Origin of the sequence: Actinoplanes sp. NPDC051343 (genome assembly GCF_044455125.1) — a bacterium.
In the GTDB taxonomy this organism is placed as follows: domain Bacteria; phylum Actinomycetota; class Actinomycetes; order Mycobacteriales; family Micromonosporaceae; genus Actinoplanes.
Genome location: NZ_JBITEL010000004.1, coordinates 171378 through 229048, shown reverse-complemented (window position 1 = coordinate 229048; position 57671 = coordinate 171378). Strand labels below are relative to the sequence as shown.

General features: G+C 71.0%; 53 protein-coding genes and 1 pseudogene (2 of these 54 cut by a window edge). 14 read left to right on the top strand and 40 right to left on the bottom strand.

The annotated features are described in order from the left end of the window. The 5 genes from frr to ACIA5C_RS15125 all read right to left on the bottom strand — a co-directional run. On the bottom strand, positions 1–356 hold the 5' portion of the coding sequence (frr, locus tag ACIA5C_RS15145) for a ribosome recycling factor (RefSeq protein ID WP_396054737.1). 202 nt of this gene lie to the left of the window's left edge; 356 of the gene's 558 nt are visible here — the first part of the coding sequence; it begins with the start codon at positions 354–356; its stop codon lies beyond the left edge, outside the window. A 94-nt stretch (positions 357–450) separates the two neighbouring features. Continuing rightward, positions 451–1212 carry a UMP kinase gene (gene pyrH, locus ACIA5C_RS15140; RefSeq protein WP_396054735.1) on the bottom strand — a complete coding sequence of 254 codons (762 nt, stop codon included), beginning with the start codon at positions 1210–1212 and terminating at the stop codon, positions 451–453. Positions 1213–1317: 105 nt separating this feature from the next. Continuing rightward, positions 1318–2148: a translation elongation factor Ts gene (gene tsf, locus ACIA5C_RS15135; protein WP_396054732.1), complete on the bottom strand. Its 831-nt coding sequence runs from the start codon at positions 2146–2148 to the stop codon at positions 1318–1320. 75 nt (positions 2149–2223) lie between these two features. Further along, entirely contained in the window at positions 2224–3201 is a 978-nt protein-coding gene (gene rpsB / locus ACIA5C_RS15130) for a 30S ribosomal protein S2 (protein WP_396054729.1), read from the bottom strand. Positions 3202–3500: 299 nt separating this feature from the next. Beyond that, positions 3501–4190: a hypothetical protein gene (locus ACIA5C_RS15125; protein ID WP_396054727.1), complete on the bottom strand. Its 690-nt coding sequence runs from the start codon at positions 4188–4190 to the stop codon at positions 3501–3503. A gap of 150 nt (positions 4191–4340) precedes the next feature. On the opposite strand from ACIA5C_RS15125, the gene ACIA5C_RS15120 reads away from it, so the two are divergent. The 3 genes from ACIA5C_RS15120 to dprA are packed head-to-tail and all read left to right on the top strand — an operon-like array spanning position 4341 to position 7367. Continuing rightward, the gene (locus tag ACIA5C_RS15120; RefSeq protein WP_396054725.1) at positions 4341–4700 is read left to right on the top strand and encodes a YraN family protein; all 360 of its coding nucleotides are present in this window, start codon (positions 4341–4343) and stop codon (positions 4698–4700) included. Continuing rightward, positions 4700–6220, top strand: coding sequence for a YifB family Mg chelatase-like AAA ATPase (locus ACIA5C_RS15115; protein WP_396054723.1), 1521 nt, complete (start codon positions 4700–4702; stop codon positions 6218–6220). The genes ACIA5C_RS15120 and ACIA5C_RS15115 overlap by 1 nt, the downstream gene beginning before the upstream one ends. Beyond that, positions 6204–7367 carry a DNA-processing protein DprA gene (gene dprA / locus ACIA5C_RS15110; RefSeq protein ID WP_396054721.1) on the top strand — a complete coding sequence of 388 codons (1164 nt, stop codon included), beginning with the start codon at positions 6204–6206 and terminating at the stop codon, positions 7365–7367. The genes ACIA5C_RS15115 and dprA overlap by 17 nt, the downstream gene beginning before the upstream one ends. A gap of 154 nt (positions 7368–7521) precedes the next feature. On the opposite strand, the gene ACIA5C_RS15105 is transcribed toward dprA, so the two are convergent. Next, a complete protein-coding gene (locus ACIA5C_RS15105) occupies positions 7522–7707 on the bottom strand; it encodes a DNA-binding protein (protein ID WP_396055607.1) in 186 nt (61 codons plus the stop codon). 1383 nt (positions 7708–9090) lie between these two features. On the opposite strand from ACIA5C_RS15105, the gene ACIA5C_RS15100 reads away from it, so the two are divergent. Next, positions 9091–9336, top strand: coding sequence for a hypothetical protein (locus ACIA5C_RS15100; RefSeq protein WP_396054719.1), 246 nt, complete (start codon positions 9091–9093; stop codon positions 9334–9336). A 1238-nt stretch (positions 9337–10574) separates the two neighbouring features. Further along, a complete protein-coding gene (locus tag ACIA5C_RS15095; protein WP_396054717.1) occupies positions 10575–10979 on the top strand; it encodes a winged helix-turn-helix domain-containing protein in 405 nt (134 codons plus the stop codon). Between the two features lie 44 nt (positions 10980–11023). Here ACIA5C_RS15095 and ACIA5C_RS15090 read toward each other — a convergent pair whose 3' ends face one another. Further along, complete coding sequence (locus tag ACIA5C_RS15090; protein WP_396054715.1) at positions 11024–11512, bottom strand: DUF6636 domain-containing protein; 489 nt, start codon at positions 11510–11512, stop codon at positions 11024–11026. 93 nt (positions 11513–11605) lie between these two features. On the opposite strand from ACIA5C_RS15090, the gene ACIA5C_RS15085 reads away from it, so the two are divergent. Further along, complete coding sequence (locus ACIA5C_RS15085; protein ID WP_396054713.1) at positions 11606–12541, top strand: tyrosine recombinase XerC; 936 nt, start codon at positions 11606–11608, stop codon at positions 12539–12541. A gap of 17 nt (positions 12542–12558) precedes the next feature. Beyond that, positions 12559–13737 (top strand): aminotransferase class V-fold PLP-dependent enzyme, encoded by a 1179-nt coding sequence (locus ACIA5C_RS15080; protein ID WP_396054711.1) that lies wholly within the window; start codon positions 12559–12561, stop codon positions 13735–13737. A 105-nt stretch (positions 13738–13842) separates the two neighbouring features. Here the strand turns inward: ACIA5C_RS15080 and ACIA5C_RS15075 are convergent. The 17 genes and pseudogenes from ACIA5C_RS15075 to ACIA5C_RS14995 form a co-directional block, all read right to left on the bottom strand. After that, positions 13843–14196 (bottom strand): annotated as a pseudogene (locus tag ACIA5C_RS15075) (murein hydrolase activator EnvC family protein); the annotation flags it as partial. Positions 14197–14265: 69 nt separating this feature from the next. Next, positions 14266–14589, bottom strand: a complete 324-nt coding sequence (locus ACIA5C_RS15070) for a DUF2469 domain-containing protein (RefSeq protein ID WP_020517955.1) — start codon at positions 14587–14589, stop codon at positions 14266–14268. Next, complete coding sequence (locus tag ACIA5C_RS15065) at positions 14586–15425, bottom strand: ribonuclease HII (protein ID WP_396054709.1); 840 nt, start codon at positions 15423–15425, stop codon at positions 14586–14588. Before ACIA5C_RS15065 ends, ACIA5C_RS15070 begins: the two co-directional genes overlap by 4 nt. Further along, a complete protein-coding gene (locus ACIA5C_RS15060; RefSeq protein WP_396054707.1) occupies positions 15425–15877 on the bottom strand; it encodes an NUDIX hydrolase in 453 nt (150 codons plus the stop codon). The genes ACIA5C_RS15065 and ACIA5C_RS15060 overlap by 1 nt, the downstream gene beginning before the upstream one ends. 47 nt (positions 15878–15924) lie before the next feature. Then, positions 15925–16578: a signal peptidase I gene (lepB, locus tag ACIA5C_RS15055; protein ID WP_396054705.1), complete on the bottom strand. Its 654-nt coding sequence runs from the start codon at positions 16576–16578 to the stop codon at positions 15925–15927. Beyond that, positions 16575–17450 (bottom strand): signal peptidase I, encoded by an 876-nt coding sequence (gene lepB, locus ACIA5C_RS15050; RefSeq protein ID WP_396055605.1) that lies wholly within the window; start codon positions 17448–17450, stop codon positions 16575–16577. The genes lepB (ACIA5C_RS15055) and lepB (ACIA5C_RS15050) overlap by 4 nt, the downstream gene beginning before the upstream one ends. 172 nt (positions 17451–17622) lie before the next feature. Next, entirely contained in the window at positions 17623–17979 is a 357-nt protein-coding gene (rplS, locus tag ACIA5C_RS15045; protein ID WP_396054703.1) for a 50S ribosomal protein L19, read from the bottom strand. A gap of 120 nt (positions 17980–18099) precedes the next feature. Beyond that, positions 18100–18858, bottom strand: coding sequence for a tRNA (guanosine(37)-N1)-methyltransferase TrmD (trmD, locus tag ACIA5C_RS15040; protein ID WP_396054701.1), 759 nt, complete (start codon positions 18856–18858; stop codon positions 18100–18102). Positions 18859–18860: 2 nt separating this feature from the next. After that, positions 18861–19430, bottom strand: a complete 570-nt coding sequence (gene rimM / locus ACIA5C_RS15035; RefSeq protein ID WP_396055603.1) for a ribosome maturation factor RimM — start codon at positions 19428–19430, stop codon at positions 18861–18863. A gap of 6 nt (positions 19431–19436) precedes the next feature. Further along, a complete protein-coding gene (locus ACIA5C_RS15030; RefSeq protein WP_014447131.1) occupies positions 19437–19694 on the bottom strand; it encodes an RNA-binding protein in 258 nt (85 codons plus the stop codon). Then, positions 19672–20220, bottom strand: a complete 549-nt coding sequence (gene rpsP, locus ACIA5C_RS15025; RefSeq protein ID WP_396054699.1) for a 30S ribosomal protein S16 — start codon at positions 20218–20220, stop codon at positions 19672–19674. The genes ACIA5C_RS15030 and rpsP overlap by 23 nt, the downstream gene beginning before the upstream one ends. Positions 20221–20419: 199 nt before the next feature. Beyond that, a complete protein-coding gene (locus tag ACIA5C_RS15020; protein ID WP_396054697.1) occupies positions 20420–21076 on the bottom strand; it encodes a DUF402 domain-containing protein in 657 nt (218 codons plus the stop codon). A 2-nt stretch (positions 21077–21078) separates the two neighbouring features. Then, a complete protein-coding gene (proS, locus tag ACIA5C_RS15015; RefSeq protein ID WP_396054695.1) occupies positions 21079–22485 on the bottom strand; it encodes a proline--tRNA ligase in 1407 nt (468 codons plus the stop codon). 79 nt (positions 22486–22564) lie between these two features. After that, positions 22565–23641 (bottom strand): amidohydrolase family protein, encoded by a 1077-nt coding sequence (locus ACIA5C_RS15010; RefSeq protein WP_396054693.1) that lies wholly within the window; start codon positions 23639–23641, stop codon positions 22565–22567. 25 nt (positions 23642–23666) lie between these two features. Next, positions 23667–24269 (bottom strand): Uma2 family endonuclease, encoded by a 603-nt coding sequence (locus ACIA5C_RS15005; protein ID WP_396054691.1) that lies wholly within the window; start codon positions 24267–24269, stop codon positions 23667–23669. Positions 24270–24345: 76 nt separating this feature from the next. Next, positions 24346–25914 (bottom strand): signal recognition particle protein, encoded by a 1569-nt coding sequence (gene ffh, locus ACIA5C_RS15000; protein ID WP_396054689.1) that lies wholly within the window; start codon positions 25912–25914, stop codon positions 24346–24348. Positions 25915–25977: 63 nt separating this feature from the next. Next, positions 25978–26208 carry a hypothetical protein gene (locus ACIA5C_RS14995; RefSeq protein ID WP_396054687.1) on the bottom strand — a complete coding sequence of 77 codons (231 nt, stop codon included), beginning with the start codon at positions 26206–26208 and terminating at the stop codon, positions 25978–25980. Between the two features lie 292 nt (positions 26209–26500). On the opposite strand from ACIA5C_RS14995, the gene ACIA5C_RS14990 reads away from it, so the two are divergent. Beyond that, on the top strand, positions 26501–28333 hold the full coding sequence (locus ACIA5C_RS14990) for a stealth family protein (RefSeq protein WP_396054685.1): 1833 nt from the start codon (positions 26501–26503) through the stop codon (positions 28331–28333). A gap of 43 nt (positions 28334–28376) precedes the next feature. Beyond that, positions 28377–29639 carry a nucleotide sugar dehydrogenase gene (locus ACIA5C_RS14985; RefSeq protein WP_396054683.1) on the top strand — a complete coding sequence of 421 codons (1263 nt, stop codon included), beginning with the start codon at positions 28377–28379 and terminating at the stop codon, positions 29637–29639. Between the two features lie 38 nt (positions 29640–29677). On the opposite strand, the gene ACIA5C_RS14980 is transcribed toward ACIA5C_RS14985, so the two are convergent. Together ACIA5C_RS14980 and ACIA5C_RS14975 are read right to left on the bottom strand one after the other, a co-directional pair. Beyond that, entirely contained in the window at positions 29678–30634 is a 957-nt protein-coding gene (locus ACIA5C_RS14980) for a glycosyltransferase family 2 protein (protein WP_396054681.1), read from the bottom strand. Continuing rightward, complete coding sequence (locus ACIA5C_RS14975; RefSeq protein ID WP_396054679.1) at positions 30631–32205, bottom strand: hypothetical protein; 1575 nt, start codon at positions 32203–32205, stop codon at positions 30631–30633. Before ACIA5C_RS14975 ends, ACIA5C_RS14980 begins: the two co-directional genes overlap by 4 nt. 75 nt (positions 32206–32280) lie before the next feature. On the opposite strand from ACIA5C_RS14975, the gene ACIA5C_RS14970 reads away from it, so the two are divergent. Further along, positions 32281–34443, top strand: a complete 2163-nt coding sequence (locus ACIA5C_RS14970) for an acyltransferase family protein (RefSeq protein WP_396054677.1) — start codon at positions 32281–32283, stop codon at positions 34441–34443. 26 nt (positions 34444–34469) lie between these two features. Here ACIA5C_RS14970 and ACIA5C_RS14965 read toward each other — a convergent pair whose 3' ends face one another. Both ACIA5C_RS14965 and ACIA5C_RS14960 read right to left on the bottom strand, forming a co-directional pair. Next, a complete protein-coding gene (locus ACIA5C_RS14965) occupies positions 34470–35153 on the bottom strand; it encodes a hypothetical protein (RefSeq protein WP_396054675.1) in 684 nt (227 codons plus the stop codon). Further along, complete coding sequence (locus tag ACIA5C_RS14960) at positions 35146–37347, bottom strand: glycosyltransferase (protein WP_396054673.1); 2202 nt, start codon at positions 37345–37347, stop codon at positions 35146–35148. Before ACIA5C_RS14960 ends, ACIA5C_RS14965 begins: the two co-directional genes overlap by 8 nt. A gap of 226 nt (positions 37348–37573) precedes the next feature. On the opposite strand from ACIA5C_RS14960, the gene ACIA5C_RS14955 reads away from it, so the two are divergent. Further along, the gene (locus ACIA5C_RS14955) at positions 37574–38056 is read left to right on the top strand and encodes a CAP domain-containing protein (RefSeq protein ID WP_396054671.1); all 483 of its coding nucleotides are present in this window, start codon (positions 37574–37576) and stop codon (positions 38054–38056) included. Here the strand turns inward: ACIA5C_RS14955 and ACIA5C_RS14950 are convergent. Next, entirely contained in the window at positions 38016–39038 is a 1023-nt protein-coding gene (locus ACIA5C_RS14950) for an O-methyltransferase (protein ID WP_396054669.1), read from the bottom strand. The two genes, ACIA5C_RS14955 and ACIA5C_RS14950, sit on opposite strands and share 41 nt — an antisense overlap. Positions 39039–39125: 87 nt before the next feature. Here ACIA5C_RS14950 and ACIA5C_RS14945 point away from each other — a divergent pair, with 87 nt between their 5' ends. Beyond that, positions 39126–39545, top strand: a complete 420-nt coding sequence (locus ACIA5C_RS14945; RefSeq protein WP_396054667.1) for a helix-turn-helix domain-containing protein — start codon at positions 39126–39128, stop codon at positions 39543–39545. Further along, a complete protein-coding gene (locus ACIA5C_RS14940) occupies positions 39545–39952 on the top strand; it encodes a VOC family protein (protein WP_396054665.1) in 408 nt (135 codons plus the stop codon). Before ACIA5C_RS14945 ends, ACIA5C_RS14940 begins: the two co-directional genes overlap by 1 nt. Here the strand turns inward: ACIA5C_RS14940 and ACIA5C_RS14935 are convergent. Genes ACIA5C_RS14935 through ACIA5C_RS14925 form a run of 3 tightly spaced genes read right to left on the bottom strand, consistent with a single transcriptional unit; the run spans position 39949 to position 44191 of the window. Then, positions 39949–41547, bottom strand: coding sequence for a hypothetical protein (locus ACIA5C_RS14935; protein ID WP_396054663.1), 1599 nt, complete (start codon positions 41545–41547; stop codon positions 39949–39951). The two genes, ACIA5C_RS14940 and ACIA5C_RS14935, sit on opposite strands and share 4 nt — an antisense overlap. A 27-nt stretch (positions 41548–41574) precedes the next feature. Continuing rightward, entirely contained in the window at positions 41575–42186 is a 612-nt protein-coding gene (locus ACIA5C_RS14930) for a hypothetical protein (protein WP_396054661.1), read from the bottom strand. Next, complete coding sequence (locus ACIA5C_RS14925) at positions 42170–44191, bottom strand: glycosyltransferase (protein ID WP_396054659.1); 2022 nt, start codon at positions 44189–44191, stop codon at positions 42170–42172. Before ACIA5C_RS14925 ends, ACIA5C_RS14930 begins: the two co-directional genes overlap by 17 nt. Before the next feature lie 108 nt (positions 44192–44299). Between ACIA5C_RS14925 and ACIA5C_RS14920 the strand changes: the two genes are divergently transcribed. Next, positions 44300–46600 carry a glycosyltransferase family 2 protein gene (locus tag ACIA5C_RS14920; RefSeq protein ID WP_396054657.1) on the top strand — a complete coding sequence of 767 codons (2301 nt, stop codon included), beginning with the start codon at positions 44300–44302 and terminating at the stop codon, positions 46598–46600. 169 nt (positions 46601–46769) lie between these two features. On the opposite strand, the gene ACIA5C_RS14915 is transcribed toward ACIA5C_RS14920, so the two are convergent. The 8 genes from ACIA5C_RS14915 to ftsY form a co-directional block, all read right to left on the bottom strand. After that, positions 46770–47771 carry a class I SAM-dependent methyltransferase gene (locus ACIA5C_RS14915; RefSeq protein ID WP_396054655.1) on the bottom strand — a complete coding sequence of 334 codons (1002 nt, stop codon included), beginning with the start codon at positions 47769–47771 and terminating at the stop codon, positions 46770–46772. A 54-nt stretch (positions 47772–47825) separates the two neighbouring features. Further along, a complete protein-coding gene (locus ACIA5C_RS14910) occupies positions 47826–49961 on the bottom strand; it encodes an acyltransferase family protein (RefSeq protein ID WP_396054653.1) in 2136 nt (711 codons plus the stop codon). Further along, positions 49958–52393, bottom strand: a complete 2436-nt coding sequence (locus ACIA5C_RS14905; RefSeq protein ID WP_396054651.1) for a glycosyltransferase — start codon at positions 52391–52393, stop codon at positions 49958–49960. Before ACIA5C_RS14905 ends, ACIA5C_RS14910 begins: the two co-directional genes overlap by 4 nt. Positions 52394–52549: 156 nt before the next feature. Continuing rightward, positions 52550–54760 (bottom strand): [protein-PII] uridylyltransferase, encoded by a 2211-nt coding sequence (locus tag ACIA5C_RS14900; protein WP_396055601.1) that lies wholly within the window; start codon positions 54758–54760, stop codon positions 52550–52552. Positions 54761–54778: 18 nt separating this feature from the next. After that, positions 54779–55117 carry a P-II family nitrogen regulator gene (locus ACIA5C_RS14895; protein ID WP_364107369.1) on the bottom strand — a complete coding sequence of 113 codons (339 nt, stop codon included), beginning with the start codon at positions 55115–55117 and terminating at the stop codon, positions 54779–54781. Positions 55118–55152: 35 nt separating this feature from the next. Further along, positions 55153–56526, bottom strand: coding sequence for an ammonium transporter (locus tag ACIA5C_RS14890; RefSeq protein ID WP_396054649.1), 1374 nt, complete (start codon positions 56524–56526; stop codon positions 55153–55155). Positions 56527–56709: 183 nt separating this feature from the next. Beyond that, positions 56710–57507: an aminoglycoside phosphotransferase family protein gene (locus ACIA5C_RS14885; protein WP_364107355.1), complete on the bottom strand. Its 798-nt coding sequence runs from the start codon at positions 57505–57507 to the stop codon at positions 56710–56712. Between the two features lie 47 nt (positions 57508–57554). After that, a protein-coding gene (ftsY, locus tag ACIA5C_RS14880) for a signal recognition particle-docking protein FtsY (RefSeq protein ID WP_396054646.1) crosses the window boundary here: on the bottom strand, positions 57555–57671 show its 3' end. Its footprint extends 1062 nt past the window's final position; 117 of the gene's 1179 nt are visible here — the last part of the coding sequence; its start codon lies beyond the right edge, outside the window; its stop codon occupies positions 57555–57557.

Sequence of the window (57671 nt, the reverse complement as noted above, 5' to 3'; positions counted from 1 at the left end):
GTGCGCGCCACCTTGATCATGTCGCGGCGACGCTCCTCGGTCATCTGCGGCAGGTGGATGCGGAGCTGGGTGCCCTCGTTGTTGGGGTTGACCCCGAGGTCCGAGTCGCGGATCGCGCGCTCGATCGGGCCGAGCTGGGAGGCGTCGTAGGGCTTCACGATCACCATGCGCGGCTCGGGGACGCCGACCGAGGCCATCTGCGTCACCGGTGTGGGCGCGCCGTAGTAGTCGACCAGGATCTTGGAGAACATCGCCGGGGTCGCGCGACCGGTGCGGATCGCGGCGAACTCCTCCTTGGCGTGCTCGACCGCGCTCTCCATCTTTTCTTCGGCCTCGAAGAGGGTTTCGTCGATCACCGGCTCTTCTCGCCTCCTTGGCTCTCTATGTACTACGGGGACGGATAAGTCTTCAGTCCGCTCAAGGGCGGCGGGCGGGGCGGTTGGATGGAGCTCAGGCGGTGATCAAGGTACCGATCTTCTCGCCGCTGACCGCGCGGACGATGGTGTCGTCACCCTCGGCACCGAAGACGAGCATCGGAAGATTGTTTTCCTCGCAGAGGCTGAACGCGGCCTGGTCGGCCACCTTCAGGCCCCGCTGCAGCAGCTCCTGGAACGTGGCCCGCTCCAGCTTCTGCGCGTTCGGGTCGACCCGCGGGTCGGCGGTGTAGACGCCGTCGACACCGTTCTTGCTCATCAGCACGATGTCGGCGTGGATCTCCAGCGCGCGCTGGGCGGTCACCGTGTCGGTGGAGAAGTAGGGCATGCCGGCGCCGGCTCCGAAGATCACGGCGCGCCCCTTCTCGAGGTGGCGGATCGCGCGGAGCGGGATGTAGGGCTCGGCTACCTGGGCCATCGTGATCGCGGTCTGCACCCGCGTCTCGATGCCCTCCTTCTCGAGGAAGTCCTGCAGGGCCAGGCAGTTCATCACGGTGCCGAGCATGCCCATGTAGTCGGCGCGGTTGCGGTCCATGCCGCGCTTCTGCAGCTCGGCGCCGCGGAAGAAGTTGCCGCCGCCGACGACGACCGCGACCTGGATGCCACGGCGGATGACGGTGGCGATCTGATGGGCCAGCGACTGCACGACGTCGGGGTCGACACCGACGGCGCCGCCGCCGAACACCTCGCCGGAAAGCTTCAGTACGACTCGGCGCGGCCGCCGCGACGCGGGAGCCGGATCGTCGATCGCCACTGCCTGCTCGGTCACCATCGTCATGCGGGCCGCCTTTCCCTTCGCGCTCTGCAGAGAGACCTTATGTGACGGGGAGGCCGGACGCAGAATCGCGCTCCCGACCTCCCCGTGCCACCAAAGCTGTCGCCTTTACTCCTGGCCGACCTCGAACCGGACGAACCGGGTGATCTCCAGCCCGGCGTCCGCGGCCACCTGCTTGACGGTCTTCTTGTTGTCGATGACCGACGACTGCTCGAGGAGCACGAAGTCCTTGAAGAAGGAGTTCACGCGACCCTCGATGATCTTGGGCAGAGCCTTCTCGGGCTTGCCCTCCTCCTTGGCGGTCTCCTCAGCGATGCGGCGCTCCGACTCGACGACCTCGGACGGAACCTCGTCACGGTTCAGGTACTTCGGGCGCATCGCGGCGACCTGCATGCCGATGCCGCGGGCGTCGTCGTCGGCCGCCTCGTCCGACTTGCCGGAGTACTGCACCAGGACGCCGACCTGCGGCGGCAGGTCCTGCGCCTTGCGGTGCAGATAGACCGCGACGTTGCCGTCGACGATCACGAAGCGGTTGAGAACGATCTTCTCGCCGATCCGGGCGCTGTATTCCTGGATCGTGTCCGCGACCGTCTTGCCGTCGGGCAGGGTCGCGGCCGACAGGGCGGCGGCGTCGGCGAGGTTGTTCTGCGCACCGAACTCGACCAGCCGCTGGCCCAGCGCGACGAAGTCGGGGGTCTTGGCGACGAAGTCGGTCTCGCAGTTGAGCTCGAGCAGCGCGTTGCCGAAGTGGCTCACGATGCCGTTGGCCGCGGTACGGCCGGCCCGCTTGCCGACGTCCTTCGCGCCCTTGATGCGGAGGAACTCGACGGCCTTGTCGAAGTCGCCGTCGGCCTCGTCGAGGGCCTTCTTGCAGTCCATCATGCCGGCACCGGTCAGATCGCGGAGCTTCTTGACGTCCGCGGCGGTGTAGTTAGCCATGACTCTCTCTCGATGTCAGTTCAGGATCCGGCCGCCGCCCGAAGATCGCGCGGCGGCCGGACACACCCAGTGGACTTACTCGGCGGTGACGGCCTCGGCCGGGACAGCCTCAGCCGGGACAGCCTCGACCGGAGCGGCCTCGGCCGGCGCAGCCTCAACCGGAGCAGCCTCAACCGGAGCGGCCTCGGCCGGCGCAGCCTCAACAGCGGCCGGGGCGGTCGCGGCAGCCGCCGGAGCGGCCTCGGTCTCGTCGGCCTTCTTCTCGGCGCCCTCGTAGAGGTCGCGCTCCCACTCGGGCAGCGGCTCGCCGGCGGCGACGGTGCCCGGCTCGGGCTTCGCGTCGACGTCACCGCGGTTGCGGCCGGAACGGGCGATGAGACCGTCGGCGACGGCCGCGGCCACAACCCGGGTCAGCAGCTCGGCCGAGCGGATCGCGTCGTCGTTGCCCGGGATCGGGAAGTCGACCTCGTCCGGGTCGCAGTTGGTGTCGAGCACCGCGATCACCGGGATGCCCAGCTTGCGGGCCTCGTCGACGGCGATGTGCTCCTTCTTGGTGTCGACGACCCAGATCGCCGACGGCACCTTCGTCATGTCCCGCAGACCGCCGAGGGTCTTGGTGAGCTTGATCTTCTCGCGGGAGAGCTGGAGGGTCTCCTTCTTGGTGTACCCGGCGGCGGTGCCGCTCAGGTCGCCCAGAGCCTCGAGCTCCTTCATCCGCTGCAGCCGCTTGTAAACGGTCTGGAAGTTGGTGAGCATGCCACCCAGCCAGCGGTGGTTGACGTACGGCTGACCGACGCGGGTGGCCTGCTCGGCGATCGCTTCCTGCGCCTGCTTCTTGGTGCCGACGAAGAGGATGTGACCACCCTCGGCGACGGTGTCCCGCACGTACGCGTAGGCCTTCTCGATGTACTCGAGGGTCTGGCGCAGGTCGATGATGTAGATGCCGTTACGCTCGGTGAAGATGAAGCGCTTCATCTTCGGGTTCCAGCGCCGGGTCTGGTGCCCGAAGTGGACACCGCTTTCCAGCAGCTGACGCATGGTCACGACGGCCATGGTGATGTGCTCCTATGGATCCCTGGTTGTCACGCCCACCGGCGGTAGGCGTCCTGGTGCCCGGTCGCCGGCCGCAGTCGGACCCGAAATGATCGAGACCAGGGAGGGCCGTCGCTGCCGACCTCATGAAGGGTCTGAACCTCATGAGAGAACCGGCAGAGGGCACGCGAGGTCGGCCGCACGAGGCGGTCGCCGAAAACCAGCATACGCCAGGCCGCGATTCGGCCCGCCGCGCCCTCGACCGCGCGTACGGCGTACGGCGTACGGTTATAAGGGTTTTGTCGGTTTTGAGGCGGAGCCTAAGCGACCGCCAAGCCGGCGGCGACCAGCAGGAGCAGACCGGCCGGCAGATAGGCGACCGGAGGCCGCAACCAGGCCTCGCGGTTGAGCGGGCGATTTCCAGCGACCGCGAACAACCCGATGCCGGTCAGCGCGAAACCCAGCGTGAGCAGCACCGACGGCACGATGTTGCGGGCCGACGGGGTGCCGGTGAAAGTCGCCTGAAGAAGCAGCCGGACGACCGGGATCGTCAGCACGACCATGCCGGCCGCGACGACGAACGACGACGCGGTCCGCCGGGTCTGGTAGACGCTGTCCCCCGGGCGAGGCTGGGCGGTGACCGGCGGGACCAGGCTGGTCGGCTCGGCGACCGGCGTGCGCCGCCGCTCCGTGGCGCCCGTCGGGCGGACGGTCGGGTACTCCGGCCCCCGCACCGGGACGCGACCGCCCGACTCGTAGGCCTCGGACGGCAGCGCGTGACTGCCGGTCGTGCTCAGCGGATCGGTCAAGGGGTAGGACGGACGCTGTTCGGGGAGGCGGAAGGCGCCGCTCGGGCGCTCGTGAACGCCGGAGTCATAGGCGGCGCTCCCACTTCCAGTCGTGCCACCGACGGCATGTGAGCCGGAAACATCGGAGTCGGCCGAACGGGCGTACTGACTACCGGTGTACCAACTCGGCTCGGAGTCGTCGGCGTAACGGTGTCCATCCACGATCTCGCACCGTAGGTGACCGCGGACTCGCTGGCTACCGCTGGGGGCATAACACACCAGAAGGGTTACCAGGCGAGTTTCCACAATTGCGCTCCGTGGATATCCACAGGCTGTCCTATGGATCTCCGGGATCCGGCACGGTTGGGCGCCATGACGACGGAAAGACAGGCGGTCGGGGCGTACGGCGAGCGGGTCGCCGCACGCCACCTGCAAGATCAAGGGCTGGTCGTGCTCGACCGCAACTGGCGATGCCCCGACGGCGAACTCGACCTGGTGCTGCGCGATGGCGACGACGTGGTCTTCTGCGAAGTCAAAACCCGGCGGGGCGACGGCTTCGGGCCGCCGGCGGCGGCGGTCACGGCCAATAAGGTACGCCGTTTGCGCCGGTTGGCCGGTCTCTGGCTGGACCAGACCGGCGTACGCCCGCACGCGATGCGCTTCGACGTGGTCGAGGTGCTGCCGCAGCGCCGGGGCGGTCCGCAGGTGCAGCACATCCGCGGGGCGTTCTGATGAGTTACGCCCGTGTCTTCTGCGTCGGGTTGATCGGGGTCGCCGGTCACGTCGTCGAGGTGGAGGCCGACCTGTCGGCCGGCCTGCCCGCGGTGCTGCTCACCGGGCTGCCCGACACCGCCCTGCACGAGGCCCGCGATCGCGTGCGGGCGGCGGTGGTCAACTCCGGGGAGACCTGGCCCAACCGGCGGATGACGGTCAACCTGCTACCGGCCGCCCTGCCCAAACACGGCAGCTCGTTCGATCTGGCCATCGCCACGGCCATGCTGGCCAGCGCGGGCGAGCTGCCGCTGGCCGCGCTCGACGGGGTGGTCCTGCTCGGCGAGCTGGGGCTGGACGGCACGGTCCGCCCGGTCCGGGGCGTGCTGCCGATGGTCGCCGCAGCCGCTCAGGCCGGACTGACCCGGGTGATTGTCCCCCTCGGCAACGCCGGCGAGGCCACCATCGTCCCCGGACTGACCGTACGAGCCGTCGACTCGCTCCGCGGCCTGATCAACTTCGTGCGCGGCACCGCTCCGCTGCTCGATCCCCCGCCGCTCGGGTCACCACCCGCCGAGACCGGACCCGACCTGGCCGACGTCGCCGGGCAGGAGCTCGGCCGGTACGGGCTCGAGGTCGCGGCGGCCGGCGGCCATCACCTGGCGCTCTTCGGGCCGCCCGGCTCGGGCAAGACAATGCTGGCTGAGCGCCTCCCGTCGATCCTCCCCGAGCTGGACGACGCGGCCGCGCTCGAAGTCACCGCGCTGCACTCGATCGCCGGCGTCCTGCCGTCCTCCGGCCGGCTGATCCGCCGCCCACCCTTCCAGGCACCACACCACACCGCCAGCTCGGCCGCCCTGGTCGGCGGCGGCTCCGGGCTGGCCCAGCCGGGCGCATTGTCGCTGGCCCACCGCGGAGTCCTGTTCCTCGACGAGGCGCCGGAGATCGCCCGGGCCAGCCTGCAGGCTCTGCGGCAGCCCTTGGAGAGCGGCCGGATCGTGCTGGCGCGCGCCCGCGGCACCACCGAGTTCCCGGCCCAGGTGCAACTCGTGATCGCCGCCAATCCGTGCCCGTGCGCGTCCTCGGCCGGCGACCAATACTGCACGTGCGCGCCGACCGCCCGGCGCCGCTACATGTCAAGGCTCTCCGGCCCTCTGCTCGACCGCATCGACATCCGCGTCACGCTGCGGCCCCTCACCGCGGCTCAGCTGATCACCGCGGCGGAGCCGGCCATCCCATCGGCCGAGGTGGCAAAGCGGGTGGCACAAGCCCGGGAGGCCGCGGTCGCGCGCTGGAAACGGGTCAATGCGGCGGTGCCCGGCCCGGACCTCCGGCGCGAGCCGTGGCGCCTGCCCGCCACCGACACTGCGGGGCTGCACGCGTCCGTCGACCGGGGCGTCCTGTCCGCACGAGGTTTTGATCGCGTTCTGCGCCTGGCGTGGACGATCAGCGATCTCGACGGACGCGAACGCCCCGGCCGCGGCGAGGTCGACGAGGCTCTGCAACTGCGGATGGGAGAGTCCCGTGACGCCGGGAGATGATGCCGACCGGGCCGCGCGAGTGGCGCTGACGACGGTGACCGAGCCGGGCAACCGGACGGTGTGGGCGATGGTCCAGGAGGCGGGCGCCCCGGCGACCCTCGAACGACTGCTGCACGGCGGCGCCCCGACGGCAGCGTTACGCACGGCGGTCCAGACCCGGTTCGCCGGTGCCGACCCCCGCACGATGGCCGGAGAAACGCTGCTCCGGGCCGAGCGGCTGGGCGCCCGGATCGTGGTGCCGGCCGACGACGAATGGCCGTCCCGGGTCGACGAACTGTCGGCGCTCGAGCTGGACGCGGCCGGGACGATCAACCAGCACGTGCGGCCGCCGCTCTGCTTCTGGGCCCGCGGCGCCGGCCGCCTCGACGAGTGGCTGGGGCGTTCGGTCGCGATCGTCGGCGCTCGCGCGGCCACCGACTACGGCCGGCATGTGGCGACCGAACTCGCCTACGGCGTGGCCGCCGCCGGGTGGACGGTCGTCTCGGGCGGTGCCTTCGGCATCGACGCCGCCTCTCATCTGGGCGCGCTGGCCGCCGAGGGGCGGACGGTCGCGGTGCTGGCCTGCGGGGTCGATCGCCCCTACCCGGCCGGCAACGCGGCGATGTTCGAGCGGATCGCCGAATCGGGCCTCCTGATCAGCGAGTGGCCGCCCGGCTCCGAGCCACAGAGACATCGCTTTCTCATCCGCAACCGGGTGATCGCGGCGGCCACGGCGGGAACAGTCCTGGTCGAGGCGGCGGCCCGCAGCGGGGCCAGCCAGACGATGAACCGGGTGCTCGCGCTCAACCGGCCGGCCATGGTGGTGCCGGGGCCGGTCACTTCGGCCATGTCGGTCGGATGCCACGAACTGCTGCGCAACCACCCGGACGCGATGCTGGTCACCGAGGCCGCGCACGTGCTTGAAGGGGTCGGGCGGATCGGCGAGTACTGGGCCGAGCCGGTCCGCGGCCCGGCCCAGCGGCGGGACGACCTGGACGAGGAATCGGCGCTGGTGCTTGAGGCGGTGCCGCGCAAGGGGACGATCGCGCCGGAGGAGCTGGCGGTCCGGGCCGGGCTGGCCGTCCGCACGGTGCTGCGACGGTTGTCTCTGCTCGAGCTGGCGGGGTTGGTCGAGCGGCGCGAGGGCGGGGTGGCGCTCGTGAAATAGCTCTGATTCCGGCGGACGCCGTTTAGCGACGCAATTTTAGCTAGCGTTTGGGCACTGGTTCGCGGTTCGGATTCTCACCTACCCGGAAATGACTCAGGCGCGACCGTGGGGGTCGCGCCTGGTCCTCGATGCCTGGTTCCGCGGTGCCGGTCAGTCAGTCCTCGGAGTCGTCCAGGTCGCGACGATGGACTTTCATCCACGCCTCGACATCCTCGGTCGCCCACACCTTGCCCTGCGCCAGGTCGGCGAGCGGCTTCGGGAAGTCGGCACGGCTGGTGATCTGGTATGCCCGCTGACGACTGACCCCGCCCAGGCGGATGCGAATCTCGTGCGCGCCCATGAGCCGGATCGGTTTCACTGCCACATGATCGACCGTAGGCGTGAGACTATTAGTCAATCGCAAAGTTGATAGGAGACATCTAGTCACTAGTCATCTATGCTGTCCCCATGACTAGGCGACGCGTGACAATAGAGCCGGTCCCCATCGTTCCTGCACACCGGCGTGACTGGCGAAAGCTTTGGCGACGATGCAGTTGCGGCCTGCCCGCTCCCTGCGTCGATCGACGGCTCACCGCCATGACGACTCGCCCCCTCCCCACGTCCGACCGTCCACAACGGCCGGGCGACAACGATCACGGCGGCGTGGGTCCGCCGGCCACGCACGGGGTGGCCGGCGGCCGCCCGAGCATGGCCAACCGCCATGTGACCTACCCCCGCTGGTGATCGTCGGCCCGGCCGCCGATCCCCCTCGTTGAGACGGCCGGGCCGATCGCGTGCCGCACGACGCCTAGTCATGCCGAGTGGTCCGGTCGCCCGGAGCAGCCAGTCCTGCTGGGCGGCGCCCTTCGTTCGGGGCGGCCCGGGGTTTGCGAACGGCCCAGTTCTTTCCGACGGTCTGGCCTTTCCTCACGGCTCGCCATTCCTAATGGTCTGGCCTTTTGCGAACGGTCTGGCCTTTGCGAACGGTCTGGCCTTTGCGAACGGTCTGGCCTTTGCGAACGGTCTGGCCTTTGCGAACGGTCTGGCCTTTTGCGAACGGATCGGCATTTGCGAACGCCGGCCTTTTGCGAACGGATCGGCCCCTGTGAACGGATCGGCATTTGCGAACGGATCGGCATTTGCGAACAGATAGGACTTGCAAACAGATCGGCCCTTCCGAACGGCCCCGCCCTTGCGAACGGTTCGGCCCTTTCGGAGCAGCCAGCCCCTGCCGAGCGACACGGCCTTGCCAAGCAGCCGCTCTTGCTCGAGAGCGGGGCCCTTGCGCGACAGCCCGTTCTTGCTCGACAGCCCGTTCTTGCTCGGCGGCCCGTTCTTGCTCGGCGGCCCGCTCTTCCCCGACAGCGGGGTCCTTGCTCGACAGCGCGGCCCTTGCCGGACGGCGCGACCTGCCGGGCAGCGCGGTCTTGTCGGAGGGCGCGGCGCTCGCTGGATGGTCCAGTCGCCCGGAGGGGCCAGGTCCACCCGCGTGGCCGGGGCCGGCCGCTCGGGACATCCCGATGAAGCGTGGCGAAAGGAGCCTATTTGATTCGACTGATGTCTAGGTGAGCTGCGTATCCGGGCTCCGCCGGACGATGTGGTCCGGCGGAGCGGCAGCGCGAGTCCCGATAGGGAGGCAGCGACCGGACTCCTGAGCGGATGGCCCCAGCCGCTGGACGGGTTCGCGTCGCGTACGAGAAAGGGCACCGAATTGGCCCGGGCCGACGGGCTTGTGGGGGACAACTTGACGGCGGTGCAGGACGCGGAACACCTTTACGATCGTCCTTCGTGGGATTGCCGGACGTGCGGCGATTCCTGGCCGTGCGCGAACGCCAAAGCCAGCCTGGCCGCGGAGTTCCAAGGGTTTCCGTCCGTGCTGGCGATCTACCTGACGGCGCAGATGCACGACGCCCTCATCGACCTGACCGTAAACGGCGCTGCAGCGCCATCTGACCTGTACGAGCGGTTCCTCGCCTGGATAAGCCGCTGACGCGAACATCCCCACCAGGCGGGACCCATTGCCGATGAGCCGTCCGAAAGATGAGCTCCTCCGATGCCACACCCCGATCGGGCCGGCGCCGCAAGCGCCCTGCGAATCGCCGGCCCGACGCGGCGCCTTCGTCCCCCTGGCGAAGGCGCCGCACCACCGCGACCCGGCAACAGCCGTGGAAGCCGACCCGCACCGCAGCGGACCGCCCTTACCGCACCTCCCGGGGCGCCAACACAGCCGCGGCACCCCGCCGTCGCAGCCATCAGCTCTCGCAGCACCGAGAGCCGGCACCGAGAGCCGGCACCGAGAGCCGCAGGACTACCAATGCGACCCGGCCGTCGCAGCCACAGAGCCCTCGCAGCAACAGGCCTCGCACCACAAGCCGCGCAGCCACCAACGCCACCCGGCCGCCGCAGCACCGAAGCCCCCGCACTCACAAGACCACCAACGCCACCCGGCCGTCGTAGCACCGAACCCTGCACCGACAAGCCGCGCAGCCACCAATGCGCCCAGCCACCCATGCGCCCAGCCACCAATGCGCCCAGCCACCCATGCGCCCAGCCACCCATGCGCCCAGCCACCCATCCAAGCCCTTGCCGCCCACCAAAATCGCGCAGCGACCAAGCCCTGCAGCTCCGATCCAGCCAGTCACTCGAGCTCATGTAGTGCGCCACGCCACCCAGCCACCTGAGCCCGCACCCCATCAAGCCGCCGACACCAAGCCCTGCAACATCGAGCCGATGCAGCACGAAACCCGGCAATGTCCAACCCGGCGACTCATCTGGCCGCACGGTCACTCCGGCTCGGTGGTCCGCCGCCCGACTACCAACCGGTCATCGGCAGCGGCCCGGCGGCGTCACCGACCCGTGTCCGTCCAGGCTCGATCGCCAATCACGTAGGTCATGCGGCCGGGACCTCTCCGCGGCTCAGCGCAACTGGAGGCGGGCCCGCAGCAACGACATTCAAGACAATCGCCGCCGGCCCTACCTCGCCGAAGAAGTGGCGCGCCGGTCCCTCCACGTTGGAGCGGCCCGGCCGGGCGCAACAGCCGCTCCGGAGGGCGGCCCTCCGGAGCGGAAGAACGGGCGGCGACCAGGCCGCTGGGCGGCCCTTGAGGACCGCCGCCCGCCCTGCCGCCCGATCAAGTCTTGGCCTTCTCAGTGCGGCGGTTACATCATACCGACAGAACGCTGTACGGACAATGCGATGGAGCATCGTGGCCACGTAAAGTGAGTTGCGTGATCGATCCTTCCGCGGACCGTGCGGTGTTCCGCCAGCTGGCCGATCTGCTGCGCAACCAGATCGAGTCGGGCGAGCTCGGCCCAGGGGAAGCGCTGCCCAGCGAGCTCCGCCTCGCGCAGGAATATGGCATCAGCCGCACCACGGTGCGCCAGGCGATCGGACAGCTGCGCACCGAGGGGCTGGTCACCGTCGATCGCCCGCGCGGCACCTTCGTGCGGGTGCCGGAGGCGACGGAACTGGTCACGCTGGGGCGGGGCGAACGGGCGAGCGCCCGCATGCCGACCGACGCCGAGCGACGGAAATATCGGCTCGGTGAGGGCGTGCCGGTGCTGGTCGTGACCGCGGCCGACGGCACCGAGACCGTTCACCCGGCCGACCGTGTGCGGCTCACCCGCCCCTGACCGGCTCATGCCGGAAGGCTACGGCCGGGGTGTGACAAGAACGCTCAGAAGAGGTTGTAGTCGGCGACGGCCAGCGTGAAGCCGTGCTGCGACTTCTCGTCGACGCACCGCAGCGAGACGTTTCCGCTGTCGCACTGGACGTTTCCGGCCCGCAGCGACGAACCGTAGGGCAGGACTTCCGATGCCGTGCCGATGACGGTGTCGCCGGCGCAGACGAAGTCGGCTCTGCCGTTCTCGATGGACATGCCGTGGCCCCAGCCGAGCTCGCAGCTCGCCGGTTTCGGCGGTGGTTCCCAGTCGCGCTTGATGATTTCGCAGCGCACGGCGCCGGTGGTCAGATCGCAGGTGATGTTCTTGGACGGCGACTGGAAGTTCGCCGACGCGACGACGCTCACCACCGGGGACGGGGCTCCTAAACCGGTCCGCGCGCTCGGCGTCGCCGAGGCCGGGACATCGGGCGACGAACCGGGGGAACCGCATCCGGCCAACGCCACCACCAGCATCAGGGCCGCAAGCTTCGGGTTGACCGCCATAGTGAGCGGCAGTCTAGGTGCCCCGGGCAACGCCCGCGACACACCGGGCGGGGGACTTGACCCGGCCGGCCGCAGCGATGACCGTCGACAGCGATGGACACCCGGGAGATGCACGAACGCCTGCCGACGGCGATGCGGCAGGCGGTGGACGACTTCGGCGATCATCTCGCGCGGGTCGACAATCGGTCGGCGCACACCGTACGCGCGTACGTCGGCGACGTCGTCTCGTTGCTCGACCACGCCGCGCGCGCCGGCTGCGCCGGCCCCGACGACCTCGACCTCGGCGTGCTCCGGTCATGGCTGGCCGCACGCCAGAGGACCGGCGCCGCACGTACGTCTCAAGCCCGCCGCGCCGCCGCGGCCCGCACCTTCACCGGGTGGGCCCACCGCACCGGCCGTATCCCGGCCGACCCGGGCGCCCACCTGGCCAGCCCACGCGCCCACCGCGAGCTGCCGACCGTGCTCCGCGCCGACCAGGCCGCCGATCTAGTGACCAGCCCGACCGCTGACAACCGGGCCCGCGACCCGGAGGCGCTGCGCGACCGGGCGGTGCTCGAACTGCTCTATGCCACCGGTGTGCGGGTCAGCGAACTGTGCGGCCTCGACCGAGCCGACGTCGACGAGGCCCGGCGGGTCGTTCGCGTCTTCGGCAAGGGCGCCAAGGAGCGGGCCGTCCCCTACGGCCTTCCCGCTCAGCGTGCCCTCGACGACTGGCTCCGGCACGGCCGCCCCGCGCTGGTCAAGGACGGCAGGAGCGACGCACTCTTCGTCGGCGTCAAGGGCGGCCGCCTCCAGCCGACCGTCGTACGCCGGTTCGTCCGTGACGCCGCGCTCGCCGCCGGGCTGCCGCACACCAGTCCGCACGACCTGCGCCACTCCGCCGCCACCCACCTGCTCGACGGCGGCGCCGACCTGCGCGCCGTACAGGATCTGCTCGGTCATGCCGCGCTGTCGAGCACCCAGATCTATACCCACGTGTCGACCGAGCGCCTCCGCGCCGCCTTCAAACAGGCACACCCCCGCGCCTGACCCCGTACGATCGAAAAGTGCCGCCGCCCGCCGCCTTTCCAGGCGCCCGCCTGCTCTTCTCCATCGATCCCGCGGTGTCCTTTCTGAATCACGGCTCGTTCGGCGCCGTGCCGATCGCCGTGCAGCGCGCCCAGCAACGGATCCGCGACGAGATCGAGTCGAATCCGGTGCGCTTCTACGGCGGCGGCGTGGTCGACCGCATCATCCACACGCGACGTCACCTGGCCGGTTTTCTGGGCGCCGACCCCGAGGGCAGCGCGCTCGTCGCCAACACCACGACCGGCATCTCGCTGGTGCTGCAGTCGGTGCGGCTCGAATCGGCCGACGAGGTGCTGCTGACCGATCACGTCTACGGCGCGGTCGATCTCGCCGTTCGCCGCCACTGCCGCCGGGCCGGCGCGACCGTACGGTCGGTCTCGCTTCCGCTCGGTGCCTCGGACGCCGAGATCGTCTCCCGCGTGCGTGCGGCCTTGCGACCGGGCAAGACGAAGCTGCTGATCGTCGAACATCTGAGCTCGGCGACGGCCAAGCTCTTCCCCGCGTGCGAGGTGGTCGCGGCCGCCCACGAGCACGAGATTCCCGTGCTGGCCGACGCCGCTCACGTGCCCGGGATGCTGCCGGTCGACGTCAGCGCTCTGGGCGCCGATTTCTGGGTCGGCAACCTGCACAAGTGGGCCTTCGCCCCGCGCGGCACGGCACTGCTGGCGGTCGCACCGGCCTGGCGCCGCCGGATCGAGCCGCTGGTCGTCTCGTGGGAGCACGAGCAGGGCTTCCCGCTCTCGGTCGAATATCAGGGGACGATCGATTACACCCCCTGGCTGGCCGCACCGATCGGTCTCTTCACCCTGCGATCGCTGGGCTGGGACGCGGTGCGCAAGCACAACGGGGCGCTGGCCGCCCACGGTCAGCGGGTCGTCGGGGCCGCGCTGGACGTGGACCCGGCCGACCTGCTGGAGCCGGCCGATCCCGAGATCTCGATGCGGGTCGTGCCGCTGCCGGCCGGTCTGGCCACGAATGCGGCCGAGGCGCTGTCGCTTCGTCAATACATCGCCGACAAGCTGGCCACCGAGGCGCAGGTGAGCAGCTGGAACGGCCGCGGCCTGCTGCGGCTGAGTGCCCAGGTCTACAACCGGGCCGACGAATATGACCGGCTCGCCGAGCGCCTGCCGGCCGCGCTGACCGCCTATCAGCGTTGAGGCGACCGGAAGCAGCCGGACGCGGCCCAGGCCGAGCAGGGCCAGCGGGTCGAGATAGAGATCGCCGCGCCGCAGGCCCCAGTGCAGACAGGCGGCCACCGGACACCCCGGATGACCGGGCTCGAGCACGCCGAGCGGACTCCCTGGTCCGACCGCATCACCCGCCGCCACCGACGGTGTCACCGGCTCGTAGGTCGTGCGCAGCCCGTCCGGATGCTGCACGCTGACCACGCCGCGACCGGCCAGCGAGCCGGCGTAGACCACCCGCCCGGCCCCGGCCGCCCGAATCACTGCGCCCGGCGCCGCCGCGAGGTCAACCCCGCGGTGCCCTGGCAGCCATGGTGCGGCCGGTGGATGGAACGCCCGCACCACCCGCGAGGGGACGACAGGCCACCCGTAGGCCGCCCGGAAAGGCGTCACCCACCCCAGAAAGATCAGCAACAACACCAGAACCGGCATGCCGACCAGGCTGCCGATTTCTCCCCGCTCCCGCGACCACCCCTGTGGACAACGCGAGACTGTGGATAACTAGCTGCCGAACCCCGCGTCGTCGGGTAAGGAGATGTCGGGCTTCTCCAGTTCCTCGACGTTGACATCCTTGAAGGTCATCACGCGCACGTTCTTGACGAACCGGGCCGGGCGGTACATGTCCCAGACCCAGGCGTCGTGCATCTCGACCTCGAAATAGACTTCCCCGTCCGAGTTACGCACGTGGAGGTCGACCTGGTTGGCCAGATAGAACCGGCGCTCGGTCTCCACCACGTAGGAAAACTGGCGGACGATGTCGCGGTACTCCCGGTAGAGCTGCAGCTCCATCTCGGTCTCGTACTTCTCGAGATCCTCTGCGCTCATCGCTTCTCGCCCTCCATGGCCTCATCTTCCCCCACCGACGCCGACGGCTGAGGCTGCTCGCCCGACGCCACGCCGACGGTACCCGCAGCTTGGCTCGGAAGCACCGTCGGCACGGGCGAAGATGCGTCGTCGAACAGCGACGGAGCGGGGATCACGGCCGGGCGGCGGGCCCGCGGCGGCCGGTTGCCGCGGCCGGAGACCGCGGCGACGTTCACGTACGAGAACCGGTGCTCGGCGCACGGGCCGCGCCGCAGCAGGGCGGCGCTGTGCTCGTCGGTGATGTAGCCCTTGTGCACCGCGAAACCGTAGCCGGGGAACTGCCCGTCCAGCTCCACCATGATGCGGTCCCGGGTGACCTTCGCGAGCACGCTGGCCGCCGCCACGCACGCGGCGACCCGGTCGCCCTTCCAGACCGCGAGACCGGGCACGCCCAGCCCGTCGACCGGGAAACCGTCGGTCAACACGTACTCCGGCTGGGTCTCGAGCGACGCGAGCGCGCGGCGCATCGCCGCGAGATTGCAGACGTGGAGGCCGCGTGCGTCGACCTCGGTGGCCGGGATGATCATGACGGACCAGGCGAGGGCACGGTCGACGACCTGCGCGTAGACCCGCTCGCGGGCGGCCGGGGTGAGCAGTTTGGAGTCGGCCAGCTCGTCGATCTCGCCGCGCTTGCCCTCGGGGAGGATGGCGGCGGCCGCCACCAGCGGGCCCGCACAGGCTCCCCGGCCGGCCTCGTCGGCGCCGGCCACGTGCCGGAAGCCGCGGCGCTGCAGGGCACGCTCGAGGGCGTAGATGCCGCTCTCGCGGCGGATCACGGTGCGGGTGGGCGCGAGCATCAGAAGCCTCCCTGCCGGCGCAGCAGTGCCGCGATGTCCTCGGGGAAGATCTGCTCGTCGCTGGCCTCGAGCTCGGCCGCCGACCACCATCGGTGCTCGGTGATCGTCTCCTGCTCGTCGGCCTCCATGCCGGCCGTGTCGACCTGCCACTCGGCGACCCGCAGGAGATAGAAATCCTGATCCTGGCGGTAGTCACGGCCGTCGTAGCTGAACTCGGTGACCTGGTGCCAGATCGGCTCGCCCAGGTCGGCCGGCCGGACCCGCAGCCCGGTCTCTTCCAGCAACTCGCGCGCGGCGCCCTGAGCCGGCGTCTCGCCGTCATGCAGCCCGCCGCCGGGGGTGAACCACCAGCGGCGCCCGGGCCGGGCCGGATCGCCGCCGTGGAGCAGCAGCGTGCGCCCGGCCGCGTCGACGAGCAACACCCGGGCGGCGCGGCGGTCGATTACGGTCACCGACCAAGCCTATTGCGCCCGGCGTGGATCTTTCGACCGGCCCAGGGCTATTTGGCGGCCGGCGGATCGGGGATGTCGTCGTAGCCGTCCGGCACCGAGAGCCAGTGGGCCCGGCTGACCGGCCAGAAGATCGTGAAGGCGCGGCCGACCACCGAATCCTCGGGGATCGTCGACTTCTGGATGTCGCCGCCGGTGTCCTTGTAGTTTTCGAGCGAGTCGCCCGACTCCAGGCGGTGGTCACCCATCACCCAGAGGCGACCGGGCGGCACCGTGATTTCGAAGTTGGTGTCGGCGGCCGGCTCCTGGACGCCGTCGGCGTCGCGGTAGATGTACGGCTCGTCGAGCACGTGCCCGTTGATCGACAGACGGTGCTGGGAGTCGCAGCAGGTCACCCGGTCGCCGGGGATGCCGATGATGCGCTTGATGAAGTCCTGGCCCTCGTCGCCGTGCTGCCACAGCGTCGGTGCCTTGAAGACGATGATCTCGCCACGGTGCGGGTCACGGAAGTCGTAGACGAGCTTGTTGACCAGCACACGGTCCCAGATGTTGAGCGTGTGCTCCATCGAGCCGGACGGGATGTAGAACGTCTGCAGCACGAACGCCCGCACGAGGACGGCGACCACAATCGCGACAGTCACCAGGATGGGAAGCTCGCGCCAGAACGAACTGCGGCGGGGCTTCTCGGTCTGCTCGTCAATCACGAGGGGAGCCTACGACGCCGCGTCGCCAACGGCAGTCCGGAACGCGCGGATAACGCGGCACTTAGTAGAAACGGGAGGACGAAAAAGTCAGTGCTCGGGCTGCCACCGCCGGCGCGGAGCGTGTGCTCGGCCGACGCGCTGGGATGGTCGGCGGCGTACGTCTTCCAGACGTCGGGCACGGGCAGGCTGGTGAACCGGCTGCTCGGCCAGACGATGACGAATGCCCGGCCGATCACGTTCTTGATCGGCACAGGCCCCTGACATCGAGCATCCTGCGAGACGGCCCGATGGTCACCCATGACAAACATCTCACCCGCAGGGATGGTCACTTCCGTGAACCGCCGGCTCGTGCATTGGGACGGATTGGGCGGCTGATTGAGATCCGAGTTGTATCCGTCGGCGATATAGGGCTCGTCGATGCCGACCCCGTTGACCGTGATTCGACCTTTGTCGTCACAGCAGGCGACTTTGTCGCCCGGCAGGGCGATCACCCGCTTGATGAAGTCACGTTCACCCGGGCGGCTTACCCCGACGAGATCGCCGACGGTGCGTCCGAGCTTGGCCGCGAAGCTGTTGCTGATCGGCTCGCTGACCTCGGGCGCCCAGTTGTCGGTGCCCCGGAACACCAGGACCTCGCCCCGCACCGGGTCGCGCACGTCATAGACGACCTTGTTGACCAGAACCCGATCGCCGACCAGCAGCGTCTTCTCCATCGACTTGCTGGGGATGTAGAAGGCCTGCACCAGGAACGTACGGATCAGCACGGCCAGGCAGAACGCCACCACCAGCAGCAGCGGCAACTCCTGCCAGAGCGGCATTTCCTTGCGGCGGATCAACGATCGCCGCCGCTCGGAAGGTCGATAGCCTTGCATCGGTTCCACGCTTCACATCTCCCGCCGCCGACCGGCCGAACCGCCCCGGATACAGCACTACCGCCCGAGTATCCCCTCGCGAGGTCTTACGGGCGGTAGTGCTGGAAGGGTTCACACTGATCCCATCCGGCATTCGGGCAAGCATAGTTCGCCCATGCCGGATCGATGTGGATCAGACGGGCTGCTTCTCCCGAAGCTCCTTGATCTTGGCCTTCTTGCCACGGAGCTCACGAAGGTAGTAGAGCTTGGCGCGGCGCACGTCACCACGGCTCACGATCTCGAGCCGGTCGATCTGCGGGCTGTGGAGCGGGTAGGTCCGCTCGACGCCGACGCCGAAACTGATCTTCCGGACCTTGAAGGTCTCCCGGAGGCCGGCGCCGTGCCGTGCGATCACCACGCCCTGGAAGACCTGGACGCGGGAACGGTTACCTTCCACGACCCGGGCGTGCACCTTGACGGTGTCGCCGGCCCGGAAATCGGGAATGTCGGTGCGCTGCGACTGGGCGTCGAGAGCGTCCAGCGTGTTCATCGCTGCATCCTCGGTGCTAATGCACACCAGGTGTTTGGTGTGCCGGCGGTCATTCTGATCTCCCACTGGTCCTGAAGATCCTCGTTTTCCCTCGCGGCGCGGGGGAAAGCGGCAACCTCACTACTCTGCCACACCCGACCCCGGGATCCGAAATCCGGCCTCGTCGATCGCCGCGCGATCGCGCTTGTCCAACCGCTCGGGAGGATAGGCCGCGAAAAGATCGGGCCGGCGCGACGCCGTGCGCAACAACGATTCCGTACGCCGCCAGCGCGCGATCCGCCCGTGATCACCGGACCGGAGCACCTCCGGCACCTCACGACCGCGCCACGAGGCCGGCTTGGTGTACATCGGGGCCTCGAGCAGACCGGCCGCGTGCGACTCCTCGGTCAGCGACTCGGAGTTGCCCAGCACCCCGGGCAGCAGCCGGGTGACCGCCTCCAGGATCACCAGCACCGCGACCTCGCCACCGAACAGCACGTAGTCGCCGAGTGAGACCTCGCGTACGGGCATCCGGTCGGCGGCGTCGTCGATCACCCGCTGGTCGATGCCCTCGTAGCGGCCGCAGGCGAAGATCAGGTGGTCGATCGCCGCCAGTTCGTGGGCGTCGGCCTGGGTGAACGGCTTACCGACCGGGGACGGCACGACCAGGGTGCCCGGGCCGACCGCGTCCAGCGCCTGCGACCACGGCTCGGGGCGCATCACCATGCCGGGGCCACCGCCGTACGGGCTGTCGTCGACCGTGCGGTGCACGTCGCTGGTCCAGGTGCGCAGGTCGTGCACGGCCAGGTCGAGGGCGCCCGTGGTGCGCGCCTTGCCGATCAGCGAGAGGTCGAGCGGCGCGAAGTAGTCGGGGAAGATCGAGATGACGTCGACACGCATGGTCAGAGATCCAGCAGTCCCTCGGGCAGATCGACCTGGATGCGGCCGCCGCGCAGGTCGACGGTCGGGACGATCTGACTGACGAACGGGATCAGCGCGACGCCGCCGGTCGCCTTCTTGAGGACGATCAGATCGGACGACGGCGCGTGGTCGATGCGGTCGACCGTGCCGAGCGCGGAGCCGTCCAGCGACTCGACGCGCAGACCGATCAGCTGATGGTCGTGGAACTCGTCCGGGTCGTCCGGCGGGGCCAGCTCCGCGCTGTCGACCTGCAACAGGACGCCGCGCAGCGCCTCGGCGACATTGCGGTCGTGGGCGCCCTCGAAACCGATGATGGCGCGACCCTGATGCCAGCGGATCGACTCGACGACCAGCTGGGCGGGAACCTGATAGGGCACACCCGGGGCGGAAGTGGCCGTCGCCGACCCGGTGCTCACCCGGCGGTCCCGCGGGACCTCCGTGGTGAACACCGAACCGGCGACGAAACGCTCCTCGGGCTCGTCGGTGCGCACGGCGACCGAGACTTCGCCCCGGACCCCGTGCGGCTTACCGATCTGGCCTACTACGAGCAGCATCGATCAGTACGCGTCGACGATGTCGACGCGGATGCCGCGCCCACCGATCGACCCGATGACCTGCCGCAGGGCCTTGGCCGTACGCCCGCCGCGCCCGATGACCGTTCCCAGGTCCTCCGGGTGCACACGGACCTCGAGCCGCTTGCCGCGGCGCGAGTCGACCAGCCGTACCCGGACGTCGTCCGGGTTGTCGACGATGCCCTTGACGAGGTGCTCCAGCGCCGGCCGGAGCGCCCCGTCAGCTCGCGTCGGCGCCGGCACCGGACGTTCCCTCTGCGTTGGCAGCACCGGCACCGGCCGGGTCCTCCGCGGTTTCGGCCACGGCCTCGCGGTTGGGCTCGGCCCGCTCCACGACCTTGGTCTGCTCCGGCTTGGCCGCGGCGGCCTCCGGGGCGGCAGCGGACTTCTTGGCGGTCTTGGCCGGCTTGGTGGTGGGCTCGGCGACGCCGGCGGCGGCCTTGGCCTCCGCCTCGTAGACCTCGATGCGGCTCTTCTTGGGCTCGGCCACGAGCAGCGGCGGCGGGGCCGGCAGGCCCTTGAACTGCTGCCAGTCGCCGGTCTTCTCCAGGATGCGCTGGACGGCCTCGCTCGGCTGTGCGCCGACGGAGAGCCAGTACTGCACGCGCTCGGACTTCACCTGGATGACCGAAGGGTGTTCCTTCGGCTGGTAGATGCCGACGTACTCGATGGCGCGGCCGTCGCGCTTGGTGCGCGAGTCGGCGACGACGATGCGGTACTGCGGGTTGCGGATCTTGCCCATCCGCAGAAGCCGGATCTTAACGGCCACGGTTCTCTTCGCTCCTGATGACTGCGTGGGTCGAGCCGTTCGGACCCCACGTGGGGTTGTGGGACCGAAGCCTCATGGACTGGCCGCGCGTCGAGGGGTTAGAGGGCGCCTCGCGCGAGCCGGATACCAGTCGTTCATTCTGCCAGATGAAGGGGGTCGGCTCCCAATCGGGCGGCAGGTCCCGGTGAAAAGCGGCAAATCACGCCCGGCGGACCATCACCGGGCGGTCCCAGCCGGGCGGCAACTCGGTCGGGACGGGCCAGGACGGATCCGGGCGGAAGTCGGTCCAGGTGCCGTCGAACGGGAACTCCCCCGCCTCGATCTCCTTGATCACCTTGCGTCCCTCGGCCCACACGGCGGCCTCGTCGGGCACCCAGTAGTGCTCGGGGAAGCCCAGGCGCTCGGCGAACTCGTCCTCGTCCTTCCACTCCCAGCGCCGGTCCGGGGTGACGACGATGTCGAGGTCCTGGTCGATCACGTCGATGCCGATGACATCGCCGTCGTCCCAGCGGACCGCGCTCTCCTCGAGGTTGACGTAGTAGTTGGTGAAGTCGCCCTCGTCGGTGCGGAAGAACCAGACCGAATGGTCGGCGCCGGCCGGGAAGAAACGCAGCACCCCCGGCCCCTGCCAGGTGGAGATTTGCGGCTGCTTGGCCGCCGCCGCCCACTCGGGAAACGGCATGTCGCGCGGGCCGCGATCGTCCAGCGTCCGCTCGACCGCCAGGACCGAGCCGCGGGCCAGCCAGACGAGAAGCCCGCGGTCGTCGTCGGAAATCACCCGCGTGGGGTGCACGAACGCGATCCGGCCGCAGTGGGTGTCACGGTGAAGCAGGAGCCGGCCCGGTGCAAACGTCACGATCAGTAGGAACGAGCCAGTACGGCGATCAGGTTCGGCTCGTCGTCCGAGTCGGGCATCGTGCCGTCCTCGCGGGTCAGGCAGCGGACGGTGACGGCCTTGCCGTTCGCCTCCTTCTCGCCCGACTCGCCGACCGCCGACCACGGCACCCGGGCCCAGCCGGTCTGCGCCGCCTCGATCGCGTCGCCCAGCGTCTTGACGTCGACCGTCCGCTCCTCGCGGAAGGCCAGCGCGTCGTCGAAGAGGCGCTGCTGGTCGGCCTTGAGCGCGGCGACCACGTCGTCGACCACGTCGTCGAGCGCGGCCGGCGCCTTCGTGCCGTCGACCCGGCGGGCCACCACCACGTTGCCGGTCGCCAGGTCGCGCGGCCCGACCTCGATGCGAATCGGGATGCCCTGGAGTTCGGCGTCGACGGCCCGCCGGCCGAACGGGATGTCTGCGCGGTCGTCGAGCTTCACGCGTACGCCCGCGGCCTTGAGCGAATCGCGCAGCTTGGCCGCCGCCTCGACGACGCCCTCGCCCGCCTTCACCACCATGACCTGCACCTGGATCGGCGCGAGCCGCGGCGGCAGCCGCAGGCCGTTGTCGTCGCCGTGCACCATGATCAGGCCGCCGACCATGCGGGTCGACGTGCCCCACGAGGTGGTCCAGGCGTGCTCGACCGTGCCGGCCGCCGACGAGTACGTGATGTCGAACGCCTTGGCGAAGTTTTGCCCCAGCTCGTGCGACGTGCCCATCTGGAGCGCCTTGGTGTCGCCCATCATGGCCTCGACGGTCATGGTGTTGGTGGCACCGGCGAACCGCTCGCCCTTGGTCTTGCGGCCGGGCACCACCGGGATGGCCAGGATCTCCTCGATGAACGCCTGGTAGACGTTCTTGTGGATGTCGCGGGCGTGCTCGCGGGCGTCGGCCTCGGAGGCGTGGGCGGTGTGCCCCTCCTGCCAGAGGAACTCGGTGGTGCGCAGGAACGTGCGCGGCCGCAGCTCCCACCGCACGACGTTGGCCCACTGGTTGAGCAGCAGCGGCAGGTCACGGTAGGAGTCGACCCACTTGGCCATGAACTCGCCGATCACGGTCTCGCTCGTGGGGCGGACGACCAGCGGCTCGGCCAGCTGCTTGCCGCCGGCGTGGGTGACCACGGCCAGCTCGGGCGAGAAGCCCTCGACGTGGTTGGCCTCGCGGCGCAGGTAGCTCTCGGGGATGAACAGCGGGAAGTACGCGTTCTGCACGCCCGCCTCTTTGATGCGGGCGTCCATGTCGGCCTGCATGCGCTCCCAGATGGCATAACCGACCGGCCGGATCACCATCGTGCCGCGCACCGGGCCGTTGTCGGCCAGCTGCGCCTTGGCGATGACGTCCTGGTACCAGCGGGGGAAGTCTTCCGCACGTTCAGTGAGCACACGAGCCATGAGACGGCATCCTAGTCGGACCGCCCTGCAACCCACCGGGAGGGCATCGCGTCTCTCTTGGAGACGGGCGGGGCGGGCGTCACTTGACCACCCGGCCGCGCAGCACGATGCGGCTCGGGTGCCGGGTGACGGCCAGGGTGCGGCGCGGGTCCTCCGGGTAGACGACCAGGTCGGCCAGGCCGCCCTCGACCAGGCCGGGGAAACCCAGCCACTCCCGGGCCTTCCAGGAGGCGCCGGCCAGGATGTCGGCCGCGGGCAGCCCGGCCTCCTCCATGATCAGCATCTCCTCGGCCACCAGCCCGTGCCGGATGCCGCCACCGGCGTCGGTGCCGATGTAGATCGGGACGCCGGCCTCGTGGGCGGCCCGCACCACCTCCGGAAACCGGTCCCGCAGAGCGATCATGTGGTCGGCGTACCCGGCGAACTTCGCGCGCGCTTGCTCGGCGATCCCGCCGAACGTCCGAATGTTGATCATCGTGGGCACCAGCGCGGTCCCCCGCCGGGCCATCTCGTCGATCAGGTCGAGGGAGAGCCCGGTGCCGTGCTCGACCGAGTCGACCCCGGCCCGCACCATGACGTCGACGCCCTCCTCGGAGAACGTGTGCACGGCCGCCCGGGCACCGGCGGCGTGCGCGGCCTCGACCGCCGCGGCCATGGTCGCCGCATCCCACGACGGCGCCAGATCGCCCACCCCGCGGTCGATCCAGTCGCCGACCAGCTTGACCCAGCCGTTCCCGGCCTTCGCCTGTTCGGTCACGGTCGCCGCGACGTCGGCCGCGGCCACCTCGATGCCGACGTCACGCAGGTAGCGCCGGGGCGCGGCCACGTGCCGGCCCGCGCGGGCGAGGCGAGGCACGCCGGGTTCGTCCTCAAGTTCCGGGTACGGGTAAGGCGAGCCGGCATCGCGCAGCGCGAGCACCCCCGCGTCCCGATCGGTCGCCGCCAGCTCCCGCGCCTGGTCGAGCCCGGTGATCGGCGTAGCCCCGTACGCGATCCCGAGGTGACAGTGCGCATCAACCAGCCCCGGCACCACGAACCCACCGTCACTGACCGTCTCGGCCCCGGCGACCGGCTCGAACGTGACCCGGTCCCCCACCAGCCACAGATCGCGAACGTCCCCTTCGGGCAGCACCGCCCCACGCACATGCAACGCCATGCGTAAGTCCTACCCGATCACCGCATCACACGTCAGCCGACGCCGCCGCCCGAAGCCGGTCCCGCTTCCGCGTCCACGCCGGCAGATCGAGCGTCACCTTCCACGGCTCCTCCAGCGTGACGAGCTCATCGGTCTGGAGCTGCGGGCGATATCGCCCGTCGGAGCCGAGCCGGAAGACGGTCAGCGTGATCCGCATCGCGAGCGGGTCGACGATCCAGTAAGCCGGGATCCCCAGCTCCGCGTACCACTTCAGCTTTTGCCGGCGGTCGGTGAATCGGGACGACTCGGAAACGATCTCGACCACCAACGGCACGTCGGACGGCAGGACCGGTGACCGGCCGGCCCCCTTCTCATGAAGAAGCAGGACGTCGGGACGGAACTCGTTGCGTCGGTTCTTGAGGAGGGCCTGCTCGACGTTGACGACGAAGTCGTCCGGGCAGTTTTCCTCGATGGCGTTGGCGACCCTCATCTCGAGGACCTGGTGGATAGGGAGTCCGACGGGGGTCAAGATCAGCCTTCCCTCGATCAACTCATAACGAAGATCGTCGGGAAGGTCCACCAGGTCGTCGACGGTCAGGTCGTCCCGCTCCAGCAGGTGCGGGTCGACCGGGAGCATCACAGCGGTCATCGATTCCTCCTCGATGCGATCACCGCCCATGCTACTAGCCCCTTGACTAGGTTCTCTATGCCAAGTTGTCGTTCGCTCAGCTCTTGTCGCCGTCGTTGCGCTTTGGCTTGTTGAGCTTGCTGAAGTCGAGGTTGGGGAGCTTGAAGCCGGGCGGGAGACCCTGGCCGCCACCGCCGCCCAGGGCGCCCGGGTCCATGCCCGGCGGGAGCTGGGGCATGCCGCCCGGGAAGCCCGCGGGGAAGCCGCCGGCGCCCGCGCGGGGGCGGGACGAGCCGCCCTTGCCGCCCTTGCGCTTGTTCTTCGGGCTCTTCGTGGCCTTGCGGCGGCCGCCCGGCAGGCCCATCATGCCGCTCATCTGCTTCATCATCTTTTGCGCGTCGGCGAAGCGGTTGAGCAGCTGGTTGACGTCCATGACCGTCATGCCGGAGCCGTTGGCGATGCGGACGCGGCGGGAGCCGTTGATGATTTTGGGGTTGGTGCGTTCCTGCGGGGTCATCGAGCGGATGATCGCGGTGATCCGGTCGAAGTGGCTGTCGTCGAGCTCGGCCAGCTGGTCCTTCATCTGGCCCATGCCCGGCATCATGCCGAGGATGTTGGCGATCGGGCCCATGCGCCGTACGGCGATCAGCTGGTCGAGGAAGTCTTCCAGCGTGAACTGCTCACCGGCGAGCAGTTTGCCGGTCATCTTCTCCTTCTGATCCTCGTCGAAGGCCTGTTCGGCCTGCTCGATGAGGGTCAGAACGTCGCCCATGCCGAGGATGCGGCTGGCCATGCGGTCGGGGTGGAAGAGGTCGAAATCTTCGAGCTTTTCACCTGTCGACGCGAAGAGGATGGGCTCGCCGGTCACGTGCCGGACGCTCAGCGCGGCACCGCCGCGGGCGTCGCCGTCGAGCTTGGAGAGCACCACGCCGGTGATGCCGACGCCGTCGCGGAACGCCTCGGCGGTCTGCACGGCGTCCTGGCCGACCATCGCGTCGATCACGAAGATGGTCTCGTCGGGGTCGACCGCGTCGCGGATGTCGCGCGCCTGCTGCATCATCTCCTCGTCGATGCCGAGGCGGCCGGCGGTGTCGACGATGACGATGTCTTTGGCGGTGCGCTTGGCGACCTCGATCGAGTCCTTCGCGACCTGGACCGGGTTGCCGACGCCGCTGCCCGGCTCGGGCGCGTAGATGTCGACGCCGGCCCGGCCCGCGATGACCTGCAGCTGCTGGACCGCGTTGGGGCGCTGGAGGTCGGCCGCGACCAGCATCGGCTGGTGGCCCTGACCCTTGAGCCAGCGGGCCAGCTTGCCGGCGAGAGTGGTCTTGCCGGCGCCCTGGAGGCCGGCCAGCATGATCACGGTCGGGGGCTGCTTGGCGAACTGGAGCCGCCGGCCCTCGCCGCCGAGGATGTTGATCAGTTCCTCGTGGACGATCTTGATGATCTGCTGGGCCGGGTTGAGGGCCTGCGACACCTCGGCGCCGCGGGCCCGTTCCTTCAGGTTGTTGACGAACGCCCTGACCACGGGCAGCGCGACATCCGCCTCCAGCAGGGCGAGACGGATCTCGCGCGCCGTGGCGTCGATGTCGGCATCGGTGAGCTTGCCCTTGCCGCGGAGCTTGGTGAAGATTCCGGACAGACGGTCACTCAGTGCGTCAAACACAGTAAAACTTCCCGATGGTCAGAGGGAGTTTGATGACGCAAGCCTAACCGGCCGGGCGAAGCCTCACCGGTTGCGCATGCGGTAGGTCTCCCGCGCGGCCTCGATCCGGTTGTGGTTACGGGTGCCGGGAGCGACGGCCCGCTTGGCCTTCGCGTACAGCAGGGCGCCGCCGCCGATCACGATCGCGCCCACGATCAAGAAGAAGAGCAGTGGCGCGAGGATCTTGATGGCAAGCCATCCGACCAGGACCACGCCCACCACACCGGCGAGCAGCATTGCCAACGCCTTACCCATCGGAGCCTCCTGCACGAGGGAAGAGTTCGACTTCCACCATGCCTCAGCGAAGCAACTCCGCCCATCGGCCGAACCCCTGACGCGCACCCGTAGGGGTCGACCTGCGCCGTTCCGGTCCGTCACGCCCGCAAATCCCGTATACCGGCGATATCTGGCGTCACAAAAAGTACATCCGCCGGCGGGACGGGACGCAACCTCCGGTCAGCGGATGCCGTTGAGGGGTCAGTGACCACGGCGGTCGCCGGACGCGAAGCCGCGGTCGCGCCCACCGAACCGGCGGAAGGACGACGGCGTGCCCCTGCGGCGGATCCTGCGCTTCGCGCCCTGGCCGGTCCGACGGCGGATGCTCGCCGGAGCCCAGAAGCGGCTGCTGCCCCGGGTGGCCCCGGAACGCCGGCTCCGGACGGCGCGCCTGCTGGTGCCCCTGGAGGCCCGGCCGCGGCCCGGGCTGGCGGCCGACGCCGCGATCATGGGAGTTCGCACCGCCCACGGCCGGATGGTGGCCCGGCGAGCCGAGCAGGTCACGCCGGCCGGGGTACGCCGGGCCAACCTCGACCGGGTCGTATCCGCCCTGGACACGGCCGGCATCGACTGGTTCCGCGTACCGGTGGACTCGTTGACCGGCACGGCTCTCGCCGTACGGGAAAGCGAGCGCAACCGGACGCTGAGCGTGCTCGAGGCACTCAGCGCGAGCGACGCCGGGCGTCTCGAGATCGTGTTGCCGAGGCGGAGCCGGCAGCCGCGGCGCGCCCGGCGCGCCGCGAAGGTCCTGCGGGTGAGCTGGCCGGTGACCGACCGGCACGGAAGCCTGGTGCTGGGTAGCGAGTACGGCTGCGAGATCGAGTTCTGGAAAGCGGACCGGGACGTCCTGATCGGGCCGCGCCCCAACCCGGTCGCCGACGTCGTGCCGGCCGACGAGCCCGCGGTGCAGGCCCCCGAGCACGTCTTCGGGCCGTTCTGCGTGCCCGGTGAGACCGCCCACTACCGCACCCGCGACGTGTTCACGATGGTCAGCCCGGACCGCGTGAGCTTCCCGATCGACGTCGTCTACACCTGGGTGGACGGCAACGATCCGGCCTGGCGGGAACGCAAGGCACGGGCGCTGCGGGAGAACGGCTGGGTGACCGGGGTCAGCGAACAGACGGCCAACGACTCGCGGTACGCCTCGCGGGACGAGCTGTGCTACTCGATGCGCGCGCTGCACGCCTTCGCGCCCTGGGTGCGGCACGTGTTCCTGGTCACCGACGGGCAGGTGCCGGCCTGGCTGGACACCAGCAATCCGCGGGTCACCGTGGTGCCGCACAAGGAGATCTTCGGCGATTCCGGACGCCTGCCGACCTTCAACTCGCAGGCCATCGAGTCGCGACTGCACCGGATACCGGGGCTGGCCGAGCATTTCCTCTACCTCAACGACGACGTCTTCCTGGGCCGCCCGGTGGCGCCCGAGATGTTCTTCACCCCGGGCGGGCTGACCCGGTTCTTCCCGTCGACCGCGCTTGTCGACTCGGCGCCCCGCCTGCCCACCGACCCGCCGGCCAACTCGGCCGGGAAGAACAACCGGCGGCTGATCCAGGAGGCGTTCGGGCGGGTGCTGACCCGGAAGATGAAGCACACCCCGCACCCGTCCCGGCGCAGCGTGCTGGCCGAGATCGAGCTGCGGTTCGCCGAGCAGGTGGAGGCGACCGCCGCGCATCAGTTCCGGCATCCGGACGACATCTCGCTGCTCTCCTCGCTCCAGCAGTACTACGCGTACCTGACCGGGCGGGCCGCGCCGGGCGAGATCAAGTACATGTACACCGACCTGGCCGACCCGTCGACGCCGTTCCGGCTCAGCCGCCTGCTGCACGACCGGCACCTCGACGCGTTCTGCCTGAACGACACCGACTCCGATCCGGCGGCCGCCGGCGAGCAGGCGGCGTTGCTGGCCGACTTCCTGCCCGCGTACCTGCCGTTCCCGTCGCCGTTCGAGCTGGCGACGCCGCGGCCGGGCACCACGACGCTCGCCCCGGCGCCGGCGCCGGTGGTGGCCCGGCAGGCGACGCGCGCGCCCACCGACCCGATCCACCCGGACATCGCCCTGCCGTCGCAGCCGGCGTCGCCGTCCTCCGATTCCTCCGTCGCCTGACCACCCGTCCCGCGGCCTCGCGCCTTCTTGAAGGGGAAATTTCATGACTTATGACGTTGCCATCCTGGGACTGGGATATGTGGGACTGCCGCTCGCACAGCAGGCCACCCGCGCCGGCCTCAAGGTGCTCGGCTTCGACGTGAACGCCGGCGTCGTCGGCACCCTCGCCGAAGGACGGTCGCACGTGGACGACCTGAGCGACGCCGACGTGGCCGAGATGCTCGCCCACGGGTTCCGGGCGACCACCGACGAGCGCCTGATCGCGAGCGCGAACACCGCGGTGATCTGCGTGCCGACCCCGCTCGCCGAGGGCGACGGACCCGACCTGCGCGCGGTGATCGGGGCGACCGAGGCGATCGGGCGCAACCTGCGCGCCGACATGCTGGTCGTGCTGGAATCGACGACCTATCCGGGCACCACCGACGAGGTCGTGCGCCCGCTGCTCGAGAAGCTCTCCGGGCTGACCGCGGGCATCGACTTCCACCTCGCCTTCTCCCCCGAGCGGATCGACCCGGGCAACGAGAAGTTCGGAGCCCGGAACACCCCCAAGGTCGTCGGCGGGTACACGCCGGACTGCACCGACCGGGTGGCGGCGTTCTACGGACGGTTCGTCGAGACCGTCGTCCGCACCAAGGGCACGCGCGAGGCGGAGACCGCCAAGCTGCTCGAGAACACCTACCGGCACGTCAACATCGCGCTGGTCAACGAGATGGCGCGGTTCTGCCACGAGCTCGGCATCGACCTGTGGGACGTCATCCACGCGGCGTCGACCAAACCGTTCGGGTTCCAGCCGTTCTATCCCGGGCCGGGCGTCGGCGGGCACTGCATTCCGATCGACCCCAACTATCTGAGCCACAACGTGCGCACCAAACTCGGGTACCCGTTCCGGTTCGTCGAGCTCGCGCAGGAGATCAACGCGACGATGCCCGACTACGTGGCGCGGCGCGCGCAGAACCTGCTCAACGCCGACGGGCAGGCCGTGCACGGGGCGACGATCCTGCTGCTCGGGGTCACGTACAAGGCGAACATCGCCGACCAGCGGGAGTCACCGGCGACGCCGCTCGCCCGCCAGTTGACCGCCCTCGGTGCCACGGTGCAATATCACGACCCGCACGTGACGTCATGGACCGTGGGCAACGTCGAGGTGGCGCGTACCGAAGACCTCGAGGGCGCCGCCGCGGCGGCCGACCTCGTGGTCCTCGTGCAGCACCACCGGGAGTACGACGCGGACCATCTCGCCGGACTGGCCAAGCGGTTCTTCGACACCCGGGGCGTGACGACCACGCGCGAGGCGCACCGCCTCTGACTTGAAGTGCCGGGGCGCGCGCTCAGCGGGCCCCGGCGTCACGAGCGCTCGGCCCGCTGCCCGATCACCACCGGCTTCGGCGTCTCCGACTTCTCCTGCACCAGATAGCGCGGCCGGGCCCGGACCTCCTCGTGGATGCGGGCCAGATACTCCCCGATCACCCCCAGGCCCAGCAGGATGAACGTGCCCAGCACGAGCAGCAGCAGGATGACGGTCGGGAAGCCGGCCACCGAGCCGCCGCGCACCCAGCGGATCAACGTCTGAGCGCCCAGCAGCACCGCGAACGCGGCGAACGCCAGCCCGACCATGGTCACCAGGTGCAGCGGCGCCGAGGTGAACGAGGTGAGCCCGTTGACCGCGAGGCGGAACAGCGAACGGAAGGTCCAGCGGGACGCGCCGCCCTCCCGGTGGTCGATGTCGACCTCGATCGTGGTGCGCCGGAAGCCGATCCAGTTGCTGGTGCCCCGGAAGAACGACGAATGCTCGGGCAGCCGCAACAGCGCGTCCAACGCCGTACGGCTGAGCAACCGGAAGTCGGTCGCGTTGACCAGGTCCACGTGGGTCAGCCCGGTGAACGCCCGGTTGAACAGCTTGCCGCCGAGCCGGCCGATCAGGCCCTGCCCGGTCCGGTTGCGCTTGACCGCCTCGACCACCTGAAAGCCGTCCTGCCACAGCCGGACCATGGCCGGGATGGCCGACGGCGGATGCTGCAGGTCGGAATCGATCACCACGACCGCGTCGCCTTCGGCGTGCTCGAGGCCGGCCAGCAGCGCCGACTCCTTGCCGAAGTTGCGGGACAGCTGGACGCCGCGGACCCGCTCGTCGGAAGCCGCGAGCTTGCAGATGCGCTCCCAAGAGTCGTCGGCCGAGCCGTCGTCGACCAGGACGAGTTCGAAGTTCTCCCCGCGCAGGACCTGCGAGAGCCGCTCCACGAACCGGTCAACGCCCGGGCCCTCGTTGTAGATCGGCGCGACCACCGAGATCAGCCGGCTCATCGCGGGGCCTTGCTGCAGAATCGGCGCCCGTCCAGCCGGCCGGTCGCGCGGTTGAGGCTCACGTCGATGCGCTCCAGTTCCGCCGGATCCACGCGCCCGTGGTGGTTGGCGATCGAAGTCCCGACGAACAACGCCCGCAGTTCGCACCGGCGGGCGTCCCCGGCCGCCGTCGCGTCGAAGTCGGCGATCTCCTGCGCGATCCGGTCGTGCAGGTACGGATAGCTCCCGGCCGAACTCCCGTCGTGCACCCCCTTGTTGGCCGCGACCGCGATCGTCCCGGCCACCACCAGCGGCACCAGCGTCGCCGCCGCCCAGCTGCGGCACCGGCCGGCGACCAGGGCCGCGACCAGGATGCCGCCGGCCGCGCCGGTCAGGCCGCTCTCACGCCAGCCCTGGCCCCAGACCCCCTGCCGGGCCAGCGCCTGAAGGTCGGAGTTGAGCGCGGACAGGACGGCACCGAGCAGCAGGGCCGCCCCGGCGACCACGGCGAGACCGAACGACTGCCGGCGGTCCAGGGTGGCCAGCCCGGGCAGTTGCCGCGCGGCCCGCCACGCCAGCACGGCCAGGGCGAGCAAGGCCAGCGCGGGCAGGACGCCGATCAGCCGCAGATGCGTGCCGTCGGCCGCCCGGTGCCACATGAGCGGGGGCAGCCACGCCACCAGACGGTTGGGCAGGGCGGCCGGTGCGCCGGGCAGGGCGACGTCGGAACCCGTGTAGCAGGCGCCGTGAGCGCACATCGAGTAGATGATCACGCGTACCGGAACGAAGACCGGCAGAAAGCCGAGCCAGAGCAGGATGGCCGCGTTGACGCTCGACCGTCGTCGCAAGGCGTGGCCCAGCACCATCCGCTCCCGCACCACGACGGCCACCGTCGTGAGCGGCAGGGCCAGGGCCGCGAGCTCGTTGAACGATGCCAGCGCGGCCCCGGCGAGCACGATCAGCAACGCTCGGCGCCAGTTCAGGCGGGTGACCCGGCAGACGTACGCGGCCACGCCCAGAACCAGCGCGGCGGACAGGAAGTAGAGGCCGCCGAACAGGACCGTCGTGCTGGTGCGGCCGGCCGCCACGAAACCCGCGCCGACCGCGAACGGCATGGTCGCGACCAGAACCGACGGGGTGCTCGCGAACAGGCGTCCGCGGGCGGTCACGGCCTCGGCGAAGACCACGGCGGCCAGGGTGAGCACGATCGCGGCGGCGAACGAGACCAACCGCAGGGCGATGTTGGCCGGAACGCCGAGCAGGCCGGTCATCCCGAACGCGAGCAGGTCGAGCGACCACTCGACGATCCGCCCGAGCGGACGAAAATTGCCCAGCCGCAGGAACTGCGGTACCGACTCGACCGCGGTGACGACCATCTGCCACGGGCGGCCGGCGTAGAGGCCGCCGTTCGCATAGACGTTGAAGCGATGATCGGCCGAAGGAGTCAGCGCGACCAGCGGAATCAGCACGATCAGCGGAACCAGGGCGCAGTTCCGGACCGCCTTTCGCCACGGCCGGGCCACCGGGACCGCCGGGGCCGGCCGCCGGGCCGGGCGGGCCGCGGGCGGCGGCGGAGCGGTCTCGACGGTCACGATGGACCAACGACCACGACGCGGGCGAAGTTGCGAGAGCACGCGTCCAAGCGCGGCCGCGGACGTTGGGCAACCGTGCGCAACTTCGTCACTGCCGAGCGGGCCCCGGCCGCCGGTCTGCCGAGCCAGCGAACCCTCCCCGGCGGCCACCCCGATCCTCAGGCGGGCGGCTTCCGCGCCGACATCGAAGGACTGCGGGCCGTCGCCGTGGTGCTGGTCGTGCTGGGGCACGTCGGGCTGCGGTTCGTACCCGGCGGCTACGTGGGGGTCGACGTCTTCTTCGTGATCTCCGGATTCCTGATCACGTCGCTGCTGGTTCGTGAGGTGGAGTCGACGGGGCGGCTGTCGATCGCCCGTTTCTATGCGCGCCGGGCGGTGCGGCTGCTGCCGGCCGCCGTGCTGGTGCTGGTCGTCACGTTGGTGGCGGCGCGGTTCCTGTTGCCGGTGGTGCGATTGGGGTCGTTCGCCAAGGACGCGCTGGCCGCCACGGGCTATGTGGCCAATCTGCGGTTCGCCGTCACCGGCACGGACTATCTGAGTGCCGATCAGTCGCCGTCGCCGTTCCAGCACTTCTGGTCGTTGGCCGTCGAGGAGCAGTTCTACCTGTTCTGGCCGCTGTTGATCCTGTTGATCGGACGCTGGAAAAGGGTTCTCGCCGTCGTTCTCGGGTTGCTGGTCGCGGGATCGTTCGCGCTCAGCGTGACCGAGACCGCCCGGTCGGCGCCGTGGGCCTATTTCGGGCCGCACACCCGGGTCTGGGAGCTCGGGGTGGGTGCGTTGCTCGCGCTGTGGATGACCACGAAAAAACGTCAGACCCGGGTGGTCTACTCGGCCCCACCCAGAACGGGGCGGGGGTGGTCCGTGGCGCGCCTAAGGCGATCCAAAGCGCACCCAGGGCGATCCACAGCGCGCCTGGGATGGTCCGCGGCCGGCATCCTCGGGCTCGCGGCGATCATCGCCGCCGCGATCCGCTTCGACGACGCCACGGCCTACCCCGGCTGGCGCGCCGCCCTCCCGGTCGCCGGAGCCGCCCTGCTCCTGGCCTCCAACGGCGCCGGCGCAGGCCGCCTCCTCACCCTCGCACCCATGCAGACCATCGGCCGCTTCTCCTACAGCTGGTACCTCTGGCACTGGCCGATCCTCGTCATCGCCCCCACCCACAACACCTGGCAACGGCTGCTGGCCGCGACCGCCGCGCTGGGCCTCGCCGCCCTCACCTACCGGTTCGTCGAGAGCCCGATCCGCCGCCTCCGCGACCGTCCGCGGCGAGCCCTGACCCTGGGTGCCGGCCTTTCCGCAACGGCCGCCGCCGTCGCGTGCGCACTGGTCGTGCTCCCCCACGCCATGCCGGTCGGCGCGAAACAGGCCGACCTCCGCGCCACCCTGGCCGTGGCCGCCGATCCGGCGAAGGCGCTGACCGAGCTGATCACGCAGGGCCGCGGCCTCGACGTGCTCCCGGCCAACCTGCAACCCGCGCTCACCCGGGCCGGCCACGACCGGGCCGAGGTCTGGGACGACGGCTGCCACGTCGACGTGCCGGTCACCGCCGCCCCCGGCGGCTGTGTCTTCGGCGACCCGGACTCCGCCACCACGGTCGTGCTGTTCGGCGATTCCCATGCCGCGCAATGGTTCCCGGCCCTCGACCTGATCGCCCGGCAGAAGCACTGGCGGCTCGTCTCGCTGAGCAAGAGCTCGTGCTCGGCCGCCGATCTCCCGCTGTGGCACGACACCTTGAAGCGGCCCTACACCGAGTGCGAGGCCTTTCACCGCTCGGCGATCGCCCGCATCACGGCCCTCAAACCGGCGCTCGTGGTCATCGGGTCGAGCTTCAACTACCGCCCGGCCTTTCCCGGGCCCGACGAGGGCAGCCAGTGGAAGACGGCCTGGGATCGCACTTTCGGCGAGCTCACGGCCGCCGGCGCTAAGGTCGCCGCGATCGCCGACACGCCCTACATGGGTCAGTCGGTGCCCGAGTGCCTCGGTCAACCGGAAAATCAGAAGCACGCGACCAATTGCCGCCGCAGCCGGCATTCCGCGCTGCGCGGCCCGGTGCAGCGTCAGGTCTTTCTTTCGTACGCGACGAGCGGGCCGGCCAAAATCATCGACCCGATCACCTGGTTCTGCACCGACACGTGCCCCACCGTGGTCGGCAACACTCTCGTCTACCGGGACTCGAACCACATGACCACGACGTACTCGAGGGCGCTGGCCCCGCTCCTGGCCGCCGCCCTCCCGTAACCGCGGGAGGCGGCGCCGGAACGCCTCTACCGCAGCAGGTCGGCCAGGGTCGGCGGCTGCGTGCGGTCGACGATGATGGTGCGGGCCGTGTCGTGGTCGCGGTAGAGCTGGGCCAGGCGCCGGGTCAGCACGTCGTTCCACGACTCGTCCGGGCGGTGCCGGTCCCAGGTCGCGCGGTCGGGCAGATATTCGAGCAGGACGCCCAGGTCGCGCAGCAGGCTGAAGGACGGGCTGTCGGTGACCACGACCGGCCGGTGGTCGGGGTTGACCAGCAGGCGCTGCCGCAACGTCAGCACGAAGTCGCGCAGACCTTCCTCGTCGAGTCCGATCAGCACGTACAGGTGCACCGGCGGCCGCTGGGCCGCGACCGGCGCCTTGGTCTTGACCGGCGGGGTGCTCCGGCGGCGGTCGTGCAGGCGCCGCAGCACCGCCCGGGCGAGCCGGGGCACCGTGTGCACCGGGTCCTTGACCAGCGAGACCAGGCCGAAGCCGAGCCGGTACGACTCGCTGCCGAGCAGGCGGTCGGCGCGGCGGCGTTCGCGGTCGCGTTCCTTGCGGGCCTCCTCGGCGTTCTGCTGTTCCTCGGCCAGCCGGCTTTCGAGGGTGCGCAGGCGGCCGGCCATCGCGGCGAGTTCCCAGCGGGCCCGGTCCAGCGCGTGCCGGTTCCAGTCGACCTCGGGAGCCGTCTTCTGCTGGGGCATCTCAGACATCCGCCCTCACCGGGCCCTCTTGTCGCATCTCGGGTTGAGGACGACGGGTCAGGCCGCTCAGCCAGGCGGCGGCTTCGCCACCACCGCCCTCGAACGCCAGCGCCCGGCAGCGCCGGATCAGCTTTTCCCGTACGGCCGGGTCGACCGCCTGATCGAGTACGCGTTCCAGTTCGTCGGACGACGGGTCCTCGACGATCAGCGCCGCCCCGCTCGTCGCCGCGAAGCGGGCCCGCCCGACCTGATCGTCCAATTTGGTCTGGCGGTTGGGCAGGAACACCGTGGGCACGGCGAAGCCGATCTGCTCGTGGTACGAGTTGTAGCCGGCCGCGCTGACCGTCAGGTCGAAGGCCCGCAGATAGCGGCTGAGCGGATAGAGCTTGACCACCTTGGCCCCGGGCAGCGGCCGCAGCGGCTCGGTGGCGATCGCCGACTCGGCCATCACCAGCTGGAAGCCGTGGTCGACCAGGTGGGTGCCGGCGCGTACGGCGGGCGAGGCGATGTCGTCGATGTTGCCGGCGCCGAGTTGCAGCAGGGCGGCCGGTCGATCGTCGAGGCCGAGTTCGCGGCGGGCGGTCTCCCGGTCGAGCAGTTCCGACTCGTCGAGGAAGGTGATCGGGCCGACCCGGTGCGCGGTCGCCCGCTCGGCCACCGTCGGCCCCTCGTCGGCCGCGGCGGCGAACTCGCCCGGTTCGAGCACGTAGTCGAAGACCTTGCCGGCCGCGATCCACTCGTCGCCGACGCCGCGCTGCCACATCGCCCGGCGCACCCACACCCAGGTGATGCCGGGATGGTCCTCGACCGCGGCGACGATGCCGTCGTGGGGCACGCTGTCGACCGCCACGATCTCGGGGCGGTGCAGGTCGATGAGGTGGGCCAGGCGTTCCCGCAGCACCCGCGTCCAGCGCGGGCGGCCGGCGTCGAGCACCTTGCGGGACGGCACGTACTCGGTGAGGAAGCCTTCCCGGATCGCCACCGGCGCGGCGTACGACTGGGTGGCGATGACCGCCTCGAAGTCGCCGGGGAGCCGGCGGCCGATCGCCATGAGGCGGGAGAGGTGGCCCATGCCGGCGCCGTTGTCGCTGAGCATCAGGACGCGGTGTTTCTTCGCGACCGGGCCCGGTTCCCGGCGCGGGGCCGGCACGGAGATCTTGGAGCCGATGCCGAGGGCGGTCAGCCGGGTCAGGTGGGACTGGTGGCCGTAGCGGCGCTCGGCGAACTCGCGGGCCCGCCGCACCACTTCCTGGTAGCGGTCGGGGTCGGCGTACAGCTCGCGGACCAGCCGCGGCGCCTGTTCGGGCGTGCAGTAGAGGGCCGCGTCGGAGAAGCTCGGGCGGAAATGCTCGCCCAGGATCACCGGCACCCCGCTGGCCATCGCCTCGAGGATCGTGCGGCCGAACGCCTCCAGCCACTGGAGGTCATGGAAGTAGACGAAGAAGTCGATGGTGCGCAGGAACTCGTCCGGCCGTTCGGCGCCGAAGCGCACGACGTCCCAGTTGTCGGGCTGGCGGCCCAGCCGTTTGACCGCGATCTCGCCGCCGCCGAGCACCCGCACCCGCATGTCGTCGGTCTCCGGATAGGCGGCGAGAATCTGCTCGGCGTCGCGCGGCCATTTCACCGGGTCGGCCCGCCCGTGCCGGCCGATCACCGGCACGTCACCGACGAACGAGTCCCGGTCGCGCCACCAGTGCGCCACGTCGATGATCTCGTGCCAGTCCTCGCCGGCCAGCCGGGCGTCCGGGGCGACCTCGAGCACCTGGTCGCGGACCTGCTGGCTGATCGGCGCCCAGACCACGTCGCCGCCGAAGTAGCGGTGCACCCGCTCCTTCACGGCCGCGAAGTCGTAGTAGCGGTACGGGTTCTCGGCGTCCCCCGGCGGCTGGTTGATCACCATGACCGTACGGTCGGCGCGCACCCGGGGCGGCGTCAGCGGGTCCTGGGTGAAGATGCGCGGCTGCCGGATCAGCAGCAGCCGGGCGCTGACCGGTTCGTCCTCGCGGGCCAGCGTCGCCACCCCGTCGCGGATCAGGTCGCTGATCCGGGGGCTGAACGGCAGCGCCCGCGGCTGGTGCGGCGACGGCACATGCACCAGAACCGTCGAGAGCGCCGCCTCGGCCTGAGCGTGCACTTCGGCGGCGATGCTCGCCGAGGTGCCGCCGGGATAGCGGAAGTCGGACAGGATCGCCACGTCGTACACGGCGGTGGGCCCCCTTGCTCGTGGACAGGTCCTCCGATGACAACGACCTGGAGCACCGGTCCGCAACGGCTCGGCAACCCCGGGCCGGTAGTCAACCGGGCGGCAACCGAAGGGCCCCGTCAAGGCACCCGTGCGGGCATCAGGCGGGCTCGTCCGGCGCCGAACTTTGTCGGTGAACCCGGCGGAAGCAGCCGGGCCGACCACCGCGAAAGGCTCCGGAAAACATATGCGTACCTCGATCATCAAGCGTCTGGCCCTGATCGCCATGATCCCCGCCACCCTGCTCGGCCTGGTCCTGGTCGCATCCCCGGCGCAGGCCGCGGACAGCCCGGCGAAGATCGCCGGCGACATCGTCTACCTGACCAACAAGCAGCGCGCGCTGCACGGCTGCGGCGCTGTCCGCAAGGACACCCGGCTGGCCGCGGCCAGCACCGCGCACTCGGCGTACATGGCGCAGACCGGCGCGTTCAGCCACACCGGCCGGGGCGGTTCGGACTTCGTCTACCGCGACAAGGCCGCGCACTACTCGAAGCCGCTGGCCGAGAACATCGCCTACGGCTACCGCACCGGCCTGGACGTCGTGAAGGCGTGGCTGGCCAGCCCGCCGCACCGGGCCAACCTGCTCAACTGCAAGGCGACCACGGTCGGCGTCGGCGCGGTGTTCGCCGCTAACGGGACGCCGTACTACACGCAGGACTTTGGCTACTGAGTCGCTGGTAGGACAGCACCGCATGACGTCCGAGGGCTTCACCCTGAAGGGTGAGGCCCTCGATCGTGTCCACCCACTTGCGCAGCGCGGCCTGCTCGGCCGCCCGGTTGGCGTCGTCGAACAGGATCGTCGCGCGATCGGCGAGCCGGTCCTCGAGCACCCGCATGGCCGGGTAGCGCGCGTCCGGCCCGGTCTTCTCCGGCGGCCCGTCGATGACGAGCAGGTCGACGTCGGTGAGGTCGGCGCAGGCTTCGACGTCGTACCAGGGGAAGGTGCGGCCGTCGAGGACGACCGGGCGCAGCGGGGCCTCGCGCACCTCGGCCACGTCGGTGAGCCCGTGCTGTTCCAGGGCATCGCGGGTCTTCTGCGCGTAGCCGGCCTCGTGGTCGAGCGACACCAGCCGGCCGCCGATCTGCTGCAGCACGTACGCGATCCACACCGTCGACGTCCCGCTGCCCAGCTCCAGCACCAGTTGCGGTTTGCGCGTACGCACCAGGTGCAGCAGGTCGAGCAGGTCGGTCGGGTTGAGCGCGAACCCGCCCGAGGACGGCATCGGCGCCCGCGCCGTGAAGCCCTGGAAGAGCTGGATCAGGCCCTCGATCTCGCGGGTCTGCGCGCGCAGCAGGTGCTCGGTGCCCCAGGCCGACGACTTCTGCTGGGCGGCCAGCTTGTCGGTCAGCTCACGGTGCCGGTCGCCGGCGTTGAGCAGCAACTCCTCGACCGCGCCGAGCACGCGCCGCTGCGTCTGGTCGAGGATCGTGCGTACGTCCTGCTGGGCCTTGCGATGCGCGGTGGCCAGGCCGGTCAGCCGGCGGGCGATCAGCAGCAGGCCGGCCAGCAGGCCGGCGAAGAACACCCCGAGCACGGTCAGCGCGGCGCCGAAATGCCCGGTCAGCGCCGTGACGGCGACCGCGGCACAGAGCACCGCGGCACCGCCGACCAGCACCAGCTGACGACGGGTGAGGGTGCGCAGGCGCCCCATCAACAACCTCCACGATCGGTCCGACACAACTCGTCAACGTCAAGGTGGACAACGGGTTACGCGCAAGACCCCCACTAGCATGGCGAGGTGAGCCGAAAGGTCGAGGAACTGAACCGGCGCCTGCTGCGGGCCCGGGACGCGATCGACCGCGCGTACGCCGAGCCGCTCGACGTCCCGGCCATCGCCGCGGTCGCCCACATCTCGCCGGCCCATTTCAGCCGCTGCTTCTCGAGCGTGTTCGGTGAGACCCCGCACCGCTACCTTCAGCGCCGCCGGGTGGAACGCTCGATGTTCCTGCTGCGAGAGACCGAGCGCAGTGTCACCGATGTCTGTTTCGCGGTCGGGTTCGCCAGTCTCGGCAGCTTCAGCCGCACGTTCCGGGAGATCGTCGGGGAGTCGCCGTCGGCCTATCGCCGCGGTCACGGACCGGTCGTCGTGCCCGGCTGCGTCCAGATGGCGCAGTTTCGGATAAGCCATCGCCGGGCGGCTCCGCTTAGCCTGACGTAATGATCACGAAACTGAACGTTGCTTCCATCTACGTCCTGGACAAGGACGAGGCGCTGGACTTCTACGTCGGCAAGCTCGGTCTCGAGAAGGGCAACGACGTCCGGCAGGGCTCGTACCGCTGGCTGACCGTCCGGGTGCCGGGCGCCGAGACCGAGATCCAGCTGGAGCAGCCGGGTCCGCCGCTGCACGACGAGGCGACCGCCGAGCAGCTGCGGGAACTGGTCGCCAAGGGTGCCCTGAACGGCCTGGTTCTCATCGCCGACGACGTGCGCGGGCTCTACGAGTCGCTGCGGTCGCAGGGATTCACCGACTTCACGCAGGAGCCCACCGACCACTTCTACGGCACCGACATGGGCCTGCGGGACCCGTTCGGCAACGCCATCCGGATCCTCCAGCCGGGCAGCTAGCGCTTCGTGGGACAGAACGGCTGTCCGGCCCGCTGCTCCGACGCGGTGTCGAAGGCCTGGTCGAAGCGCCGCAGCGAGAACGGCGTCGACCGGAACATCGCGAAGAACTCGTCCCGCAGCTCGCAGCGACGGGACTGGCCGGCCGGTGTCGGGTCGAAGTCGGCCATCGCCTGGGCGAGCCGGTCGTCGAGCCGGGCCGCGGGCGTGTTCGTCACGGTGTCGCGGAAGCGCTTGTTGGCCGTCGCCGAGGCGGTGCCGCCGAGGGCGAGCACCCCGATCAGCCCGGTCAGCAGCCACCGCTTCGGCGGCATCAGATGCGCGGCCGCCGCGATCAGCAGGGCGCCGGCCGGGGCGGTGGACGCGGTGTCCCGCCAGCCCTGACCCCAGCGGTGGGCGGCGACGATCTGCTGCACGTCGGCGTTGAGCGCGCCGAGCGCCGCACCGAGCAGGACCAGCACGGCCGCGACGACGGCCAGGCTTGCCGCCGCATGTCGAGCCACCGGGGACAGTCGCCGGAGGTCGCGCGCGGCGTGCACGGCCAGCGCGGCGAGCACCACCAGGGCGAGTATCAGCACCATGCCGGCGAACCAGGGCCGATGGCTGCCGCCGTGCACCGCGCTCTGCCACATCAGCGGCGGGAACCAGGCGACCGTCCGCTCGGGCAGGGTGGTCGCGATCGCGCCGCTCACGTGCACGTCCGAACCGCGGTAGCACGCGCCGGCCGCGCAGTCCCGGGCGATAGCCACCCGGACGGCCACGAAGACGGGCAGAAACCCGAGCCACAGCACGGTGAGGAGCTTCGCCGATCCGCCTCCGGCCAGGCGGCGCCACGGTACGCCGAGCACGTACCGCCCGCGCACGGCCGCCGCGACGGTGGCCAGCGGCAGGGCGAAGTAGGCGATCTCGTTGAAGCTCGCCAGCGCCGCCCCGGCCAGCAGAAGCGGGACGAGTAAGCGTCGTCGCAGGCGCCGATCGGGCCTGGTCCGGCTGATCACCGCCGCCACCGCGAAGACCAGCGCGGACGACGTGAAGTAGAGCCCGCCGAACAGCACGACCGGACTTGCCCGCCCGGCCGCCACGAACCCGGCACCGACCACGAACGGCAGCAGGGCGGCCACCGTGGACGGTGGCCGGCGGAACATCGGCCCGGGCGACAGCACGCTCTCGGCCAGCAGCAGCACGGCCAGGCTGAGCACTACCGCGCAGACCATCTCGACCAGCCGGAACGCCACGTTGGCCGGGATCCCGAAGACGTCGGCCAGCAGGTAGGAGGCCAGGTCGATGAGCTTCTCGACGATCCGGCCGAACGGCCGGAAGTTGCCCGCCCTCAGATAGCCGGGCAGCGAGCTGACGGTGTCCGGGACGATCCGCAGCGGGTCGTTCCGGAACAGCCCGCCGTGCCAGTAGATGTTGAACCGGTGGTCCGCGGTCGGCGCCAGCGCCACGATCGGCGACAGCACCGCGAGGGGCACCAGCACGGCCCGCCACACCGCACGCCGCCACATCCCGCCGACCTGTGGCCGTGCCACGAGAATCGGCTCGGTGCGAACCTGCATCGGGACGTCGACGATCGGTGCGGCCACGTTGCTGCCCAACGAACCCGTCCCCGCCCGGGTGACGGTCTACAGCAAGCGGGCCAGGTTCGGCGGGTCGCGCGGGTCGACCACCACGGCCCGGTTCGCGCCGTGGTCGCGGCACAGCTGGGCGACCCGCCCGGCCAGCAGGGTCTCCCAGTCCTCGCCCGGGTCGTGACGTGACCAGGTCTCCGGGTCGGGCAGGTACTCCAGAACGACACCCGGCACCTGCAGGCCGCGCAGGGCGGGCTGATCGGTCACCACGACCGGCAGGTGGTCGCCGTCGACGACGATGCGCTGGCGCAGGGCGCGGACGAGGTCCTGGGAGGCGGTGCGGGACAGCCCGACCGCGACGTAGACCCGGGCCGGAGTCGGCGGCACGACCCGCCGTTGCTTCCGCACCGGCGCCGGCGTCGGCCTACGCACCCGGCGGGCGGCCCGGCAGACCAGCGCCGGCCCGATCCGGACCGGGTCGCGGGCCAGGTCGGTCAGAACCCGGCCGATCCGGTAGGACCGGCTGCGGCGCAGCTTCCGCACCAGATCGTGCGTACGGTCCCGGTCCCGGACCGCCGCGTCGCGTTCGTCCTCGACGCAGCGCAACCGCCCGGTAAGCGTGGCCAGTTGCCATCGAGCGACTGCGAGGTCATCGGTGTCCGGCAAGGTCGGCCCCCCGATCGTCGGATGAGTGTCCGCGGCAGTGGCCGACCAGCCACAGTGCCGCGTCGGCGGCCCCGTTGCCGAACGCCAGCTCCGCGCATCGCTGCCGCAGCGCCGACCGCACCGCGGGCTCGGCCAGACGATCGAGGGCCGCCGCCAGTTCGTCGTCGTTGACAGCGCAGAGGGAAACCCCGGCGGCGTCGGCGAATCGGGCCCGCGCCAGTTCGTCGTCGTGCGCGTCGGGCGACGGGACGAAGACCGTAGGCACCCGGGCGCCGATCAGCTCGTGGAACGACGCATAGTCGGCCCGCGCGACGGCCAGCGTCGCCTCGCCCGGCGCGTCGGTCGGGTGGAATCCGGGCAGCGTCGCCGGGACGCCCCGGCACAGGATGGTGTGCGTGTCGCGGGAGCGGCGCGGCAGGTGCGACGGCAGGTTGGTGATCGGTGCGACCGTGGCCACCCCGGCCCGGCTCGTGGTGGTCCAGCCCTCGTCGCCGCCGGCCGCGAACTCGCCCGGTTCCAGGATGCCGTGGAAGGCCGGCCCGCGGGCCGCCCAGCCGGAGCCGGTGCCCCGCTTCCACATCGCCGGGCGCAGCCACAGCCAGCGCGTGGCCGGGCAGTCGTCGAGGGCGGCCATGATGCCGTCGTGCGGGAGTCCGCCGACCAGCACCGCCCGCGGGCCGTAGAGGCCGACCAGGTGGCGCAGCCGGTCACGGACGAACGCGTTCCACCGGGGCGCCGACACGCCGAGGTCGGCGGCCGACGGCAGATATTCGGTGAGCAGCCCGGCCTGGTGGGCCTCGGGCAGGCGGCCGGAGCCGGCCACCACGACCGGTTCCAGATCGCGCGGCAGGTGGGCGGCGATCGCCCGGAACCGGTCGATGTCGTCGCCGAGGAGCAGGACCCGGCGAGGCCGGCGGGCGAAGGGGACCTTCGCCACCGGAGCCGGCCGCCGCGACGCGACCACCCCCAGCGAGGCGAGCCGGGCCACGTGCGACGCGCTGCCGTACCGGTCGGACACGAAGGAACGGGCCCGGGCGACGAGCGCCTCGTACGCCGGCCGGTCCGCGTGCAGGCGGCGGACCAGATCCCGGACGCCCGCCGGTTCGGTGTAGAGGGCCGCCTCCCCGAACATGGCCCGGAAGTGCGGCGCCACGATGACCGGCACCCCGCTGGCCATCGCCTCGAGGATGGTCCGCCCGAACGCCTCGACCCAGTCCGGGTCGTGGAAGTAGACGAAGAAGTCGAGCGATCCGAGGAACTCCTGCGGGGTCTCGGCCCCGAACTCGACGACGTCCCAGGAGGACGGCCGGCGGCCCAACCGGCGTACGCCGATCTCGCCGCCGCCGAGAAAGCGGACCTTGAGTTCCGTGGTGTCCGGGTAGGCCTGCAGCAGCTCACCCGGGTCCCGCGGCCACTTCACCGGGTCGGGTCGCCCGTGCCGGCCGATGACCGGCGGCGAGCCGGGTGTCCGCCGGCGTTCGACGGCCCAGTCGGCGACGTCGATGATCTCGTGCCAGTCGGTGTCCGGGAGCGTCGTGCGCGGCGCCACCCGCAGCATGTTCTCGCGCACCTGAGGGCTGATCGGCGCCCACACCACGTCCGGCCCGAAGTAGCCCTCGACCCGTTCCCGCACCTCCGAGAAGACGTAGTACCGCTCGTCGTCGGTCTCGTCGCCGGGCGGCTGGTTGAGCACGACGATGGTGTGCCCGGCCCGGATCGACGGCACCCGGTCCAGATCCTCGGTGAAGATCCGCGGCTGCCGGATCAGCAGGACCGCCGCGGTGATCTGCTCGTCGTCGTAGGCCAGGTCGGCCAGCCCGTCCCGCAGGCAGGCGACGATCTCGGTCTGGAAGGGCCGGGCGTGCTTCAGGTGCGGCGACGGCACGTGGATCAGGACGGTGGTCAGACCGGCCGCGGCCTGGGCGCGGACCTCCGCGACGATGCTCGCCGAGTTGCCGCCCGGATATCGCAGGTCGGACAGGATGGCGACGTCGTAGTCGGTCATGGTCGGTCAAACGAGAGGAACCAAGAGGGCGATACGGACAATTCACCCGAGCCCCTGCTTCGTTGAACCCACCGAACACCTGTAACGAGCGAGAGGCCGACCACGTCCATGAGCCAACCGACAGCGCCGCACCCTCTCGCCGTAGCGGCCCTGCAGGCCCGGTCGATCGCGGCCCGGGGCCCGCTGGCCCGCGCCGCCGGAGCGGCCTCACCCGGCGACCTGATCGCCGGCGTCGTGGCCGACCCCTGGGCGGCCGGAGAGCTCGCCCGGGTCATCGCGCTGCAGGACCTGCGGGCCGAGGACCAGGCCGACGCCCTGGCCATCCTGGCCCACCTGCGGCGCAACGCCACCATCGCCGCCGACCATCAGGGCCTGCACGCCCAACTCGCCTTCGCGGCCGGTGACCGCACGCTCGCGGCGACGCTGCTCGACGAGTACCCGGACATCGCCGAGCCGATCCGCACCGGGCTCGACCTCGACCTGCGCAACCCGCACGCCGGCTACGCCGACGACAACCCCGGGTGGGGCGCGGGCTTCGCGAGACTGCTTCCGGCTCCGGGCGTACGCGTGGAAGACGGCCCCGGAGAAGCCATCGACCGTCTGACCACCGGCGGCGCCCAACGCATCGGTCACCCGAGCCGCATCACCACCATCGTCACCACCTGGCGACCCGACGCGTCCCTGCTCACCGCCGTACGCTCGCTGATCGCCCAGACCTGGACCAACCACGAGATCCTGGTCGTCGACGACGGCTCCCCGGCCGAGTTCGACGCCGTACTGCGGGCCGCCGCCGCGCTCGACCCGCGGGTCCGGGTGATCCGGATGGTGACCAACGGCGGCACCTACGTCGCCCGCAACGCCGGCCTCGACGCGGCGACCGGCGAGTTCGTCACGTTCCAGGACTCCGACGACTGGTCGCACCCGCTGCGCCTCGAACGTCAGGTCGCCCCGCTCCTCGCCGACCAGGCCGTCTTCTCCACCACCTCGGTCGGCATGCGGGTGACCCCCGACCTGCTGGTGACCCGGCCCGGCATCCCGGCGACCCGGTCGTACAACCTCTCCTCGCTGATGATCCGGCGGCAGCCGGCGCTGGCCGAGGTCGGCTACCTCGACCCGGTCCGCAAGGGCGCCGACGCCGAATACGTCGAGCGGGCCCGGGCGGTCTTCGGCCGACCGGCCACCCAGCACCTCGGTGGTGCGCCGCTCGCACTGATCCGGCTGTCCGCAGGCTCGCTGTCGAGTGCCGACTACCGGGTCGGCTGGATGCACCCGGCCCGCCGGTCCTACCTCTCGGCCTTCCAGGCCTGGCACACCCACATCCGCGACGGCGAGGCCCGGCCGCTGCAGCCGCGGGCCTTCGCGGCGCCGCGCCGGCTGCGCGGCGAGACCGGCGCCCGGGCGTACGACGTGGTCCTCGCCGGCGACTGGACGACCGCCGGCGGCGCCGGGGCCGCGGGGTCCGGGCAGCTGCGGGCCCTGACCGCGCGCGGCCAGCGGGCCGCCCTGATGCAGCTGGACGCCCTGACCAACCTGCGCGAGGGCCCGCGTAACCTCGACCCCGCCGTCCAGAACCTGGTCAACGCGGGCGAGCTCACCCAGGTCGAGCTGACCGACGACGTCCGGGCCCGGCTGGTCGTGGTCCGCTCGTCCCGTGTCCTCCAGCACGCGCCCGACCTGGCCGGCGGCGTCCGCGCCCAGCGCGTGGTGATCGAGTCGTCGACGGCGTCCCGCTCCGCCGCGGCGGCCGCCCGCCGCCTGTTCGGCCGCCGGCCGCTGTGGGCACCGGCCGGCCCGGACGGGCGCCACCGCCTCGCCACGACGCTGGAGAGCGACCAGATCACCGGCGTCGACCTGCCCGGAACCGTGGACGCCGCCCAGTGGCGGCTCGACCGGCGGGGCCCGCGAGCCGACCGGCCGGTGATCGGGCGGCACTGCCGGGGCGGCCGGGCCGAGTGGCGGCGGCTGCGGGAGGAACTGCCCGACACCGGTCGTCTCGACGTACGGCTGCTGGACGCCGCCGGATCGGCGCCCGGAGCCTTCGGCCGGATCGGGCCGCCGCGCAGCTGGCTGGTCTACGGACCGGCCGAGGTCAGCCTGCGCTCGTTCCTCTACCAGGTCGACTTCTACCTGCACCTGCCCGACGCGGACGCGCCCGCCGACCCCGACCCGGACCTGCTGGCCGCCCTCGCGGCCGGCTGCGTGCTGGTGCTGCCCTACCGGTACGCGCCGGCGTTCGGCGAGGCCGCGGTCTACTGCGAGCCGGAGGAGGTGGCCCAGACGGTGGGGTCGCTGCACCGCGACCGGAAGGCGTTGCGGGAGCAGAGCGCCCGGGGGCCGCGCTTCGTGCGCAGCCATCACGGGCACGACCTGTACGCCGCCCGGGTAGCCCGGTTGGCAACCCGAGGATGACCGGCATGCTCCCGACCTGATCGTCATGCCGGGCGGCGGGCGTCCGATCTGTCTGGGCACAACGCCAGAGAGTTCGGACCAGCCCCCGCCGGTCCGATTGTCGCGGGGAAGCCTCCCCTGCAACTCCCGCGACAAAATGGCCCCGCCGTTCCCCGCGGCGGGGCCATTTTTACCTGTGGGCCGCGGAGATCGCCGTCGCGTAGGTCAGCGTCGTCCAGCGACCGGCGAGCCGCTGCTGCGCGGTCAGCGGAAAGCCGCCGCCCTGCCGCGGCGCGACCGAGGGCGCCGGCACCTCGTCGACGACGACCGCCGCGCCCTGCGCCAGCCGGCGGCCGAGCACGTGCAGCGCGGGCGCCAACGCATCCGGTGCCGGCGCGATCGTTCCGTCCACCACGAGCATCTCGATGTCCTGCAGCCCGTCCAAGGCGTCCACGTCGTACCAGTCCACCGGCTTGCCGTCGACCCGCAACTCGGCCAACGGCGCGTGCCGCACCTCGACGAAGGTCAGGCCGTGCGCGGTCAGCATCGCCCGCGTCGCCTCGGCCCGGGCCTCGTCGTGCTCGACCGCGATCAGCCGCCGGTCGCCGCCCTCGAGCGCGTAGCCGAGCCAGATCGTCGACGGCCCGCTGCCCAGCGCCACGGTCAGCCCGGGCTTCCGGGAGGCACCGACGTGCACCAGCCCGAGCAGGTCGGTCGGCTGCAGGGCCGCGCCGGCCGGCATCGGCGCGCGCGGGGTCACCCGCTGGAACAGCTGGACCAGCGCCTCGATCTCCCGGCTCTGCTCGCGCAGCAGCAGTTCGGCGCCGCGGCCGGTGAGCCGTTCGGTGCGGGCCAGCGCCTCGGTGAGTTCCAGGTGGCGGTCGCCGGCGGCCAGCCGTTCCCGTTCGACCGAGGCGAGCACCCGGCGCTGCACCTGTTCGACGACGAGCCGCAGGTCGCGTACGGAATCCTGGGTCGCCCGATGCACCCCGGCGATCCGCCGGGACAGGAAAACCACTCCGGCTACCGCGCCGGTCAGCAGCAGGGCGAGCAGGCACGTCGCGACGGCCGCCTGCCCGGTCATCGCGGCCACCGCGACGCCGGCGCAGATCAACCCGCCGCCGAGAAGGCCCGCTAGCTGCCGCACGGACAGGCCGGAAAGCCGCTTCGCATAGCGCAGCGCCCGCCTCATGTTGATCTCTCCGATGGCGTCACAACTTCGCTAACGCCAAGGTCACCGGCGTCGTTACGGCAGGTGAGGAAGGCTTGCGCCGAGCAGGGGGCTGAGCGTTTCCGCGTACGCGCCGGTCAGGTGATTCGTGTCGCGGTAGACGAGCAGATTGCCGACGACCAGCGGGCAGTCCCGGCCGCACAGCCACGGCGCCGGGTCGACCACCGGCACCCCGCCCCGCCGGGCCGCGTCCCGCACCTCGGCCCGCCACGCCGGGTCGCGCATCACGGTCGTGGCCGGCTCGGTGCAAACCGTGATGTCGCGGCCGTTGCTGCCCAGGCAGTCCAGCGGGTCGGTGCTCAACGTCGGGGTGTCGGCGAGCAGCACCACGTGCCGGGCCGCCGCCTCGAGGCGGGTGAACAATTGCGCCCAGGCGTTCGACCAGAGCTGGTCCGGGTCGCCCGGATGCCCGATCAGCATGCCCGGATAGTTGGTGTCGGTGGCGACCACGACCATGTCCGGCCGGAGCGTGTCGATGCGGCCGAGGGCCCAGCTGCGCCAGCCCTCGCATTCGGTGTAGCGCCGCTTCATCCGCGCGTTCCGGATCACCAGGTCGGCCGGCAGGCACGAGCTGCGGGTCAGCGAGACGAGCCGCCAGTGGTTGCGCCCGGCCAGGTCGTCGAACGCCGGGAACCATTGCAGCGCATGCGAATCGCCGATCACCACAACGGTTCTCGTGGCCCGGGGCGGCCCGTAGGTGCAGGCCGGCTGCCGTACGGCGCTCTGCAGCGTCTGGTGGCAGCCGTCGGCCTGCGGCGCGAATTCCTCGCGGGGCGCGACGTTCAGCGCGGGTACCAGGTTGTCGGGCACCTGGCGTACGCCCTCGGCCATGTCGATGAGATGGCTCAGTTCGGCCGCCGGGTCCCGGGCGGTGCGCAGCGCCGCGCGGGTGTCCGGCGCGACGCCGCCGGTCGGCACGGTGGGCGGGAAAGCCAGCGCCAGCGCGGCCAGGCTCGCCGTGGCCGCGGACAGTCCGAGCCCGAGGCCGAGCCCGCGGATCGGCTTTTCGGTCAGCGCCCGGCGATGCCGGACCGGGTTCTCGACGAGGTGATAGGTGAGCGCGGCCAGCCCGAGAGCGACCGAGCAGAGCGCGAGCCGCTCGCCGAGGTCGAGTTCGTGGCCGACGGCGGCCGGCGCGATGATCAGCAGAGGCCAGTGCCAGAGGTAGAGGCTGTAGGAGTAGTCGCCGATCCGGCTCAGCGGGCGCAGGCTGAGCAGCTTGCCGGGTCCGCCGGCCGCGATGACGAGCGCCGCACCGAGCACCGGGGGCAGCGCCGCGAGGCCGGGGAAGGTGGAGTTTTCGTCGAGCAGGACGGCCGAACCGATGATCGCCGCGAGCCCGGCCCAGCCGAGTCCCGCCTTGATCATCTGGTGGTTACGGCGGTCCTCAGACCACCCCCACCCCGTTTCGGGTGGGGCCGAGTAAACCACCCGGGTCTGACGTTTTCTCGTGGTTGTCCACAGCGCGATCAACGCACCGACCCCGAGCTCCCACGCCCGGCTCGGCAAGCCGAAGTAGGCCGCCGGCACATCCCGGGTCAACTCGACCGCGCTGTACGCCAGCGACCCGGCAACCACCACCGACAGCACACCGGCGAGCACCCGCAGCCGTCCGAAAAGCAGGACCACGACCATCAGCACCGGCCAGCCCAGATAGAACTGCTCCTCGACCGCCAGCGACCAGAAATGCTGGAACGGCGACGGCGCCGGGTTGGCGAAATAGTCGGTGGCCACCGCGGCCAGCCGCACATTGACCGCATAGCCGGCCGCCGACAACGCGTCGTAGGCCAGCCCGGCGATCCGGGCCGGCGGCAGCCAATGCCACGACGCGGCCAACGTGACTGCACTGACCAGCGCCGAAGCCGGCAACAGCCGGACCGCCCGCCGCGCATAGAACCGCGCCAACGACAGCCGCCCGGACGAAAACCGCTCCCGCAACAGCAGGCCGGTGATGAGGAAGCCGGAAATCACGAAGAAGACGTCGACCCCGACGTAGCCACCGGCCAGCCCCGGCACCCCGGCGTGCGAAAGCACCACCAGCAGCACCGCGACGGCTCGAAGCCCTTGGATGTCGGGCCGATGCCGGACCGGTGCGGCGATCGGCCCGGCCTTCGGTTCGCCACGGGCAGGCCGTACGAGGGTGCCGATCACACCATCGGTAACGGGCTCCCGGCCGAAGCCGTTACGGGAACCCGTTCGAGGACCACGGCCGGGTCATGGGCCCGCGCGACGACCGACCGCGCCCGCCGGCTCTGTTCGGCGAAGAGCACCGGGTCGGTGCGGTACCGCGCGATCAGGTGAGGCACCTCGGCCGGCGTGCAGTAGACCGCCGCATCCCCATAGAGATCGGCGAATTTCTCCGGGGTCACGACCACGCAGCCCATCGCCGCCGCCTCAAGCGCGGGCCGGGAATAGTGCTCCGGGGCCGTCGACGGCGGGAAATGCAGATAGAAGTCGAGTTGATGCAGGAACGGCCGGGGCCCGATATCCGTCGCCTCATAGCCGAGCCACCCCCGGGGCAGTGCGACGGTGAGCATGTCGCGGGGCCGGTCGGGCAGCCGCACCCGGATGTCGGCCTCGGGCAACCGCCGGCAGACGGCCAGCGTTTCGGCGGCGTCGGACGGCCAGTTGGCGGCGTCACACAGGTCGACTCCGGCGAGCACCGGGCCGTGCGACGCGCCGGAGCGCTCCTCGACCCAACCCGGAGAGATCAACGCGGTGGGCCAGTCACGCTCGTTTTCCGTACGCAGCAAGGCCCGCACCCCGGCGTCCTGGGTGACCCATTCGGGGTCGCCCCCGAACAGCCGGCGCGCGGCGGCGGAACAGGCCTCGGGCTCATAGCGCCGATCGGTGCCGTCGGCGCGGGCCGGCGCGCGATCGGCGACCACGATCGTGCGCCCGGCCGTGATCCCGCTCGGCACGCCGCCGCTGAACTGCAGCACCGCGGCCTGCCGCACCAGCACCACGTCGGCCCGCAGCCGGTCACCGGCCGCGACCTGCGAAATCGTGCCGTCGTTGACCATGTCCTGGAGCGGCGCGGCCATCGAGATCCGCTTGAGGTGGACCGCCCGGTACGACTCCAGTTGCAGGACCGCCACCCGCAGCCCGGCCGCGGCCAGCACGCGCAGTTCGTCGGCCGCGGTCCGCTGCGCACTTTCCATGAAGCGCCAGTCCGCGACCATCACCACGTCGAAGTGCCGGTCCGGGTCGCTCGCGAGCAGGTGGGCGGGCGCGGCGAACGGCCGGTCGCTGCCGTCGGCGGGCCGGTAGGGCGGGACCGCACCGGCACCGATCAGCTGGTGCCAGCGCAGGTAGGCCGAGCTGTACGCGGTCCGCCCGGCGTGCATCCAGTGCGGCTTGATCTCGGAGCGTGAGAGCGACCCGGCCGACAGCCGGATCAGCGCGAGCGGGTACGAGGACTCCAAGTGGCGTACCGCCCGCGGCCCGAACGTGGCCTGCATGCGCCCGATGTATTCGGAGTCGGCCGCCTTGCGCACCCGGTCGAAGTAGCCGATTTGGTTCATCACCACCGAGCGCCGGAACAGCAGCGACGACGGGTTGAACCGGCCGCTGCGCACCCCGGGCCGGGTGAGCAGCAGCTGGTCGGTGACGGCGAGACCGTCCGATGTGGTCGCGACCAGCCGGCGGTCGGCGAGCAGCGGCATGACCTGAAGTTCCAGCCGTCGCGGATGGGACCAGTCGTCGGAGTCCTGGAACGCCGCGAACTCGCCGCCGGCCGCGTCGAGGCCGGCGTTGCGGGCGGCGTAGGTGCCGCTGTTCTCGGCCAGCTTGACCAGCCGGATCCGCTCGCCGAGGGCGACCGCTCGCGCCAGCACCTCGTCGAACTCCGGCGGCGAGGCGTCGTCGACGACGACGATCTCCACGTTGGCCCAGCTCTGGGCCAGAATCGACGACACCGCGGTGAGCAGCCCCTGGTCGGGCCGGAAGGCGGTGATCACGACCGAGACCCGGTGCGGCGTCTCGACCCGCTCGGCCGGTGGCATCGACAGCCGGTCGAACGGCACATGCTGGAGTTCGTCGTTCAGCTCCAGACCGGGCAGCAGCCGCCGGAAGGCGTTGAGCCACGGCCCGGCCGCCCGGTCCCCGACGAACGGGTTGAGCAGGTCGGTCTCGAGCCCGCTCCGGGCCTGGTCCCGGATCGCCCGGTAGTCGCGCAGCAGCCGCCGGGCCGCGTCCGGGCCGCGGTAGGCGAACGCGAGCTGGGCGTGCAGGGCCTGGTTGGCCGGGGTCAGCGCACGACCACCGAGCGCCCGGCGGATCAGCTCGTAGAGGGCGAGCGCGTCGTCCCGGTCCTCCGGCAGCTGCTCCTGCAGCGCGATCGTCTGTGCGACCGCGGCGAGAAGTCCCGCGTCGGTCCGGCGGCGGATGCGGCGCAGCCACCGCCGGTCGCCGGCCCGCGCCGCGGCCAGCAGCCCGTCCAGCGTGCCGGCGTCGCCTAGCGCGGCCCGGGCGAGCAGCCGGCGGGCGTCCAGCGACCGGTTGCGGGACGCGGTGGCGGTCAGCGCCAGCCGCAGGCCGGGACCGATCGCCCGGATATGGTCGTCGAGCAACCCGTCGGACATGACCGGCTCAACGCCCGCGCGCCCGGTTCCGTGACGCCGCAAGCCGGACCCCGGCGTCGCCGCGCGACCGGCAAAGCGCCGCCAACCGGCCGCCGCGCGACCGGCAAAGCCGCGCTGAGCGGCCGACATCAGCACCGCCGAGCGGCTCGCAAGGCGTCACACCGCGGCCAGCACGGCCGCGCCGACCCGCTCCCTTTCCGACGCATCGGCCCACGGGCCGACCAGATAGAACGCGTCGACCACGTCGCCGCCGAGCGTCGAGATGCGGGCCGCCCGCACCTCGGCCCCGGCCTCGTCGAGCGCCGTCGCGACCCGATAGAGCAGACCGGCCGAGTCGGCCGCGCGCAGTTCGAGCACGGCCGCGTCGGTCGCCGCGTCCCGCTGCCAGACCACCCGCGGCGAGGCGGAACCGCCGCGGGCGCTCATCGCGCGGGCCCGCAACCGCTGGGTGACCGAGACGTCCCCGGCCGCCACCCGGCGCAGGTCGGCCGCGAGCGCGACCGGATCGTACGGCGACCCGTAGCGCGGCTGCGTGTAGAACTCGACGATCGCCCGGCCGTCGACCGTGGACGTGTTGGCCCCGACCACGTCGAGCCGGTGCATGGCCAGGCAGGCCGCGATGGCCCCGAGCAGGCCACGCCGGTCGGCCGCCGCCACCGCGACCCGGTCGCCGTCCAGGTGCACGGCCGGTAGGTCCCCGTCGAGCAGTTCCGGGTCGGGCTCGGGCGGCGACGGCAGCTCGCCGGTGTCGAGCAGCGTGTGCACGCGGCGTACCAGCTCGGCCATCAGCCGGCCCTTCCAGTCCGACCAGGCGCCGGGCCCGGTGGCCCGCGAGTCGGCCCGGGCGAGCGCGTGCAGCAGGTCGAGGGTCGCGGTGTCGCCGACCGCCCCGGCGACCGTCGAGATGGTCACCGGGTCGCTCAGGTCGCGCCGGGTCGCCACCTCGGGCAGCAGCAGGTGCAGCCGCACCAGCTTCTCGACCGTGGTCACGTCGGCCGGGGGCAGCCCGATCCGGCGGGCGATCTCGGCCGCGATCGGGGCGCCGACCGTGCTGTGGTCGCCCGGCAACCCCTTGCCGACGTCGTGCAGGAAGGCGCCGATGAGCAGCAGGTCAGGGCGGTCGACCTCGCGGGCGTACGCGGTCGCCTCGTACGCCGCCTGCACGAGGTGGCGGTCGAGGGTGAACCGGTGCACGGGATGGTGCTGGGGGAGGCTGCGCATCCGGGCCCACTCCGGCAGCCAGGCGTCGATCAGGCCGTACCGGTCGCAGGTCTCCCAGGCCGGCAGCAGCCCGGGGCCGGAGCCGAGCAGCGAGACCAGGGCGGCCCGCGCGGCGGGCGGCCACGGGTTGGGCAGCGGCGGCGAGAACGCGGCCAGCCACTCGCTGGTGGCCCGCGCGATCGGCAGGCCGGTGGTGGCGGCCGCGGCGGCGACGCGCAGCGACAGGCCGGGGTCGGGCACCGGGCCGATCGCCGTACGGGCCAGCACCAGCTCGCCGTCCTGCTCGACCACGTCCCGGGCGACCGGGCGCCGCTTGGTCTGCGGGACCGCCCCACGGCGGCGGCCGCTCCGCAGCCGGTCGACCGCCCGCCAGGCGTCGTCGACCGCGTGCGCGATCGTCCGGGCGTCACCGGCGACCCGGCGCAGCAGCGCGTCGCCGTCGTCGAGTTCGAGCAGTTCGGCGACCGCGCCACGCTCCTGGGCGACCAGCCGGTCGACCCGCCGGCCGACCGCGAGGTGCAACGCGTCGCGCGTGTCGAGGAGGCGGAGGTTGGCGGCGCGTACCGCCGGGCGCAAGGTGTCGGCGACACCGGCCCGGCCGATGCCCCGCAGGATCGTCACGTCGCGCAGGCCGCCGGCCGCCTCCTTGAGGTCACCCTCGAGCAGGAAGGCGAGCTCGCCGTGGGTCGCCCACCGAGTGGTCGTCAGCTCGCGCAGCTGCGGCATCAGGCGTACGGCGGTGCGCCGCCACTGGTCGGCCGCGGCCGAGATCAGCTCGCCGGAGAGCGCCGGGTCGCCGGCCAGGTGCCGCGCGTCGAGCAGGCCGAGCGCGACCTTCACGTCGTCGTGAGCGACCGAGAGCGCCTCGGGCAGCGTGCGTACGGAGTGGTCGAGGCCGACCTTGGCGTCCCAGATCGGGTACCACAACGCGGACGCGATCCGGTCGATGCCGGCCGTCCCGGCGTGCAGCAGCACCAGGTCGACGTCGCTGTAGGGGGCGCAGTCGCGCCGGCCGAGCCCGCCGACTGCCAGCAGGCTGACGCCCGGCAGGTGGCCCGGGAAGAGCCCGGCCAGCCAGGAGTCGAGCGCCGCCGCCCGGTTGGCCCGGGCGGCGGCGCCGATGTCATCTTTCATCGAAGAAGTCAGAGCGCGTCGAGCCTGTGTTCACAGCGCGTCAAGGCCGCGCTCGCCGGTGCGGACCCGGACCACCTCGTCGACCGAGGTCACCCAGACCTTGCCGTCGCCGATCTTGCCGGTCCGGGCCGCCGTCACCACGGCGTCCACGATCTTCTCGACGTCGATCTCGTCGGTGACGACCTCAACCTTGATCTTGGGCAGGAACTCGACCGTGTACTCGGCACCCCGGTACACCTCGGTGTGCCCCTTCTGCCGTCCGTAGCCCTGCACCTCGCTCACGGTCAGTCCGGTCACCCCCAGCGCGTGCAGGGCTTCCTTCACCGCATCGAGCTGGTAAGGCTTGATGACCGCGGTCACCAGCTTCATGCTCAGTCCCTCCATCGGAGAACTCATAAGGGAGATTAACCGGCGACCTTCTGGCTCGTGTCGGCCTTGCCGTCCGCGTCCACCGGCGTTGACGGACCTTCGCCTGTGCCAGCTGAACCGAGGCCGGCCATCGCGAAGCCGCCACCGCCACCGCCGCCGGAGGGCGTGAAGTCGTACGGCGTTTCACCGTGATCGGCGATGTCGATGCCGCTGACCTCGGCGTCGGTGTCGACGCGACCCAGCTTCACGGCCTTGAGGATGCTGGCCAGGATGTAGGCGACCACGAACGAGAAGACCGTGACCGCGGCGCTGCCGACGAACTGCCGCCAGAGCTGGTCGAAACTGCCGCCGTAGAAGAGCGACTTGTGGGTGACCAGCGAGTTGACGCCGGAGCTGGCGAACAGGCCGATCCACAGGGAGCCGATCCACCCGCCGACGAAGTGCACGCCGACCACGTCGAGCGAGTCGTCGAAGCCGAACCGGTACTTCAGTCCGACCGCCAAGGCACAGACCGCGCCGGCGACGATGCCGAGCAGCACCGCGGCCATCGGCGGGATGTAGCCACAGGCCGGGGTGATGGCGACCAGGCCGGCCACCGCACCGGAGGAGGCGCCGACCATGGTCGGCTTCTTGTCGCGGATCCACTCGACCAGGCACCAGCCGACGAGCGCGGCGGCGGTGGCGAGCTGGGTGTTGACGAAGGCGATCGAGGTCACGAAGTCGACCGTCAGCTCGGAACCGGCGTTGAAGCCGAACCAGCCGAACCACAGCAGGCCGGCGCCGAGGGCGACGAACGGGACGTTGTGCGGCCGCATGTTCTCCCGCGGCCAGCCGACCCGCTTGCCGAGCACGATGGCCACCGCCAGAGCGGCCGAACCGGCGTTGATGTGCACGGCCGTACCACCGGCGAAGTCGAGCGCGCCGAGGTTGACGCCGATCCAGCCGCCGCCCCACACCCAGTGCGCGACCGGGACGTAGACGATGGTGAACCAGCCGACCGCGAAGAGGATCCAGCCGCCGAACTTGAAGCGGTCCGATAGCGAGCCGCTGATCAGGGCGACCGTGATGATCGCGAACATCATCTGGAAGGCCATGAAGACCAGCGTCGGGATGCCGGTCTTACCCCAGATCTCGGACTGCCAGCTGGTGCCGGTGCCCATGTATTGGCTGAAGCTGCCGAGGACCTTGTTGACCCCGGAGCTGCCGTTGGTGCCGAAGGAGATGGAGAAGCCGTAGAGAGCCCAGAGAATCGAGATGATGCCGATGCAGCTGAAGCTCATCATCATCATGTTCAGAGTGCCCTTGGACCGGTTGAGGCCACCGTAGAACAGCGCCAGACCCGGGGTCATGAGCAAAACGAGCGCAGACGACAGGAGCAACCAGGCGGTATTGCCGGTGTCGATATCCACGCTGCCTCCTTCCGGAAGTTAGGTGTCCTCACCACACGACCTGGGAGGCAGCATCGCCTGTCGGCCGGTTCGTGGCGGAAGCCTTCCGGTCGGAGGTTTCACGCAGGGTCTACGCGCGATTTCCGGCGCGTGACGGCTTGTTTCGTACGTGTGAAGTTTGAGGCGCAGCAAAACGCTCGATCACTACCGGAGCGCGTACTCCAGGGTGTGCCGCTCGTAGTCGAGAAGCCGCAGGTCACGCATAGGGCGACGAAGGTGGCCCTTGTGCACGATGCGGACGAAAGCCGGGTCTCCGGCCGCCGCCATCCGCCGGATGCCCTCGACGTGGTCGACGATCCGCTTACGGATCGTGCGGACCAGCCGGTGCCGGTCGCGCGGAATCAGCCCGTACGCATCGGCGAACAACCGCAGCCGGCGCGGCCGGTTGGGCCGCTTCCACCCCAGCGTGTAGGAATCCCGGTCGCTGAACAGCGGCACCCAGGTCCACGCCGCGTACGCCACGTCGTAGATGCGGGCACCGGGCGAGGCCAGGTCGAAGTCGATCAGGGCGAGCGTGCCGTCGGGCCGCCAGACCACGTTGTGCGGGGCGGCGTCGTGGTGGCAGATCACCTCGGAGTCGGCCGGCGGCGGCCCGAACGAGCGCCAGACCGCACCCGGCGGGGGCACGAAGCCGTACTGCGCGTCGTGGAACATGCGCAGCATGGTCGCGACCGTGACCAGGGCCTCTTCGGTCACCCAGTGCGGGGCCAGCGGGTATTCGCCGCACTCGCCGTCGAGGTAGGTGAGGACCTCGCGGCCCTTCTCGTCCATGCCGAGCGCGCTCGGCGAACCGGTGAACCCGACCCGCTGCAGGTGGTTGAGCAGCGCGTGCACGGCCGGCGTCCACGGACCGGCGTTACGCCGGACGGTGTCGCCGATCCGCGAGACCGTGCTGACGTTGCCGCCGTGGAGCGGAATCTCCCGCACCGGCTCCTGCGTCACCCACGGCCTCCCATTTTTCCTGACCTGAAGAACTGGTTCGTTCGAGATTACGCGTCGCTGCCAAGCAACGCTTCGACGAACGCGGCCGGCTCGAACGGCGCCAGGTCGTCCGGACCCTCGCCCAGACCGACCAGCTTGACGGGAATGCCCAGCTGACGCTGCAC

Coding starts and splice junctions, on each gene's coding strand:
- lepB (WP_396055605.1), bottom strand. CDS start 17,450: ATGCAAGGCTATCGACCTTCCGAGCGGCGGCGATCGTTGATCCGCCGC.
- ACIA5C_RS14920 (WP_396054657.1), top strand. CDS start 44,300: ATGAGCCAACCGACAGCGCCGCACCCTCTCGCCGTAGCGGCCCTGCAG.
- ACIA5C_RS15085 (WP_396054713.1), top strand. CDS start 11,606: ATGGACACCCGGGAGATGCACGAACGCCTGCCGACGGCGATGCGGCAG.
- ACIA5C_RS14925 (WP_396054659.1), bottom strand. CDS start 44,191: ATGACCGACTACGACGTCGCCATCCTGTCCGACCTGCGATATCCGGGC.
- pyrH (WP_396054735.1), bottom strand. CDS start 1,212: ATGACGATGGTGACCGAGCAGGCAGTGGCGATCGACGATCCGGCTCCC.
- trmD (WP_396054701.1), bottom strand. CDS start 18,858: ATGCGTGTCGACGTCATCTCGATCTTCCCCGACTACTTCGCGCCGCTC.
- ACIA5C_RS14965 (WP_396054675.1), bottom strand. CDS start 35,153: ATGTCTGAGATGCCCCAGCAGAAGACGGCTCCCGAGGTCGACTGGAAC.
- ACIA5C_RS14955 (WP_396054671.1), top strand. CDS start 37,574: ATGCGTACCTCGATCATCAAGCGTCTGGCCCTGATCGCCATGATCCCC.
- proS (WP_396054695.1), bottom strand. CDS start 22,485: ATGGCTCGTGTGCTCACTGAACGTGCGGAAGACTTCCCCCGCTGGTAC.
- ACIA5C_RS14950 (WP_396054669.1), bottom strand. CDS start 39,038: ATGGGGCGCCTGCGCACCCTCACCCGTCGTCAGCTGGTGCTGGTCGGC.
- ACIA5C_RS14895 (WP_364107369.1), bottom strand. CDS start 55,117: ATGAAGCTGGTGACCGCGGTCATCAAGCCTTACCAGCTCGATGCGGTG.
- ACIA5C_RS14985 (WP_396054683.1), top strand. CDS start 28,377: ATGACTTATGACGTTGCCATCCTGGGACTGGGATATGTGGGACTGCCG.
- ACIA5C_RS15070 (WP_020517955.1), bottom strand. CDS start 14,589: ATGAGCGCAGAGGATCTCGAGAAGTACGAGACCGAGATGGAGCTGCAG.
- ACIA5C_RS14980 (WP_396054681.1), bottom strand. CDS start 30,634: ATGAGCCGGCTGATCTCGGTGGTCGCGCCGATCTACAACGAGGGCCCG.
- tsf (WP_396054732.1), bottom strand. CDS start 2,148: ATGGCTAACTACACCGCCGCGGACGTCAAGAAGCTCCGCGATCTGACC.
- rplS (WP_396054703.1), bottom strand. CDS start 17,979: ATGAACACGCTGGACGCTCTCGACGCCCAGTCGCAGCGCACCGACATT.
- ACIA5C_RS14905 (WP_396054651.1), bottom strand. CDS start 52,393: ATGTCCGACGGGTTGCTCGACGACCATATCCGGGCGATCGGTCCCGGC.
- ACIA5C_RS14940 (WP_396054665.1), top strand. CDS start 39,545: ATGATCACGAAACTGAACGTTGCTTCCATCTACGTCCTGGACAAGGAC.
- ACIA5C_RS15115 (WP_396054723.1), top strand. CDS start 4,700: ATGAGTTACGCCCGTGTCTTCTGCGTCGGGTTGATCGGGGTCGCCGGT.
- ACIA5C_RS15120 (WP_396054725.1), top strand. CDS start 4,341: ATGACGACGGAAAGACAGGCGGTCGGGGCGTACGGCGAGCGGGTCGCC.
- ACIA5C_RS15105 (WP_396055607.1), bottom strand. CDS start 7,707: ATGGGCGCGCACGAGATTCGCATCCGCCTGGGCGGGGTCAGTCGTCAG.
- ACIA5C_RS15090 (WP_396054715.1), bottom strand. CDS start 11,512: ATGGCGGTCAACCCGAAGCTTGCGGCCCTGATGCTGGTGGTGGCGTTG.
- ACIA5C_RS14915 (WP_396054655.1), bottom strand. CDS start 47,771: ATGAGGCGGGCGCTGCGCTATGCGAAGCGGCTTTCCGGCCTGTCCGTG.
- ACIA5C_RS15005 (WP_396054691.1), bottom strand. CDS start 24,269: ATGACCGCTGTGATGCTCCCGGTCGACCCGCACCTGCTGGAGCGGGAC.
- ACIA5C_RS14995 (WP_396054687.1), bottom strand. CDS start 26,208: ATGGGTAAGGCGTTGGCAATGCTGCTCGCCGGTGTGGTGGGCGTGGTC.
- rpsB (WP_396054729.1), bottom strand. CDS start 3,201: ATGGCCGTCGTGACCATGCGTCAGCTGCTGGAAAGCGGTGTCCACTTC.
- ACIA5C_RS15065 (WP_396054709.1), bottom strand. CDS start 15,425: ATGCTCGCGCCCACCCGCACCGTGATCCGCCGCGAGAGCGGCATCTAC.
- ACIA5C_RS15010 (WP_396054693.1), bottom strand. CDS start 23,641: ATGGCGTTGCATGTGCGTGGGGCGGTGCTGCCCGAAGGGGACGTTCGC.